The organism is Actinacidiphila acididurans, from assembly GCF_016918855.1.
In the GTDB taxonomy this organism is placed as follows: Bacteria; Actinomycetota; Actinomycetes; order Streptomycetales; family Streptomycetaceae; genus Actinacidiphila; species Actinacidiphila acididurans.
Genome location: NZ_JADKYB010000021.1, coordinates 57672 through 115128 on the forward strand (window position 1 = coordinate 57672; position 57457 = coordinate 115128).

Sequence of the window (57457 nt, forward strand, 5' to 3'; positions counted from 1 at the left end):
CCGTCGGCCTGTTCGGGAGTACGCGCCTGCTGGTTGTCCGCGATCAGGTTGCCGGCGACGACGGCACCCCGCTGCGGCAGCAGCTTCTCCAGGTGGTCGGAGTCGGTGGTCAGGCCGACCCGGTTGCCGACCAGCCGGTTGCCGACCACGTACATGTCGCCGCTGGCGTTGGTGCCCTCGTAGCCGACCGCGTTGAGTTCGGCGACGTTGTCCCGCACCACGACGCGGCACGGCTTGCACTGCCCGACGTAGATCCCGGAGTCGGCGCCGCCCGAGGTGTACGAGTGCTCGATGACGCCGTTCTGCGCGGAGAACGCGTAGATGCCGTACAGCCCGTTGCGGGTCGCGGTCACGTACGAGACCAGGAACGACTTCAGGAAGGTGACCGGCTCGTCGCCGGTGTCGTAGCCGCCGCTTCGCCCCGGCAGCCCGGCGACCGCCCGCGCCGAACCGGTGACCAGCACCCCGTTCTGCGTGTTGTTCTCCACGGTCAGGTTCTCCACGGCCACCCCGGGCGCGGCGACGACGACACCGTTGGGCTGCTGCAGCCGCCCGTCGATGACGACCCCGGCCCGGGACGCGCCGCGAAGGGTGATGCGGGGCGTGCCGATCCGCACCGACTCGTGGTAGACGCCCGGGGAGACCAGCACCAGGTCACCGGGCCGGGCCAGGGACACCGCGGCCGAGATCGTCGGGGCATCGGCGGGCACGCGGATCGTCACATGCGCACCGGCCGGTCGCTTGCCCTTGCCCGATCCGCCGTCGCCGCCGCTGCTGCAGCCGGTCACCAGAGTCAGCGTGCCCAGGACAGCGGCCATCACGCGAAGAGCTAATCGAGGCATGATCCCAGTCTGGCAGGACGGCGAACTCCGGTCCATTCGGCACAAGTTGGCGACCCGTGGGGGCCGAGTGGCGCTGATCCGGCGCAAGGGAGGCGGGATGCTCCCGGCGGATGCTCGGGGGCGCCGCTGATCGGACCCCCGGACTCGCCTGCCGGACGGCGGATATGACACCCTTCACGCCATGCATGGAGCCGATCACCATCCGTCACGCCGCAGATTCCTTGATGCCACCGGCGCCATGGTGGCCATCGGTCTCACCGCCGGGTGCGAGTCGCACGCGGATCGGCCGAGCCGGTCCGATGCCGCACCGGCCTCTTCGTCGGTCCCCGCGTCCGTCGCTTCGGTGTCGCCGACGGGCAGATACCAGGCGGGCGTCACCCTCCCGCAGCCGGCCCAGCGCAACCTGCTGGCCGTGGTGGCCGACGTCGCCGACACCGTGGCCGTCGGCCCGCTGCTGGCCGAACTCGGCCAGGCCGTCCGCGCGCTCGCCGCGGGAACCGACGCCCGGCTGCTGGGCCTGCCGCCGGGCGATCTCACCGTGACGATCGGGGTGGGCCCCCGGCTGGTACGGAGGGCCGGTCCGTCGCTGCCCGGCGCGACCGACCTGCCTCAGTTCTCCCGCGAGCGGATCGCCCCGCAGTCACGCGGCGGTGACCTGCTGATACAGATCTGCGCCGACGACGCCCTCTTACCGCCCGTCGCCGCCACCGCGCTCCTGGACCAGGCCGGCGACCGCCTCCACGTACGCTGGCGCCAGTCCGCGCACCGCGGCGCGAACATCCCCGTGGACCCCGAAAACGGCCTCACCGCGCCGCGCAACCTGCTCGGCTTCATCGACGGCATCGTGGGCCCGCACACGGCCGCCGCGCAGGAACGGCACCTGTGGCTGGCCGGGCCGGCCCCCGTCGCGGGCGGCACCATCGCCGTCCTGCGGCGGATGGAACTCGACCTGCCGCGGTTCGCCGCCCTGTCCGTCGCCGAGCAGGAGGCGGTCTTCGGGCGCAGGCGCGCCGGCGGCGTCCCGCTGTCCGGCGGCACCGTCGCCTCGGACCCGGACCTCGGCGCCAAGACCCCCGACGGGCGCTACCTCGTCCCGGCCGACGCCCACGTCCGCCGAGCCAACGCCAACGCGGTGGGCGCCGGCCTCATGCTCCGCCGCTCCTACAGCATCGACGACCCCGCCCCCGGCCTGCTCTTCATCAGCTTCCAGAACGAGTTGCGGACCTTCACCAACACCCTCACCCGCATGGACACTTCCGACGCGCTGCTGGGCTTCACCACCACCACTGCCAGCGCGACCTTCCTGATCCTCCCGGGTTTCGACGAGCGGCACCCGCTCGGCTCCTCGCTGTTCCGCTGACGCCGCCCGGGACAGCGGTGGCGGGCGCCGGCCCAAGCCGTCGCCCGCCACCGCCTCCGCGAGAGAGCCTCCGTACGAGACCGCCGCCGTACGCGCGTGCTAGCCGGCGTAGGCCTCGAGGGCCACCACTGCCGGGGTCGCCGAGCCCGCGGCGGTGTACCTGATCCAGCGCGCCGAAACCGGCGGGGCGGTCACGGTCGTGCTGGACGTCGCCGTGGCCGCGACCGGTGTTCCGAACGGTGTCCAGGTCGTGCCGTCGGTGGAGACGTCGATGCGGTAGGCGGTCGTCGCCCCGTAGGACTGGACCACCGTCCGTCCGACGGTCGTGGCCTTGCCCAGGTCGACGGTGAGGGCGGCTCCGGGGGCCGTGGCCTTCCAGCGGGTGCTCGAGCTGCCGTCGACGGCGGCGACCGCGGGGAAGCTCGGGTCGGCACTGGAGGCGCTGACGTCCTTGCAGCGTGCCATGTCCTGCGTCGGCGTCAGGTCGGGACGCCGAGTCGGCAGGGTGACGCTCTCGTGTCCGTGGAGGCTGGTCTGCCGGCCGGCGGCGGACACGACCAGGGTGTGGCCGCTGCGCAGCGTCACCTGCGTGCCGTCGGGGCGGATCGAGACGTCGAAGGTGTTGCCGTGCCACTGCAGGCCGGTGAGGTCGATGCCCGGGAGCTGCGGCGGCAGCATCGGGTCGAGGGCCACCGCGTCGCCGTCGTACCGGAGGCCGGTGAAGCCGTAGTCGAAGGCCTGGAGCACCCCGCCGATCCCGGTGGTGAAGGTGAACGCCCCGCCCGAGCGGGTCTCGGCGAACTGGTCGAAGGGCGCGTACGTGTACGGATCGAGGCTGCGCTCGAGGAAGGTCTCGGTGACGCAGCCGGGGGTCCCGAGGGCGGCGCTGTCGATCAGGTTGATCGAGTCCGTCATGGAGGGGCCGTTGATGTCGGTGCGGGGCGTGTAGTAGTCGAGGTCGGCCTGCGCCTGCTGCGGGGTCATCGGGTAGTTCAGCGGGTACTGCAGCATGACGGTGTCGGCCTGGTTGATGGTGTCGCCGCGGTAGCCGTCGAACTCCGGGTGCACGCCGGTGGCCGGGTCGACGGCCACGGTCAGCCCGCCGGCGACCTGCGCCCACAGCGGATCGGGCTGCTCGCCGACGAGCTGCGCGGCCTGGGTGGCGATGTTCAGGCTGTCGATCGCGCCCGCGTTGGTGTACGCGCTGTTGTTCTCGTTGTCGTGGTTCTCGTCCGGGGACTGCACGCCCTTGAGGTCGTAGCCGCCCTGGGCGTTGGGCGTGACCCTGCTGGCCCAGAAGTCGGCGATCGACTTGATCACCGGCCAGCCCTTGGTGCGCAGCCAGTCCACGTCACCGGTCGCCCGGTAGTACTGCCACTGCGCGAGGGCCACGTCGGAGTCGATGTGGATCTCGTGCGGGTGGATGCCCACGTCCTTGCCGGTGTCCGCGCTCTCCCAGGGGTACTGCGCGCCCTGGTAGCCGTGCGACTGGGCGTTCGCCTGGGCCGCGCCGAGCAGGGTGTAGCGGTAGTCCAGGAGGTTGCGGGCCAGGTCGGGGTGCCCGGCCAGGAGCGCGGGGTTCATCCAGGTGTCCGCGTCCCAGAAGACGTGGCCGTTGTAGTCGGCGGAGGACATCCCGCCCGGCGAGGGGCCCCAGGTGACGCCGTCACGGACCGAGGAGAGCAGGTAGAAGGTGCTGGCGCGCAGCTTCTGCGTCAGGTCCGGGTCGCCGGGGACGGTGATGTCGGACTGCCACAGGTGTGCCCACGCGTGCTCGTGCTCGACCTGGACCGACCGCCAGCCCTGTGCCGCGGCCTGCGTGGCGTAGTCCAGGGCCGCGGTCCGCGGGTCGGCCGGCCCGTTCTGGACGAGGGGCGCCGAGCCCTGCGCGGTGTCGTTCGAGGACGCGACGCCGACGAACTTCGTCGCCCGGTACGTCTTTCCGGCACGGACGTCGAAGCCGGCCTGCTGGGCGAGCGAGTCGGTGGGCACATCGGTGTACGGTGCGGTCGCCACGCCGGCGCTGTCGTCGTCGCCGTCGGCGCGCAGCACCGACGCGAGCCCGGCCCGCATGCCGATCTGCTGCGTGGTCAGGCTCTCGCTCATCGTCGCCGACGTCCCGTCGACCTGCCCGTCCGAGACCTGGGTGAGGTCGACGGCCTTGGACAGCCGGTGGTTGGCCGGCAGCGTGTCGCCGCGCCCGTCGAACTCGTCGATCACCGACAGCGGGCCGCTCCAGTTCACCGGGGTGATCTCGACCTGGGTGACGCCGAGATGGGCGTTGGCCTGGTCGACGAGCACGCGGTAGGTCAGCCGTGTCGTGTGGCCGGCGGGCGACGTCCAGGTCAAGGACGTGGTGATGGTGCCGTGAAGCAGGTCCAGCGACTGCCGGTAGTCCGAGGTCGTGCCGGTCGGCGCCTTGGCGGCCGGCGCCGTGCCCGCCGGGGACAGCGATATCTGGTCCACGTTGGCCAGGCAGGTGTCACCGGAGGCGCAGGTGACGGTCGCGGTGTTCGCGCCGGCGGTGACCGGGACGTCGAGGGTCGCCGTCGCCCAGGTGTCCCAGGAACTGGTCGCGGGCAGTTGGAGCCGCACCGGCGCGCCCCCGTTCACCTGCGCGCTCAGCGTCTGCGCCGTGGCGCCGCCCGCGGCGTACCGGACGGTGAGCCGCGCGGTGCCGGCCGGAACGCCGGGGACGGTCACGGTGGCGGCGGCGCCGGGCGCCGGCTTGCCGCCGGGGCCGTAGCCGGCGACGAATCCCGTGCCCCCGTAGTTGGTGTGGTTGGTGGCGATGAACGCGCCGCCGGTCAGCGTCCCGCTCTCCGCCTCGCACACGACGCCGAATTCGCACCCCGCCGATCCGACGTTCCCGTAGACCGCGCTGCCGTCGGAGACCCCGAGGGTCGACCAGGCAGGGATGTTCACCCGCTGCACCGAGATCCCCGGCCCCTGCCCGTAGAAGCCCGCGAGCTGGGACTCGGTCAGCAGTGGCGAGGTGGAGAAGCCCGCGCCCTCGGCGGGCACGCGGGTGGAGAGGTACCCGTTGCCCAGGAAGGCCGGGGAGTAGTTGCTGGACGGATCGGTCGTGCTCAGCACCCAGCCTGCGTCGGGCTGCTCGGCGGCCGCGGCCGACAGCGGCTGGAGGGCCCCGGCCGACACCGTCGAGAGCAGCAGGACGGCCGTCCCCGCGACAGCCCGCACTGCCGGGGCCGAGGACCGCGGTGACGGGCGGGGCCGCCGTCGCCATCGGGCCTGGCGCGGCAGGGAAGGCAGCACAGGTCTGATGCCCATGGAAAGCTCCTTTGCTGTGGGCCGGGACGGCCGGGTGCACCGTCGCGGGGACGTGCCGGGCATACGCGGGGGACGCACGTTCGGCACGACGTCGGGGGCTGGGGACGTCAAGGGGTGAAGGCGGAGGCGGCAGGGCTTCATCACGGGCGGGGACGGCATGTGCCGCACAGCGGCCCGGACCTGGGACGGCCGGCCGCTGCGGCTAGGGGGTCACGGAGCACACCGGTACGGCATCGGAAGCCGAGGAACCGAGGTCGTGTCGGGAACCCCGTAGGTGGCCGTCGGGGGCTGTGCGGCGGACCGGGATCCGGTCGGGGACCGCCGGGGCCGGCCGGCCACAGGGTGCGTACACGATTCCTCCTTCTGCAGACTCACTCGCCTGTGGGGGGATGGCGTCGCTACCGGGGACGGCCGGTGTGTGCAGGCCGGGGCAACGTGCCCCTGCGGACGCTCACGCTACGAGTCCCTAAAATGGCCGTCAAGAGTCTGAAACATGCCTTGATTTCTTCCTCCGAGCGGCGGAATGCCGTCCACGCCCATCGAGGGGCAGTACGCCCGGCCCGCCGGCGCCGAAGCCGTCGCCATCACCGCCAGTACGCTCCGGCAGCGCTCCAACTGCTCGGCGCCGCGGCGACCGCGATGCGGCAATCCGCCGCCGACTGAGACCGGCATCCCTGCGACGGACACGCAGGGATGCCGGTCTCATACGCCGGGAGCCGCGACTACGGAATCAGTCCGGCAGCGGCCGGCACCGCGGCGTCACGGCAGGATCAGCACCTTCCCGGTCACTCCGCCCTCCAGGGCCTCGTGCGCGTGTGCCGTGTCCTCGAGGGCGTAACGGATCAGCGGCAGGCCCGCCTCCTCGCCCACGGGCAGGGCGCCGGAGCCCAGCGCGTCGGTGACCGCCGCGAGCGCGTTCGCCTTGGCCGCGTCCCGCATCTCGAAGGTGATCAGGAACTGGTAGCGCAGATTGCCGAACATGTGCGGGCCGACGGGCAGGGTCAGTTCGCCGCCACCTGTGTCGGCGTACACGGCGACGCATCCGTGTCTGCGGGCGACCGCGGCGTTGAGCCGGGCATTCGGAGACGGCGCCACCTCGACGATCACGTCGACCCCGTCGGGGGCCAACTCCCGGATCCGCGCGGCCGGGTCGGAGCCCGGTGCCCGGTGGCGGACGACGTGATGCGCCCCGGAGGCGAGCGCCAAGTCGCCCTTCGCCGACGAACTCGCCGTGGCGATCACTTCCGCGCCGGCCCAGCGGGCCAGCTGGATGCTCGCGTGCCCGACCGCCCCGGCGCCCCCGGCGACCAGGACGACGGCCCCGGCCAGGCTTCCGCGGCGCAGCCGGGCCGGCGCGTCCTCATGAACGGTCAGCGCGCGGTGGGCGGTCATCGCCGGGATGCCGATCGAGGCGCCGGCCTCGAAGGAGACGCCGTCCGGCAGCGGCGTCGCCAGATGCGCGGGGACGACGGTGTACTCCTGGGCGGTGCCGGTGAGCCGCCGGAACGCCGCTTCCCGCAGCCAGACCCGCTGCCCCACCCGCAGCCCTTCCACTGCGCTGCCGAGCGCGTCCACCGTCCCCGCGCCGTCCTGGTGCGGCACGATCTCCGGGACCGGCGCCGACGGCCCGCTGCCCTGACGCAGCTTGAAATCGATCGGGTTCAGTCCCGAAACGGCGACCTCGACCCGCACCTCGCCGGGGCCCGGCGCCGGAACGTCACGCTCCACGACCCGCAGCACTTCGGAAGCCGCGCCGGTCCTCGCGTACACAACAGCCTTCATCATCGCTGTGACTCCGTGCCGCGCGATCAGGCGCGGGTGTCCAGGACGGCACGGAAGCGGGCCCGGCCGAAGAGCATGTGCTCGTACGCCTTCGGGGCCTCGGACAGCGGGAACACCTCGATGCGGGGCCTGATCCCGTGGGTGGCGCTGAAGGACAGGTTGTCCTCGTTGTCGATCGGGGTGCCGGTGAGGTGGCCCTGGACGGTGCGCGTGCCGAAGAGCAGGTCGGCGGTGTTCAGCTGGATCGGGTCGGCCGCGGCGCCGAGGACGACGAGCTTGCCGCGCGGGGCGAGGCCGGCCACCAGGGGGCTCATGGCGGATCCGCTGGCCGCGGTCGCGACGACGGCGGCCGCGCCGCCGAGGCTCCGGAGGGCGTCGGCGACGTCCTGCTCGCTGCTGTCGATGTAGTGCTGGGCGCCGAGCCGGCGGGCCAGCGGCTCCTTCTCCCGGCCCCGGGCGATGGCCACCACCCGGTAGCCGAGGCTGGCCGCGTACTGCAGGGCGAGGTGCCCGAGTCCGCCGATGCCCTGCACCGCGACCAGCGCGCCCGGCCGGGCGCCGGTCTGCTGGAGCCCGGTGAACGTGGTCAGGCCGGCGCACAGCAGCGGGGCCGCCTCGGCGGACGGCACGTCGTCGGGGATGCGCACCAGGCCGCTGGCCCGCGCGTAGGCGACCTCGGCGTAGCCGCCGTCGATCGTGGTGCCGGTCTGCTGCTGGTTGCGGCAGTTGACGAAGTCACCGCGCCGGCACTCGTCGCATTCCCAGCAGTGCCCGGCCAGGAAGCCGACGCCGACGCGCTCGCCGACCTGCCAGGACCCGACGCCCGGACCCACGGCGTCGATCACGCCCACGATCTCGTGCCCGGGCACGAGCGGCTGCTCGGGGTTGCTGCGCAGGCCGCCCTCGGCGGCGAGGATGTCGGTGTGACAGATGCCACAGTATTCGACGCGCAGCCTGACCTGGTTCGGGGCGGGATCGACCGGCTCGCGGTCGACGAGACGGAAGTCGCGGGCGCCGGTGACCTCTACGGCCCGGTACGTAGCCATGTCGTGCTCCTGGGGGTGACGATGCGGTTCCTTCTTCAATATGACCGACCATCTTAGAAGAGGCAACCGTCAAGACGACCGTTCATATTCTCGGGTAGACTCGGGCGGCGGAGAGAAGGAGTACGCCACATGCCCAGGCCCAGCGTTCGCGAGCAGTTGGTCGATGCCGCCATGGAATGCTTCCACCAGCGCGGGTTCAACGGCACGGGGATCCAGGACATCGCCCGTACCGCCGGCGTCCCCAAGGGGTCGGTCTACAACCACTTCGAGAACAAGGAAGCCCTGGCCGCCGAGGTCATGGACCGCTACGCGGTCTCCCGCAAGCTGGAGATGCTCCAGGACGAGGGCCTGGCTCCCGTCCCACGCCTGCGCGCCCACTTCCAGTACCTCGCCGCGGACCTGGAGCGCTTCTCCTACGAGCGCGGCTGCATGTTCGGGAACTTCGGGACCGAGTTGTCCAACCAGAGCGACATGATGCGCGGCGAGGTCGACTCCCGCCTGGATCTGTGGACCTCCGCCGTCACCGAAGTCCTCGACCAGGCCCGTGAGGCGGGCACGCTCACCACCCCCCTCACCCCCGGCCAACTGGGCCGCTTCCTGGTCAACGCCTGGGAAGGCGCGGTCCTGCGCGCGAAGGTGACCCGCAACCGCGCCCCGCTGGACGGCTTCTTCGACGTCTTCGACTCACTCCTCGCCTGACGCCGGTTCAAGGACCGTGAGCCGTGCGGTCAGGCCAGGAAGGCCATGGCCGCGCAGGCCGAGACGCCGGCCAGGACGCCGACCAGGGCGGTCAGCCGGCGTTCGCGTTCCTCCGGGTCGGTGGCGCCCGCGGTGAGGGGGAGGGAGCCGAGCAGCGCCGTGCCCAGGCCGAGGGCGACCGCCAGCAGACGCGGGAGGTCGTTGCTCGAGCCGGTGCCGTCCACCCAGCGCAGGACCACGGCGAGCGTGGCGAAGACCAGGCCGAGAATTCCGAAATAGGCGAGGGCCGGCGCGATCACCGGCGAGATCGTCGGTCGTTCGCCGCGCCACATCCAGGCCGCCACGGGGGCGAGGCCGCCAATGGCGGTGGCCAGCTCGCTCACGACGGTAGCCGAAAACATCATTTCTCCATCGTCGCCCGAATCGGGCCACCGCACCGGCTTGAACAGCCTTTGTACACCGTACGGCAACCTCTCCATCATCCGGCCGACTGGACGGCCCCGTTCCGACACCCAGTGTTCACCTTTCAATCGGTATACCCGGCGGCGCGGCCGGGTGCCCGCAGTCAGAATCGGTTCATGGTTGACGGGGTGGACACGGGGCCGGGTGTGGTCGATTCGGCACCACGCGCGGGATTATCGGGGGCCATGCGGTTGCTGATCCTGGTACTCGTGTGGGACGTGTTTCTGGCGATCGGCGTGTGGCACGACCGGCTTTCACCCGGGCCGCACCGCCCGCAAGTGGCGATCAAGATAGCCGTCGGTTCCGAGGACCGCGGTCTGTTCGAGGACCCGCAGGCCCAGAAGGACTTCAAGACGCACGGATACAAGGTGACGGTTTCGCCTTTCGGTTCCTTCGCGATCGCCGAGCAGACGGACCTGTCGACGTACGGCCTGGTCCTGCCGTCGAGTACGACGGCCACGGATGCCCTCAAGGCCCGGGTGCACAAGCAGCTTTCGGACGAGCAGCTCTTCACCTCGCCATTGGTGGCCCTGACCTGGAAGCCGCTCCTGCCGCAGCTGCAAACTCTGGGAATTGCCACCCAGTCGACCACCGACGGGCTCTGGCACTTCGATGTGGGCGCCTACTTGCGGGCCAGCGCGCAGGCGAAGAAGTGGGAGACTCCGGCGGGCTTGAGCGGGCATCAGGTCCTGCTGGAGACCACCGATCCCGAACTGTCGAATTCGGGCGCCATGTTCGTGGGCTCGGCGGCCTCGGACATCGACAAGGGAGCGGTGGCGAACACGCCGGGGCAGATCGCGTGCGCCGCCGGAGTCCTCGCCCCGGTGCTGAACGCCCAGGGGCAGCAGAAAAGCACCACGGACCAGCTGTTCGAGACGTACGAGACCGGGGGCCTCACCGGGAAACCGCTGGTCCTGTCCTACGAGTCGGAGTTCGTCGGGGCCGCACTCGCCGGCACGCTGCCCGAGGACGCCGTCATGATGTACCTCGACCCGGAGGTCGGCTCCGACCACAGTCTGGTCGCGCTGAGCGACAACGACGACGCGCGGGCCTTCACCAGCTTCCTCAAGAACGACGAGACCTTCCAGCGCATCATGGAACACACCTACGGATTCCGCCCGCTCGGTGCGCTGCACGACGACTTCGCCGACTACATGAACGCCCACGGCGTCCCGGTCGCCACCGACCTGGCCCCCGTACCCACACCGCGGCTGAAGGATCTGAAAGAGATCATCAAAGATGCGACAAGCCCCACGCCGCCGGCCCCGCCGTCCGGTTGCGGTGCCCCGTAGCGGATCCGCCGGGGTCCGGCCTTTACGCGGCCGCAGGTCCGCGGCGCTCCGGGCCGCGGCGACCGCGCTGTTACTCGTGCTCGCCGCCGGGTGCGGCGGCTCCGGCGGATCGGACCACCACCGCACGAGCGCCCCGCCGATGCCCGCGCCGAGCGGCGGACCGTACACGCTCCATGTGCTCGGCAGCAGCGAACTCGCCGACATGAAGCCGGTCTTCGACGACGCCGAGAAGGCCACGGGGGTGAAGGTCGACCTGACGCCCACCGGCAGCGTGACGGGTGCGCAGAGCCTGCTGGAGGGCAAGACCGCTGGGCATTACGACGCGGTGTGGTTCGCGTCCGACGACTACCTCGACCTCCACCCGGACGTGCAGCGCAGGCTCGACGGCACGCTGGACATCATGTCCTCGCCGGTGGTCCTGGGGCTGCGCAGTTCGGTGGTGCGCAGGCTGGGCTGGACCGGCAAGCAGGTGTCCTGGGCCCAGATCGCGACGGCGGCCGGGCAGGGGAAGTTCACCTTCGCCATGACGGACCCGGCCAAGTCCTTTTCCGGCCTGGCCACTCTGATCGCCGCGGCCACCGCGGTCGGCGGTCACGGCGCGGCGCTTCAGACGGAGCAGATCCCGTCCGCGCAAGGCGCCCTCAGCGGGCTCTTCCACGCCCAGGGCGTCAAGAGCGACTCCTCCGGCTGGCTGGCCGACCAGTATCTCGCCGACGCCCAGCACCCGGGTCCCGCGTCGGTGGACGGCCTGATCGACTACGAGTCCGTGCTGCTGTCCATCGACACCAGGCTCACCGCCGGGAGCGGGAGCGGGAGCGGGAACGCGGCCAAAGGCCCGGCCGCCGACCCGCTCACCCTGGTGTATCCCTCGGACGGCACGGTCCGCGCGGACTACCCCTTCTCCCTGCTGGCGGGCGCGCCGCCGGCCGCGGGGGACGCGTTCCACCGCCTGGTCCAGTATCTGCGCGGCCCCGGCGTGCAGCAGGAGATCATGCGGACCACCCACCGGCGGCCGATCGTCAGCAGTGTGCGGCTGGCCCCCGAACTGGCCGGGCACCAGCCCTACGACCTGCCGTTCCCGCGCCGCCTGAGCACCGTCGACACCCTGATCACCCGGTACGCGGACAGCATGCGCCGGCCCGGCCGGACCGTCTATCTGCTCGACACCTCCGGCTCGATGCAGGGCGCGCGCATGGCCGAGCTGCGGCAGGCGGTGAAGGCACTGACCGGCGCCGACCCGGACCCGGTCGACGGCTTCAGCCGGTTCGACGCCCAGGAGCGCGTCGTCTTCGTGCCGTTCAGCTCCGGCAGCGGCCCGCCGCGAACGTACGACATCCCGGACAAGGCACCGCAGCAGACCTTCGAGCGGATCAACGACTACGTCGGCCACCTGCCCGTGGGCGGCAGCACGGCGATGTACGACGCGCTCGCCTCCGCGTACCGCACCGTGGCCCGCGACCCGTCGGCCGGCACGGGCTGGCTCGACTCCGTCGTGCTGCTCACCGACGGCGAGAGCAACACCGGCTGGGGGCCGGCGCAGTTCACCTCGTTCTACCGCGGGCTGCCACCGGGTGCGCCGCCGGTGTTCACCGTCCTGTTCGGCGACGCCCGCAAGGCCCAGCTCGACCGGATCGCCGCGCTCACCGGTGGCCGCACTTTCGACGCCACCAAGCAGCCGCTGAACAAAGTCTTCGAAGATCTCACCGCTTACCAGTGAGGAATTACCGATCTTCACGGGGGGCGAAATTCCGCCGTGGCCGGAAAAGCGCGATCGCGGCGGCCCGGAGCGGGAATCGGCCACCCGGTGGAAGGCCGCCGGAGCGGTCGGCGCGGTGACGGGCGGATGGACGGGGGCCGGGCGCGGGCCGCATTGACGCAGGTGATGCGGGCCGGCCGGAATTTACGCGTAACCGGGGCGCGTACACCAATCAGACGATGCTCGCACAAGTCTATGTCCTGATTCAGCTCTGTAACCCGCGCTCAAGAGTGCGCAGAATAGAACCCGCAACCGCGCGGTTTCACTCGGCGCCGGTGACTCGTTTCCTCAGGGGGAGGACGGGTTCCCGCAGCGCGCGGTCTCCGCTTTCTCTGCTTTCCCGGTTCTTCCGCGCCTTCTGCACCCTCTCGGCCTTCTCCGCCATCTCCACCGTCTTCACCTCCTCCGCTTTCCCCGAAGCGTTCCGCCCTGCCCTTTCGCGCTTTCGCACGGAGTACCACCGTCGCCTGCCCAGTGAAAGGAGCACCGCCATGCCCGAGTACGCCGGGCCGGTGGAAGCCACCGCCGACCCGAGGCATTTACGTACCGCGCAATCCGTTTTCGAGCTGCTGATGAAGCACCGGCGCACCTCGCCGGCCCTGGTGAGCTGTGACGGGGTGACGTGCGCGGACTGCCGCGACGCCCACCTGCCCCGGCTGCTGGAGTACGTGGCGGCCGGCCGGCCGATCGAGCTGGTCCTGCCCGCCTTCCCCGGCAAGTCCCCGAACACCCGCAAGGTGCTGGGCGTCGTCCCCGACCTCGCCGAGGAACTCGCCCTCACTTTCCTGGTGTCGCTGTGCCGCCGCGTCAAGGAGGTGCACGAGCCCGGCGCGCGGGTGGTCATCTGCTCCGACGGCCGGGTGTTCAGCGACATGGTGCGGATCCCGGACGCCGCGATCACCGACTACCAGGCCGGGATGCGCACCCTGATCGGGCGGATCGGCGACGACGAACTCGCGCTGGTCAACCTCGACGACTTCTACGACGGCGCCGACCACGACGCGATGCGGCGGCTGCTGGAGGAGAAGTACGCCGAACCGCTCGACGTCCTGCGGGCCGAAGTGCGCGCCGGCGGCCCGGCCCTGGAGCTGTACCGGGGCATCACCCGGTTCCTCTACGAGGACGGCCAGGGCCCCGGGTACACCGGCAGCAAGGCCGCCCTCCAGCGCGACGCCCGCAGGCGCGCGTACGGCGTCATCCAGCGCAGCCAGGCCTGGGGCAACCTTCTGGCGGAACGTTTCCCCGCCGCCGTACGCCTGTCCATCCACCCGCAGCCCTGCGGCTCGCGCAAGCTCGGCATCAACCTCATGGAGACCACGGACAGCTGGCTGACCCCGTGGCACGGCGTGGCCGTGGAACGCGACGGCCGCCACCATCTGATGAAGCGGCACGAGGCCGAGCGGCAGCAGGCCCGGCTCGTCCTGCGCGACGGCCGGCCCTCCCACTACGTGCTGCCGGCCGCGCCCGTACCCACCGACCGCCCCGAAGGGAGCCCGAGCACCATGACGGACACCACGCATACGACGCACCCGGTCACGCCCGCCCCGGACGCCCCGTACGACGTCACCGCCCTGCACCCGTTCGGCGTCCTGGTCACCGCGCACTCCGCCTGCACCCGGGTGACCGACCTGCCCGTCGCCGACCTGCGCGACCTGGTGCGCGAGCACCGGATCATGACCCTGCGCGGCTTCACCACGTTCACCGGCACCGAGGACTACGAGGGGTTCGCCGGCCGCTGGGGCGACCTGATGGCGTGGCCGTTCGGCACCATCCTGAACCTGGTCGAGCACGACGACCCGCAGGACAGCGTGTTCGGCAACGGCTTCCTGCCCTTCCACTGGGACGGGATGTACGTGGGGCACATCCCGGAGTTCCAGATGTTCCACTGCCTGGAGGCACCCGACACGCAGGACGGGGGCCGCACGCTGTTCGCCGACACCACCGCCATGCTCGAGGCCGCCGACCCGGCCGTCCGGGAGCTGTGGGAGCGGGCGACCGTCACGTACCGGATCAACAAGACCGAGCACTACGGCGGCGTCGCCGTCTCCCCGGTCGTGGTGCCGCACCCGCGCACCGGCACCGCCACCGTACGGTTCAACGAGCCCATGCCCGAGGGCACGGTGAACCGTTCCGCCCTCGCGATCGACGGCGTGGACGCGGCGGACGAGCGGCGGCTGCTGGCCTCTTTGGAGGAGGCGCTGCGCGACCCGCGCAGCACCTACGCGCACGCCTGGCAGCCCGACGACATCGTCGTCACCGACAACTACACCCTGCTGCACACCCGTGAGCCGTTCCGCTCGAAGGCTCCCCGCCACCTGCGCCGGATCCACATCCTGGGCGATCCGCCGCTGGTCAACCCGGCGATCCCGGCCGAGACGGCCTGACCGCCGCTCGCACCGGGCCTGCTGCCCGTCCCGCCCGTGCCCGGCCGCCCCGGGCCGGGCGGGACACCGGGTCGTCGGACTGTACTGCGTGGGCGTGAGGGAGGATGGGCCCGCAGGCAGGCAGGCCGGCACGCCACGAAGAGAGAGTGGGAGAGCCCACGCATGAGCACAGTCGTCGTCACCGGAGCCACCGGGAAGACCGGGCGGGTCGTGGTCGCGGATCTGGTGGAGCACGGGTACGAGGTGGTGGCCGTGGACATCGCGGCCGGGCCGGCGGAACGGGCCTGGGCGCGGGAGGCCGGGGCCGCCGAACTGCTGGCGGCCGACCTCACCGATCACGGCCAGGCCGTGGACGTGCTCGCCGGTGCCGCGAGCGTGGTGCACCTGGCGAACATCCCCGCCCCCGGCCTGCGCCCGCCGGCCCACACGCTGGCCGTCAACTCCGCGATGAACCAGGCCGTTTTCCTGGCCGCGGCGCACAACGAGCTGGAGCGGGTGGTGTGGGCGTCCAGCGAGACCACGCTCGGCCTGCCCTTCGACGTACCGCCGAACTACGCACCGGTGGACGAGGACCACTACCCGTTCCCGACCTCCACCTACGCCCTGTCCAAGGTGCTGGGCGAGACCGCCGCCGAGCACATCTCGGCCTGGTCGGGCATCCCCTTCGTGGCGCTGCGGCTGTCCAACGTCCACCTGCCGGAGGACTACGTCCACGTGCCCGGCTACTGGCCGGACCCGACCTCGCGCCGGTGGAACCTGTGGGGGTACGTGGACGCGCGCGACGTCGCCCAGGCGTGCCGGCTCTCGCTGACCGCCGAGGTGACCGGCGCCTCCAGCTATGTGATCGCCGCCGCCGACACGATCATGAACCGCCCCTCGGCCGACCTGCTCGCCGAGGTCTTCCCCGGGGTGCGCCTGACCCGCGAGATCGAGACGTACGAGACCCTGCTGAGCATCGACCGGGCCCGCCGCGTCCTCGGCTACGAGCCGCGCCACTCCTGGCGGGACAGCATCAACAGCTGAGCTGCTGCTGACCAGGCCCGGAGCCTGACGACCGGTCACATCGCCCCGGGGGCACGGGTCCGCCGACCCGCGCCCCCGGGGCCTTTCACGCCCTGATCAGGGGACCAGATCCCCTTTTGCCAGAAATCCTCATCATCTCCCCCGAGATCTTGCGCAAGCTCATTCGTTTTCAACAGAGATGCGTCTGGATATTGCGCAGCCGTGTCGCAGAGGTTACGGTCCTTCCGCCAGTGACCTCCCCCACCACCACCGCTCCCGGCAAGCCCCCCACCACCGGTGTGCGCCGCCGGCCGTCCTGATCGCTCCTCCTTCCCCCCAAGACCGCGGGGTGCCGGCACCGCAGAGCCGACGCCCCGTGCCGAAAGGAGCACATGTGATTCCGTCTCTGGACAAGCTGAAACGAGCCGTGGCCATCGGCGGCACCAGCGCCCTGCTGGTGTCCGCCGGTGCCCTCGCGCTCGCGGCCCAACCGGCGGCCGCTGCCTCCACCGCGACCGGCGGCAGCGGCGCGAGCCTGCCGTACGTCGAGGTGCAGGCGGAGAACTCCGCCACCAACGGCAGCGTGATCGGCCCGAGTTACACCCAGGGCCAGCTCGCGGACGAGGCGTCGTACCGCAAGGCGGTGACCCTCCAGGGCACCGGCAAGTACGTCACCTTCACCACACCGGTCGCGACCAACTCGATCGACTTCCGCTACAGCATCCCGGACACCAGCAGCGGCTCGGTCTACACCGCGCCGCTGTCGCTGTACGTGAACGGGGCCAAGCAGAGCGACTTCACGCTCACCAACGCCTACAGCTGGTACTACGGCAGCTACCCGTTCACGAACTCCCCGGGCAGCAACCCGCACCACTTCTACGACGAGGTGCACCGGCTGTTCAGCACCACGTATCCGGCGGGCACCACCTTCACCCTCCAGGTGGACGCCGGGGACACCGCCTCCTCGTACACCATCGACTTCGCCGACTTCGAGCAGGTGGGCGCGGCCCTGACGCAGCCGTCCGGCTCGGTGTCGGTGACCAGCAAGGGCGCCGACGCCAGCGGCGCGGCCGACTCCACGTCCGCCTTCAACGCCGCGATCGCCGCGGCCGGCTCGGGCGGCACCGTGTGGATCCCGCCGGGCACGTACAACATCCCCGGCCACATCGCGGTCAACAACGTGACCGTGGCCGGCGCCGGCATGTGGTACTCCACGGTCACCGGCTCCGCCCCCGGCTTCTACGGCAACTCCGCGCCGTCCCCCAGCACCAACGTGCACCTGCAGAACTTCGCCATCTTCGGCAACGTGCAGGAGCGCAACGACAGCGCGCAGGTCAACGGCATCGGCGGCGCGATGAGCAGCTCGACGGTGTCCAACCTGTGGATCGACCACGAGAAGGTCGGCGCCTGGATGGACGGCCCCTTCGACGGGCTGACGTTCAGCGGGATGCGCATCCGCGACACCACGGCGGACGGCATCAACTTCCACGGCGGGGTGACCAACTCCAAGGTCAACAACAGCGAGATCCGCAACACCGGTGACGACGGCATCGCGACCTGGGCCGACTCCAGCGAGGGCGCCGACGCCAACGACACGATCTCGAACAACACCGTGGAACTGCAGATGCTGGCCAACGGCATCGCGATCTACGGCGGCCACGACAACACCGTCAGCGGCAACCTGGTGCAGGACAGCGGCATCACCCAGGGCGGCGGCATCCACGTCGGGCAGCGCTTCACCTCCACCCCGGTGGGCCTGACCACGATCTCCGACAACACCCTGATCCGTAACGGCAGCCTGGACCCGAACTGGCAGTTCGGCGTGGGCTCGCTGTGGTTCGACGGCAGCCAGGGCGCGATCACCGGCCCGATCAACGTCACCAACGCGCTGATCGAGCAGAGCCCGTACGAGGCCGTGCAGTGGGTCGAGGGCACCGTCAGCGGCGTGAATCTCAACAACGTCACCATCGCCGGTACCGGCACCTTCGCTCTCCAGGAGCAGACCGGCGGCGCCGCGAAGTTCACCAACGTCACCGCGACCGGCGTCAACGGCCCGTCCCCCGTCTACAGCTGCGAGGGCGGGAACTTCGCGGTCACCGACGGCGGCGGCAACTCCGGGATCTCCGGCACGGCCTACTGCGGCGGCTTCCCCGCCCCGGTCTACCCGCCGTACCCCAACACCGGTGTGAGCGCGAGCCCGACCGCGCTGGACTTCGGCTCGGCGGCCACCGGCACCACCAGCGCCGCGCGGACCGTGACGGTCACCAACCCGACCACCGCCGCGCAGTCCGTCTCCTCGATCGCGACCAGCGGTGACTACGCGCAGACGAACAACTGCGGCACCTCGATCGCGGCGAACAGCTCCTGCGCGGTCAACGTCACCTTCAAGCCGACCGCGACCGGCACCCGTACCGGCACGCTCACCATCAACGCCGGCGGCGTGACCAACACCGTGTCCCTGACCGGCACCGGCACCGCGCCCGGCCCGGTGCTGAACGCCAATCCCGGCGGCCTGTCCTTCGGCGGCACGATCGTCGGCTCCACGGCCGGCGCGCAGACCGTCACCGTCTCCAACTCCGGTACGACGGCGGCGACCGTCTCCGGCGTCACGGTCAGCGGTGACTTCGCGCAGACCAACAACTGCTCCACCCTCGCGGTCGGCGCGTCATGCGCGGTGACCGTCACCTTCAAGCCCACCGCCGGCGGCGCCCGTACCGGCACCCTGACGGTGACCAGCAACGCCAACAACAGCCCGCTGACCGTGGGCCTGTCCGGCACCGGCATCGACAGCTCCACCAACGTTGCGGCCGGCGCGTCGGCCTCGGCGAGCTCCACCAACGGCACCTTCGGCCCGGCCAACCTGACCGACACGGACGCCTCCACGTACTGGGAGAGCGCCAACGGCGCCTTCCCGCAGTGGGCGCAGGTCGACCTCGGCCAGAGCTACAGCGTGGGCAAGGTGGTCCTGAAGCTGCCGCCGTCCACCGCGTGGGGCGCCCGCACCCAGACCCTGTCGGTGCAGGGCTCCACGGACGGCTCGACCTTCAGCACCCTGGTGCCGTCGGCCACCTACACCTTCGACCCGAGCGCGAACAACAACACCGCGACGATCACCTTCGGTGCGGCGACCGCCCGCTACGTGCGGGTGAACATCACCGCGAACAGCGGGTGGCCGGCCGGTCAGCTCTCGGACTTCGAGGTCTTCCCCAGCGGCGGCAGCGGCAACTCCTCGGCGACCCTGTCGGTCTCCCCGGGCTCGCTGACCTTCGCCAGCCAGGCGCTGAACACCACCAGCCAGGCGCAGACCGTGACCGTCACCAACTCCGGTACGGCCACGGCCTCGGTCTCCTCGATCGCGGCGAGCGGTGACTTCGCGCAGACCAACACCTGCGGCACCTCGATCGCGGCCGGCGCGTCCTGCGCGGTGACCGTCACCTTCAAGCCGACCGCGTCCGGCACCCGTACCGGCGCGGTCACCATCACCAGCAACGCGTCCAACAGCCCGACCAGCATCGCGCTGTCCGGCACCGGCGCCGGCACCACCAGCACCAACCTGGCCGCCGGCAAGGCCACCAGCGAGTCCAGCCACACCGACGTCTACCCGTCGTCGAACGTGACGGACGGCAACCAGTCGTCCTACTGGGAGAGCGCCAACAACGCCTTCCCGCAGTGGGTGCAGGTGGACCTGGGCTCCGCCCAGAGCGTCTCCCGCGTCGTCCTCCAGCTCCCGGCCGGCTGGGGCGCCCGCAACGAGACGCTGTCCGTGTCGGGCAGCACCGACGGCTCCTCCTTCACCACGCTGAAGTCGTCGGCGAGCTACACCTTCGACCCGTCCGCCAACAACACGGTCACCATCACCTTCCCGGCGGCGAGCGAGCGCTACCTCCGGGTCACCGTGACCGCCAACAGCGGCTGGCCGGCCGGCCAGCTCTCCGAGTTCCAGGTCTGGAACTCCTGATCCCGCCCTGCGGGGCCGCTGACGGTCCCGCGCGCGAACGGCAAGTGCTGAATCGGCAAGTGCCGTATCTGTAAGTGCTGTATCGGTAAGTGCCTTTCCGATGAAGGTGCCGCCGGGGTGAGCTTCGTGCCCCCGGCGGCACCTTCGCCGTTTCCCGGCGGCCGCGTCGTACACGGAGCGTGAGTGTCAGTGCCGCGTGATTCTCTCGACTCCGCACTCACTCGAGTGCACACAAGTCTTTTTTTGTTGACGGGAGTTCCATGCGCACCAAGCCTTCGCCGACCGCCGTCGCCGCGGCGGTCGCGGCCGGGTTCGCGGCCTGCGTCGCCGGCCCCGCCGCCGGCGCCCAGGCGGCCACCGGGACGGTTCCGCTGCCGATCGCGCACTACTCGCACATGCTGGTCGACCCGGCTCACCACCACCTGTTCATCAGCAGTGGGACCGGCTACAGCAGCATCCTGGTCACCGACTTCTCCGGGCAGACGGTCGCGACCATCGCCAACGAGCCCGGCGCCACCGGCCTCGCGCTCTCCGCGGACGGCGGCACCGTCTACGCGGCGCTCGCGAACGGCGACGCGGTCTCCGCCATCAGCACCGGCACCCTCACCGAGACCACCCGCTACGCCACGGGCGCGGGCACCAAGCCGACGTATGTCGCCTGGACCAGCGGCAGGATCTGGTTCGGCTACGGCGGAGCCGCCCAGGGCGGGATCGGCTCGATCGACCCCGGCACCAGCCCGGCCGCCGTCACCCTGCGAGCCACTCCGGAAAGCTGGTACTCCGCTCCCATGGTGACCGCCACACCGAGCGGTGACCTGGTGGCCGGCGAGCCCGGGCAGAGCCCGGTGCAACTGGCGACCTACGACGTCTCGTCGGGCAGCGCCGACGTGCTCGCCCCGCAGACGTACCTGTTCGACGCCAGCACCCTGGACTCCTTCCAGGTGACCCCGGACGGCAAGGACGTGGTGATGGCCAGCGGCTCTCCGTACTACCACCAGGTGTACCGGATTGCCGACCTCTCGGCGGACGGGACGTATCCCACCACCGCCTACCCGAACTCCGTGTCCGTCTCCGGCGACGGCTCCGTCGCCGCCGGCGTGACCATGAGCGGCAACGAGGTCTTCGTGTTCGCCCCGGGCGGCAGTACGCCCCTGAACACCTACACCTTCTCGGGGTGGCTCGCCAACGACGGGGTCGCCTTCGCCCCGGACGGCAGCGAACTGTTCGCGGTCACAGCGAACGCCTTCGGTGACACACCCTCGCTGAACATCATCCAGAGCCCCGAGGCGGTCGCCTCGACCCTCGGCCTGACCGGCCCGGCCACGGCCAAGCCCGGCCAGACCGTCACCCTTTCCGGCACCCTCGGCGGGCCCTCCGCCTCTGTCGGCGGCCGGACCCTGCACGTCACCCGTACCGACACCGCCGACCCGAGCGGCGTCGCGCTGCCCGACGTCACCACGGCCGCGGACGGGTCCTTCTCGATCGGCGACACCCTGTCCAAGCAGACGCGCGGCACCGTGACGTACACGGTGACGTACGACGGCGACGTGCACCTGACGTCCGCCACCGCGAGCGCCTCGCTGACGGTCGGCCGCTGAGCCGGCGCAGCGCCCGACCACCTGAGCGTCGGAGTACGTGAGCGCGTGAGTACCTGAGCGAGTGAGTACCTGAGCGCGTGAGCGCCTTACGCACCGCCCGTGGCCGGCCCGGCATGCCGGCCACGGGCGGTGTCGCGTGCCAACCCTGGCACAGGAGGCCGGGCGGTGGAGGCCAGGAGGGCCAGTCTTTCGGCGCTGTCGCTGCCCGGGTCGGGGTGGTAGACGACGAGTTTCTGGCCCGGCGCGCCGCCGATGGCCAGCCGTTCGCGGTTCAGGCTGAGTGGGCCGACCTGGGGGTGGTCGATGTACTTGGCCGCGCCCTCGCAGACCGCCACGTCGTGCCGGGCCCACAGCCGGGCGAACCGGGGGCTGGCCAGGGACAGCTCGCCGACCAGCTCGATGAAGCGGGGGTCGTCCGTGTCGGTGCCGACGGACTCGCGGAAGCCGGCGACCATGCCCGCGCCGGCCTTCTCCCAGTCCGGGTGAAGGGCCTGCTCGGCGGGGTCGAGGAACAGGTCGCGCAGGCGGTTGCCCCCCACTGCCAGGCGCGGCGACAGCGCGGTCGCCAGGGCGTTGGCGGCCAGGACGTCGAAGTAGCGGCCCTCGACCACCGCGGGCAGCGAGAGCGTGTCGACGAGCTTGGCCACGCCCGGCGGGACGGTTTCCTTACGGCCGCGGCGCCGGCGCCGGCGGGGCCGGTCGGCGCCCAGGCGCAGCAGATACGCGGTCGCGTCCTCGTCGAGCAGCAGCACGCGCGCGAGGGCTTCGAGGACCTGCGGGGAGGGGTTGCGGTCCCGGCCCTGCTCCAGCCGCAGGTAGTAGTCGGCGCTGATGCCGGCGAGCATCGCCACCTCTTCCCGGCGCAGGCCCGCCACGCGCCGCACCCCCAGGACGGGGATGCCGGCCTGCTGCGGAGTGACCAGCTCACGGCGGGCGCGGACGAATTCGCCCAGCCGGTTCGGTTCGTCGGTCATCCAGCCACGGTAATCCGCACGCCGCGCACGTGCCTGGTCCTGTCACTCCCAGGGGCGCGAACCCCCGGGGACGCGGGGGCCCTGGCCGGTGCGCAGGCCCGGGAGCAGCGTGGTCGGCGCAACGCGGGGGAGCACGGACCTACAGCGAGGAGCGCAACCATGTCGACGTATCTGCTGGTGCACGGGGCCTGGCACAGCGGGCAGTGCTGGGATCGGGTGGTCCCGCTGCTGGCCTCCGCCGGGCACCGGGTGCTCGCGCCGTCGCTGACCGGCCACGGCGACAAGGCCCACCTGCTCGGCCCGGAGGTCGGCCTCGACACGCACACCGACGACATCGTCGACCTGATCACCGGGCAGGACCTCACGGACGTGATCCTCGTCGGCCACAGCTACGCGGGCCTGGTCGTATCCGCCGCCGCCAACCGGATTCCGGACCGGATCGCCGGGCTGGTCTACCTCGACGCGATGGTCCCGGTGGACGGCGAGAGCGCGGTCGACGTCATGCCCGTGACCCAGCTCCTGATCGACCAGGCCGCGGCCGCCGGCACCGGCTGGCGCATCCCGCCGCTGCCCGAGCTGCCGCCGCCCGGCGGCCTGTTCGGGATCACCGACCCGGCGGACATCGCCTGGGTGCGCTCGATGCTCTCCGACCAGTCGGTGCGCTGCCTCCAGCAGCCGGTCCGCCTGGACAACCCGGCCGCCGACACGATCCCGCGCACCCACATCCACTGCACGGTGGGCAGGCCGGACAACTTCCACCGCCGCCCCGTCCCCCCGGTCCAGCCCAACGGCACCCCGGCCCAGGTCCGGGAACTGGCCGCGGGCCACGACTGCATGGTCACGGCCCCGGCCGCGCTCGCGGAGCTGCTGCTCAAGGTGGGGTGAGGTATCGGGGCTGGGGGCGCGGGTGGGGGCTCGCCCCGGACCTCGGCGGCTACCAGGGCACTGGCGTCCCGTCCCAGTTGACGAAGGTCCCGGACGGCCCGTCGTCGGGCAGCAGGGCCAGCCGGACCGCCGCCTCCGCGGCCTCGCCGGGGTCCCCGCCGCCCGCCGCAGCGGCGGCGTTCAGGGCGGTCCGGCGCAGGCCGGGGGCCAGCGCGTTGACCTTGATCCCGTCCTCGGCCAGGCTCTGCGCGTACATCACGGTCAGCGCGTTCAGCGCGGCCTTGGAGGAGCGGTACGAGGCGAAGGCGCCGCGGTAGGCGGCCATCTGGTCGGCGGCCCAGGCCAGCGACGCCGTACCGCTGGAGATGTTGACGATCCGCGGGTTCGCGGAGCGCCGCAGCGCCGGCAGCAGCGCGTTGGTGACCGCGACCGGGCCGAAGACGTTCGTCCCGTAGATCCGGCGGAAGTCGGCGACGTCCTCGTCCTGCGCGAGCCTGGGCTCGTTCGACGAGATCCCGGCGTTGTTGACCAGGATGTCGAGGGCGTCCAGGGCGTCGATACGTTCCGCCGCCGCGGCGACACTCTCCGCGTCGGTGACGTCCAGGAGAAGCGGCCGGGCGCCGCCCCCGATCTCGGCGGCGGCCTCCTCGGCGCGCGCCCCGCTGCGTGAGCCCACGTACACGGTCAGTCCCCGCTGGACCAGCTGACGTGCGATTTCCTTGCCGATGCCCGAGCTGGCCCCGGTGACCAAGGCGATGGAGAAGTTCATACCTCCAGCGTCGCGCCCGCTCCCCCGCGCTTCCAGGGACAATCGATACCACGCACCTGTGGGGACCGGCGGCGGAGAAAGGCGGACCGAGAGGGATGGCACGAGAGGAACTCGCCCGCTTCCTGCGCGACCGGCGGGCCGGCCTGCGCCCCGACCACGTCGCCCTGCCCGCGGGCCCCGGGCGCCGCACTCCGGGCCTGCGCCGCGAGGAGGTCGCCGAGCTGGCCCACATGTCCACCGACTACTACGTCCGGCTGGAACAGGCCCGCGGCCCGCGGCCCTCCGCCCGGATCCTCGACGGCCTCGCCGAGGCCCTCCTCCTGGCCCCCGCCGAACGCACCCACCTCTTCCGGCTGGCCGGCGTCGTCCCGGAACCCCCGGCCGGCCCCCCGCGCCGGGTCCGCCCGCACGTCACCGCGCTCCTGCACCGGCTGCCCGCGACCGCCGCCGTCGTGACCTCGGCCGATTACGAGGTGCTCGCCTGGAATCCGCTGGCCGACGCCCTCCTCGGCGGCCTCGCGGCAAATCCGAACCTGGCCCGCCGCCGCTTCCTGCTCCGCGAGCCCGTCCTGACCTGCGGCCACGAGGACTTCGCCGCATTCGTCGTCTGGCGCCTGCGGGCCGCCGCCGACCGCTACCCCCACGACGCCGAGCTCACCTCGCTGCTGCGCGAACTCCACGACGGCAGCGCCGAGTTCCGCGCGACCTGGGCCGCCAACCCGGTCCGCGCCCCCGGCCACCGCACCAAGACCATGACCCACCCCGACCTCGGCCCCCTCCGTATCAACTGCGACATCCTCACCGTCCCCGAGGACGACCAGCAGGTCGTCCTGATGACCGCCGACCCCGGCACCTCCACGGCCGACGCCTTCCTGCACCTGGCCGCCGCCGGACAATCCGTTTGACCTCTGCCGAGGTCCGGCGGTCGGATGACCCGCCATGAGCACCGAGCCGATGCACCCCGGCACGCACCCGGTCGACGACCACCTCGTACGGCGGCTGGTCGCGGCGCAGTTCCCGCAGTGGGCGCAGCTGCCGGTGACGCGGTGGCCGTCCGGCGGCACGGTCAACGCCATGTACCGGCTCGGCGACGCCATGGTCGTCCGGCTGCCGCTGCTCGCGGGCGGGGCCGCGGACGTGGCGGCGGAACAGAAGTGGCTGCCCCGCCTGGCCCCCCTCCTACCCACGGCCGTCCCCCACGTACTCGGGGCCGGCCGGCCCGCCGAGGGCTGTCCCTGGCCGTGGTCGGTGTACCGCTGGCTGCCCGGCGAGCACCCCCGGGCCGGCGCACTGACCGAACCCGTACGGCTCGCCCAGGACCTCGCCGAATTCGTGACCGCGATGCGCGGCATCACCCTCCCCGGAGCCCCGCGCGCCTACCGCGGCGGCTCCCTCGCCCTGCTCGACGCGTCCACCCGGGCCGCCATCGAGCAACTGCGCGCCCTCCCGGAGGAGAACGTCGACGGCGATGCCGTCTCCGCCGTGTGGGACCAGGCACTGCGCACGGCCGGCCCGAACGAGCCGCCGCCCGTCTGGCTCCACGCCGACCTGATGCCGGGCAACCTCCTGATCACCGACGGCCGGCTCTCCTCGGTGATCGACTTCGGCTGCATGGGCACCGGCGACCCCGCCTGCGACCTCTTCCCGGCCTGGAACCTGCTCCCGCCCCACGCACGCGCCGTCTTCCGCGCCCTGCTCGACGTCGACGACCCGACCTGGCTCCGCGCCCGCGCCCGCACCCTCTCCCATGCCCTGATCGCCCTCCCCTACTACCGCACCACCAATCCCCCGATGGCGACCAACGCCCGCCACGTCATCCACGCGGTCCTGGAAGAGGTTTGAGGCCCGGCGTCAGAGCAGGTCATTCACCCCGGAACCCGGTCACCAGCAAGGTGTCGGCGTCCCTCACCCCTTCACCGGAGCCGGGCAGTACCTCGCAGCCGACCCCCGTCAGCCCGGCCTCCCCCAGCAACTCGGCCCACACCTCTTCCCGCAGCACCCACCGCGCCATCGTCGCCGCCTCCCCGTCCGGCCGCCTGGCCGAGACGTGCGCCGGCCCGACCTCGTCCCGCGCGGGGGCGCCTCCCAGGTAATGGGCAAGCGTGGCGAACACCAGCCGTCCCCCGGGCTTCAGCGCAGCACAGGCCGCCGGCAACAACTCGTACGGGTCGGTGAAGTCGACGGCCCCGAACACGCTGTACAGCACGTCGTATTCACCGACCGAGCCGTGCAAGTGGGCCACGGCATCCGCATGCACCAGCCGCAACCGGGGCGCGAGATCCCCGTAGAGGTCGCCGGCCATCGCATGCTGAGCGGCCGACCCGTCCACCGCGTCGACCCGGGCCACCGGATACCGGCTGGCCAGATACGCAGCGTCCCGCCCGGCCCCGGCCCCCAAATCCCCGACCCGCCGCCCCTCCAGGTCCCCCAGCACTTCCGCCCCGGGCCCGCCCCTCTGACTCCACGTCCAACGGAAAGCCTCGGGCACAGCCCGGTCAGTCACAGCGCGCCTGCGCCCGTAGTGGTACCAGAGATCCTCGGCAACGGTCACCGCCCCATCCTGCCGAGGACGAGCAGCCAGCGAGCCGGTTCAGCCCGATCTCACCCGACTGCACCGCGGGGGACGCCCGCGGTGCCATGTTCGGGAAAAGGTCAGTGGGCGTCGTTGCCGGGGTGGCACGGGCCGCAGTCGGCGGCATCCGTCCACAGCGACAGGTCGAGGTCCCAGCCGTCGGCGGCGATGCGGGTGGCGGTCTTCATCACCGACCCGTCGTTCTTGAACTCGACCTTCGGCACGTGGTGGAGGAAACGCCCACCGTTGTGCCGCTCGCACAGCTCCGCGTACGCCACGGTGTCGAGGATGATCGTGTGCACGCCGATGTCGACCAGCGTGCTCGGGGCGAGCCCCAGCTTCTCACCGCGGTGGTTCATCGCGGTCAGCAGATAGGCGTAGGCCTGGCCGAGGACGCGGGCGGCCATGACCGAGTCGTAAGGGTAGTCCCGCATCAGGAGCCCGACCTGCTTGTCCCACAAGTCGGCCGGTACGGCCTCACGCGGGGAGCGGGTCGGACCCGCCGCCGGTGCGGTGACCGGAAACGTGGCTGCGGTTGTCATGGTGCGTGCCTCCGATGGACGGTGCCCCGCGGATCGGGGCGGTGCATCCACAACACCGCACCTGTCAGGCGACGGGTGATCAACTCTCGTCCTCTGCAAGGCATTTGCACATCCTGCAATGGATCTGGACCGCTCCATCCATCCCTCATATCGTGGAAGGCCCCGGTTTGTGCAGCGCGGGAGGGTTCTGTGCCCGTGGATCCGCTGTGGAGCAGCACCGAAGTGCGCCAGTTGGCGGCCCAGCGCCGCCCGGGCGCGCTGATCCGCCTCGCCCGCGAGCACCGCGCCTGGACCCTGGCGGACCTCGGCAGTCATATCGGGTGCTCCCCTGCCACCGTCTCCCGGCTGGAGCGGAGCCCCCGCATCGTCGACCTTGCTCTGATGTACCGTGCCGCGGCAGCGGTAGGTGTGCCCGAACACATCCTGGTGACATCCCTCGCGCCAGCCCCCGCCACGGTCCGGCCGCCCACTACAGTGGCCGCCATTCCGCGTGACGCCGAGGAGGACCCCATGCGCCGCCGCACTCTGCTCACTGCCGCTGCGGCCACGGGGCCGACTGCCCTGCTGACCGGACTGGACCAGGCCCTCGCCGATACCCCCGCGCCGACAAACGTCGGACCACTGGAAGTCCGCCTGGCCACCGCTCGGATGCTCTACGACCACGGCGCCCACCGTCGGCTGCTCGCGGCACTGCCCGGCCTCATCGGTGACGGTCACGCCGCTGCTGCGTCCCGACGCGAACTCGACCAGGCCCGGCTCTCCACCATTTACAGTTTGGCCGCCGCCGTGCTCAGCAAGATCGGTTCGTACGAACAAGCACGGCTCACCGCCGACCGTGCCCGCACCTGGGCCGAAATCTCCAGCTCGCCACTCGCCGCGGCCGCCGCGGCTCGGGAACTGGCCATCGTCTTGCGCCACCAGGAGCAAGGGGCTGCCGCCCAGCACCTGATGACCACGGCCGCCGCCGACGTGGAAGCCACCGGCTTGCGCACCGGCGGCGCGGCAGCCGCTTACGCCCAGATGCTGTGCACCCTCGCCTACACCGCCGCCCGCGCCGGCCGGCGCAGCGAGGCCCTGGCGATGACCGAGGAGGCCCACCGCGCCGGTCACCGGCTGCCACAGGTCGCGCCGACCGGCCGCTTGTTCTCCATCACCCCGGCAGCAGTCGACCTCTACGCCGTGGGGGTGCACTGGGCGCTCGGCGACGCGGGCGCCGCCCTGGAGGCCGGGAAGAACCTGCGCGCAGAGCAGTTCGCCACGCCCGAACGACGTGCCCGAATGAACACCGATCTCGCCCGGGCCTGGTGGGCGTGGAATCGGCCCGAGCAGACCGCCCACGCCTTGCTCGCCGCTTACCGCGCCAGCCCCGCGGAGGTCCGTGACCGCCGAGCCATCCGAAGCCTCGTGGAAGAACTGGCCGTTCGATACCCACGCACCGTCGGTGTCCCCGCACTGCGCACCGCACTGGGCTGACGTAACGGCCGCAGGCCGCCCCTCCCCCGGGGCCCTCGGCCTGTCGCCGGAGCGCGTCGGAGGTGGGGCGGGGCGTTACGAGATGGCGGCAGCCCAGTTGGCGGTCATCGCGTACTTCTCCAGGGTGCTGACCGGGCGCCAGCGCGGGGAGGCGATGTTGGGCTGGGAGAGGGCGGCTCGCTCGCCGGCCTGGGCGCTGCTCGGGGTGGCCAGTCGCCAGTCCGGCTGGGTGGTGTTGGGCACCACCTCGTCGTACCAGACGAGGGCGTAGAGCCCGTCGCTCTTCGCCGCGGTCAGCGCCGCGCCCAGCCAGGCGCCGCGGCCGGAGGTCATCAGCCCCGACGCCGTCTCGGCGAGGACGGCGGGCCGCCCCTCGTCGAAGCCGCGCACGTAGGTCAGCATGTCCTTGTAGCGGTACCGGTCCCCCGGGCACCAACTCGCCTTCGTGCACCAGTCGTACGCGTCGATGCCCACGTAGTTGACGTACGCGGCGCCCGGCCAGGCCGTCTTCAGACTCGACGTCGTACCCGAGTACCCGACCGTCCACGTGAACATCGCGTTGGTGCCCGTGTACTGGCGCACGATCCGGAAGACGCGCCGCCAAGCGGCGTACATCGCCTGCGGAGTGTTGCCGGGCTTGCCCAGGCTGTACGACTCCCACTGCGTGTTGAACTCGGCGAACGGCCGGAAGTAGAAGGGGTGCCCGTAGCTGGCCAGCGACTTCGCGTAGCTGATGATCTGGGCGTCCGCGGCGCCGTTCTTGATGTCGGTCAGCGTCCCCGGCGGCGACCACGCGATCATCGGGATGGCCCCCGCGGCCCGCGAGGCCGTCATCTGGGACGTGTTGACCGACCAGGACGACTGCGCCCCGAACCAGGAATCTATGCCCGGGGCCAGCCCCGCGTACGTCCCGCTCGCCGTGTCAGCGGCGACACTGCCCGCTTCGATCCCCCAGATCACCGGCCTTGCCGTTGTTGTTGTCCTGCTGGAATACGCGCCCACCACCAACGCGGAGACGGGCCGTGTCGTCGTGCCGGTGGATGCGTCCGCAGTGGGCGCGACCGCCATGGCTGTCGCCAGTGCCACCCCCGCGGCTGCGCCGAGCAGCTTGAACACCCGCAATCGATCCCCCCCTTGCCCAGCCCGCCCCAAGGGCCGGCCCCCCGACAAACGAGCCGGTGCTTCATTGCCCCCGACCCAGAGGGGGAAGACTAGCGCCCGCCACCGGCCACCCAGCTCCCGGGTCCGTGCGACCAGCGATCCCGGCGCAAGTCCGTTCACCATGCAGCCAGATCGCCGCCGCGGCGACGCAAGTTTGCCCCTTTACGGTCGGGAGCCGACTCGGCGGACAGGATCCGTCCCCGGGCGGACCACATGGAGCCAGCATGGAAGGTTTCACCAGAAGGACATTCATCGGCGGACTCGCTCTGGCCGGCGCGGCCGCGGCGGTACCCGCGGTCGCGGCACCCGCGCAAGCGGCCACCGCGGCGGCATCCCCGCCGGAGATCGAGACGTGGCAGCTGATCGGCAAGGACGTGTTCACCGGCGACGCCCAGGGTTCCCGCACCCAGGGCGTCACCACCGACGGCACTCACTGGTACTTCTCCAGCAGCAACGGGCTGGAGATCACCGACATGCAGTACAACACCGTCCTCAAGACCGCACCGGCGATTCCGCCCGCGTTGGCCAACCCCTCGCCGCTCGCCTACAAGGGCCTGAACCACATCGGCGACATGGACTACGCCGACGGCAGCCTCTACATCGCCCTCGACAGCAGCGCGTCCGACCCGGGCAGTCCCCACGAGTACCAATACGAGTACAACACGCCGGTGTTCGCCCGCTACACCGCCGCCGATCTGGCCTTCTCCGGGCAGGCCGCCGCCCTGAACCCGGCGAACCGGGAGCACGACATCGCGAGCTGGGTGGCCGTCGACGCCCGGCAGGGCCTCGCGTACGGCATGACCTATGCGAACGCGACCCAAATCGCGGTCTACAACCTGCCCGACTTCACGTTCAGCAGATACATCCCGATATCGCAGCCCATCGACCAGGCCCAGGGCGGCAAGGTCCACGACGGCTGGATGTACTTCTCCTGCGACGACGCGGCGAAGAACATCTACCGCGCCAACCTGACGACCGGCGAAGTCCAGCTGCTCTTCAATCTCCTGCTGCCCTACCCCCAGGAGGTCGAAGGCCTGGCGTTCCTGGAGACACCGGACGGCCTGACGCTCAACATCCTCAACCGGGAGCTGCCCGATCCGAACGGCCCCAGCAACGTCACCTTCTACCACTATCTGCTGCAGGTGCCGGGCACGCCGGTCATCGACGGCCCGCCGCGGGTCGGCGGGTACGTGACGGCCGACCCGGGCAAGTGGACCCCGGACGCGACGTTCGAGTACCAGTGGCTCGCCAACGGCAAGCCGGTGGCCGGCGCCACCGGGACCCGGTTCCACCTCCTCGGCACGTACCTCGGCGACGCGGTGACCGTCCAGGTGACCGGCACGTGGTCCGACGGAACGTCCCGGACCGTCGAGTCCGCGCCGGCGCGGGTCCGGCCCGCCGCCTAACCCCTGCCCGCGCGCGGCTAGAGCAGATGGTCGGCCTTGCCCGCCTTGATGTCCCGGATCAGGGCGCGCAGGGCCGCCACGGAATCCGTGAGGTAGCGGTCCTCCTCGCCGTCCACGGCTATGTAGGCGTTGCCGTCCGAGTCGGTACCGAAGCGGAAGCAGTTGCTGGCGTCCTGGCAGAAGGGGGCTTCCCAGGTGATGTCGGGCATGGCGTCTCCGTACGCGTTTGACTCGCTTCACGGAATACGTACCCAGACTCGACACCACCTACAGCAGGTGGTCGGCCTTCCCAGCCTTGATGTCGCGGATGAGGGTGCGCAGGGCTTCCGCGGAATCGGTGAGGTAGTGGTCCTCCTGGCCGTCAACGGCTATGTAGGCCTTGCCGTCGGAGTCGGTGCCGAAGCGGAAGCAGTTGTTGCCTTCGGCACAGAAGGGGGCTTCCCAAATGATCTCGGGCATGAGGATTCCTAGAGTTGGCGGGCTACAGCGTGAATGAAGTCGCGGGATGCCTCCGGCGTCAAGGAGGCATCGGCCATCCAGTCCAGATGTGCTCGGTACTTGGCGAGTTGGGCCGCCGCGTGGGTGAACTCGGGACCGTGGGCTGAGTCGAGCTGAACCGTGTCGAGTTGGGCGACCTCGCCCTCGGCGTAAAGCATGGCGTGGCCCGCACCCGGAAAGCCGCCGCATTCCACGGGGACGACGCAGAGAGTCACGTTGTCCCGCTCCGACTCGGCGCACAGGTGATCGAGCTGCACCTGAGTGACCTTGCGCCCGCCGAACTGCATCCGGAGAGCGGCCTCGTGGATGTAGGCGACGTAGGGGAGCGTCTTGTCGTCGTAGAGGACGCGCTGCCGTTGCATGCGGTGGGCGACCCGCAGTTCGACTTCTAGGCGGGACATCGGGGGAAGCCCGGCCCCGAAGACCGCTCGTGCGTAGTCCTCGGTGTGAAGCAGCCCCGGCAGGTGAACGATCTGCGCCGTGCAAAGGCGCGTCGCGTGCCATTCCAGCTCGGCGATGTCGAGGAGGCCCGGGGGCAGGGTGCCGCGGTACTCGTCCCACCAGCCGCCGCCGCGTTCCTCTGCCATGGCCGCCAGTGCCCGGATGTACGCCTCGTCAGAGCAGTCGTAGTTGATGGCCAGCGTACGGACGCGGTCGGCGCTCGCGATGCGCGTGCCCGCCTCCATGTTGGAGATCTTCGACCGGTCGAGCCCCAGCAGGCCAGCCGCGTATTCGGTAGTGGCCCCCGCGGCGACGCGGAGCTTGCGCAACTCGGCTCCGAGGCGCCGCTGCCGCTCCGTGGGTGCGCTTCGCGTCGACATCCCGTTTCCCCTCCGGCTGGTCGGAATCAGTGTGCCCGGCCTCGTGGTCCGGGCCCAACCCGTACGTGGCAATTTGCCGTGGAACTTGTGGCGGTCAGCCCGGGCAGCACGCTACCGTAGTAGCGCGCAGTTACGCACCGGACACCAGCCGGAAGCGCACCGCGCGGGCGTGCCCGTTTGCCCTGGGACGGGGGCGCCCGCGATCAGGGCGGCGAGCCACCGGCGGGCGGACGTACATCGGCGTGCCCTCGGAGAGAATCCGCACCTTGGCCAAGGAGTTGAGCCATGCCCGAACAAGAGATCAACGTGCCGCTCGTACCGGCGCACTGGACGTTTCCGGCGCACCCTTCGTCCGTAGGGCGGGCCCGCAAAGCGCTCGGCGAGGTGCTGCCCGAGCCGTGTTCGGCGAGGTTCGCCGAGGAGCTGACCCTCATTGCGTCGGAGTTGGTCACGAACGCGCTGCGGCACGGTGCCCGGGGGAAGGTGGAGGAGGTCGTGGAGCTGATCGCCTGGCCGGCGGACGGGCACTACTGGCTGGCCGTCAGCGACCCCGGCGACACCCGCCCCACCCTCCTCCCGGCGAACCCGGGGGCGCTGGGCGGCCGCGGCCTGTTCCTGGTCGACGCCCTCGCCGCCGCCTGGACCGTCCGCCCCCGCGCGACGCGCGGCAAATCGGTGGTGGCGGGGCTGCGGCTGGACCAAGGGGGCCGAGGATGACCAGGACGGAGTTCGGCGCCGGACTGCTGACCTGCGTGGAGATGGCCCCGCACCAAAACACTGCGTACTGCGCGCCGCACGAGAAAGTGCAGGTCGTGTTCGACCCCCGCTTCGGCCGCGGCCTGCCCGTCATCGCGGCCAACCGCGTCCCCGTACGGACACTGCTCGATCTGTCGGCAGCCGGGGAGTCCGCCGAAGCCATCGCCTACGAGTACGACATGGAGCCCGGGCAGGTCGCAGCCCTCTGCCAGGGCGTGATGTCCGCGGCCAAGCGCCTGCCGACGCGATACGACAATATGAGCCCGACAGCACGGCCCCGCTGCTGGACGTCCTGCTCGCCACCTTTCCGTGGACCCACACCCTCCCCCACTCCGACCTGAGCATGTTCGCCGGAGAGCTGATGGACACCGTGCGCGCAGCCGGTTCCGCGGACGACGGCGCCCCCGTCGCGCAGATGCTCACCGCGTGGCAGCACACCGCCGAGGTGTACGCCGACCCGGAACTGCTGGCCGCTCTGCGCCGGGCCCACAACCATCGGCACTCCCACCCGGCGAACCCCCGACCGCCCGGAAAGGCCAAATCGCCCACCCCCAACTAAAATGGGAGCGTGGCCCGGCGGAATGAAGAGGTCGAGGCCGTACTGCAGGAGTACGCGGACCTCATCGCGATCACCCGCGGCGATGCGTTCAAGGCGCGGGCGTACGAGAAGGCTGCGCGGGCAGTGGGCGGGTACGCCCAGGACGTGTCGCGGTTGACACCGGAGGAGCTGCGCGGGATTCCGGGGGTCGGAAAATCGATCGCGGAGAAGGTCGCGGAGTATTTGCGCACCGGCAGCGTGGAGGTCGTGGAGGAGCGGCGGGCGATGATCCCGGCCGGGGTCAGGGAACTGATCACGATCCCCACGCTCGGGCCGAAGAAGGCGATGACCCTCTACGAGGACCTGCACATCTCGTCGGTGGAGGAGCTGGCGAACGCGATCGAGTCGGAGCGGCTGCGCGGCCTGAAGGGGTTCGGGCCGAAGACCGAGGAGAACATCCTGCACGGCATCGCGCTGCTCCAGCAGGCCGGCGACCGGATCGACGTGCACACCGCGATGACGGTCGCCGAGGAAGTGGTGGCGGGCCTGTCGAGCATCCGCGGCTGCGAGAGCTGTACGTTCGCGGGATCGCTGCGCCGTATGCGGGAGACGATCGGCGACATCGACGTGCTGGTCGCCGCCCGGGACTCCGCGAAGTTCATGACCGCGCTCACCGAACTCCCGGCCACCGCCGAGGTGATCGCGCACGGCGAGAAGAAGACCTCGATCCGTACGACCAAGGGCCTCCAGGTCGACCTGCGGGTGCTGCCGCCCGACTCCTGGGGTGCGGGCCTGCAGTACTTCACCGGCTCCAAGGCACACAACATCCGCACCCGCACGATGGCGGTCCGGGCCGGCCTGAAGCTCTCGGAGTACGGGCTCTTCGAGGTGCCTGAGAAGCCGAAGAAGGGCGCGAAGGCCCCCAAGGAAGAGGGCAGACTCGTCGCATCCCGCACCGAGGACGAGGTGTACGACCGGCTCGGCCTGCCCTGGATCCCGCCGGCCCTGCGCGAGGACCGCGGCGAGATCGAGGCCGCACTCGGCGACGGGCTGCCGGACGTGATCACCGAGCACGACATCCGCGGCGACCTGCACACCCACACGAGCCTGACGGACGGCCTGGCGCCGCTCGCCGAGATGGCCGAGGCCGCCGCCGCCCGCGGGTACGCGTACTACGCGGTCACCGATCACGCGCCCGACCTCTACATGGAGCAGATGACCGACGCGAAGGCGCTGGCCCAGCGCGAGGAAGTACGCAGGCTCGACGGCACCTTCCACCGCATGCGCCTGCTGCACGGCACCGAGCTGAACATCGGACCGGACGGCGAGGTCGACTGGCCCGCCGACTTCCTGGCCGGCTTCGACCTGTGCGTCGCATCCGTCCACTCGCACTTCGGGCTGAGCCGCTCCGCGATGACCAAGCGCTTCATACGCGCCTGCGAGAACCCGTACGTCAACGTCATCGGCCACCCCACCACCCGCATGATCGGCCGCCGGCCCGGCGTCGACGCCGACTGGGACGAGGTCTTCGCCGCCTGCGCCCGCACCGGCACCGCCCTCGAGGTCAACGCCCAGCCCGACCGCCTCGACCTGCGCGACGAGGACATCCTCCGCGCCAAGCAACTCGGCGCGAAGTTCGTCATCGACACCGACGCCCACTCCGTCCCCCACCTCGCCTTCCTCCGCTACGGCGTCGGCACCGCCCAACGCGGCTGGCTCACCAAGGACGACGTCGTCAACACCTGGCCCCTGACTAAGCTCCGCCGTTTCCTGCGCGCCAAGCGCCCGTAGGGCTCCGCCCTCCGCTGAGCCGAAGGACAGCTACTCCGCCCGCAAGGCCAAAGAACCGTCCTCCCCGACCTCCACCTTCACCCCGAGGTCGTGCCCCTGCGCGTCGAGGACATCGCGCAGCCACTCCACGTCCGCGCCGGAGGCGTACCGCAACCGCATGCGGTGGGCCTGGAAGAGGACGAGCCGGGCGCCGGGGCCGGTGAGGCGGCCGGTGGACGGGTCGAGGGTGACGAGATAGGCCGCACGCAGGTCGTCGCGGTAGCGCTCGTAGCCGGTGATCCCCTCGTAGTCGTCGATGAAGTCGCCGCAGCCGTAGAGGACGAGCTTGCCGCGGTGGATGCCGGCCGGGCGCGGGTGGTGGGAGGAGTGGCCGTGGACGAGGTCGGCGCCGCCGTCGATCAGCGCCCGGGCGAACCGCACTTCGTCGCCTTCCACGTCGTAGCCCCAGTTGGCGCCCCAATGCACGGAGACCACCACGATGTCGCCGGGGTGCTTGACCTGGCGGATGCGGTCGGTGAGGCAGGAGGCTGCGGCAGCAGAGGGGCCGGGCACGAAGGCGATGCCGGGATGGTCGTCGGTGGCCGTCCACTCGTACGGGATGCCGCTGGACCGCATGCCGATCGCGAAGACCAGCAGGCGGCCGCCGCCGGGGAGGGGGACGACCGCGGGGCGGCGGGCGGCCTCGGCGTCGGGGCCGGCGCCCGCGGACCGCAGCCGTACGTCGGAGAGCACGGCCAGGGTCTCGCGCAGCCCGGCGGGGCCGAAGTCCAGGACGTGATTGTTGGACAGTACGCACACGTCGGGGTGCGCGACGGTCAGGGACGGCAGGTTGCCCGGGTTCATCCGGTAGTGCACGGCCTTGCCCGGGGCGAAGTCGGGGCTGCGGGTGACGCCGGTCTCCAGGTTGAGGATCCGCGCGTCGGGCCGGGCCCGCTCCAGCATCCGCAGCGCGTCGCCCCACGGCCACGCGAACCCGGCCCGCCGCGGAATGCGCCCGTGCGCCTCCTCGGCCAGTTCCACATACCCGCGGGCGTCCCGTACGTACGCCTCGTGCAGCTCCGGATCCCCGGGCGACGGCAGGATCTGGTCGACCCCGCGGCCGAGCATCACGTCACCGCAGAGGAACAGGGTCACCGGCGTCGCGCCCATATGTTCAGCGTAGGCGCGCTCCCCCCGCGGGGCCCCTCAAGGGATCCCGGCCCGGACGCTGTGCCCGCACGGTGGTGCCCAAAATGCGCCCCCGGCGCACTGAACGGCGCCCGGGCCGGCCCGAGCCGTACGGCCCCGGGCCCCACGAAGGCCGCCGTACCGGACCGCGGCGACCGGTGGCGACCGCACCCGTACCGACGCCCCACGGAACCGTGACCGGACCGGCGTCCCCGCCGCCGTACGCGGCCCCCCGCTGCTCGGTACGGCCCGCGCTCCACGAAGCCCGCGCCTCCCGGCCCGCACCCACTTCCCGCCCCGCGACGGCCCGTTACCCTCGGCCCATGATTACCGAGATCGCCGATCTGCCCGTCACCCCCGGCCGCGAGGACGCCTTCGCCGCCGCCTACGCCGAGGGCCTGCCCTTCCTGAGCGCGGCCCCCGGCTTCCGGGCCGCCCGCCTGGTGCGCGGCGTCGAGTCGCCGTCCCGATTCGTGGCCATCGTCGAGTGGGAGTCAGCCGACGCCCACCGCGCCTACACCCAGTCCGAGGGGTTCGCCCGCTTCGGCGCCCTGATCGGCGACTTCTTCGCGGACACACCGATGGTGGAGCACTTCACCGAGTCCTGAGCGGGGCATGACCCCGAGGGGGTACGACATCGGCGCGGGTGAAGGGGACGGACGTGCTGCTGCGGAACGTGCGGATCGGTGCCGGGGAGCCGGTGCAGGTGGCCGTCGAGGGCGGGCTGATCACCGCGATCGAGCCGCTGACGACAGGGGCGACGGGAAGAAGCCACCGTCCCGGCCCCGGCCTCGATCCCAGCGTCGGCGAGGTCGTGGAATGCGGCGGCCGCACCCTGCTGCCGGGCCTGTGGGACGCCCACGTACACCTCGGGCAGTGGGCGGCGGCCCGGCGCCGGGTGGACCTGACGGGCACGGGGTCGGCCCGGGAGGCGGCGGCCGCGATGGCGCGGGCCGCGGACCGCACCCCGCAGGGCGAACCGCTGATCGGATTCGGGTTCCGGGACGCCCTGTGGCCCGACGCGATGGCACCGGATCTGCTGGAGTGGCCGGACCGGGCGCCCCGAGTCGTCGCGCTGATCAGCAACGACCTGCACACCGCCTGGCTGAACCGGGAGGCGCTGGCCGCGCTGGGGCTGGCCGGCCACCCGGACGGGGTGCTGCGGGAGGAGCCGGTGCTGGACGCGGCGGCCCGGCTCGGGCGGGCCACGCCCGAGGTCCGCGACCGGTGGGTGCGGGAGGCGGTACGCGAGGCCGCCCGCCGGGGCGTGACCGGCGTCATGGAGTTCGAGTACGCCGACAACCTGGCGGACTGGACCCGCCGGGCGGCCGCCTGGCCCGGCGGGCTGCCGCTGCGGGTGGCCGCCACGGTCTACCCGGACGCGCTGGAGCGGGCGATCGCGGCCGGCCGGCGCACCGGCGAGCCGGTACCGGGCACGGGCGGCCTGCTCACCACCGGCCCGCTCAAGCTCTTCGTGGACGGCTCGCTGAACACCCGCACCGCCCTGTGCCACGAGCCGTACCCGGCGACCGGCGGCCACGGGACGCTCCAGACGGAGCCGGAGGAGCTGGTGGCGCTGATGGTCCGGGCCGCCGCCCACGGCATCCGCAGCGCCGTGCACGCCATCGGCGACCGCGCGGGCACCATCGCGCTGGACGCCTTCGACCGGGTGCCGGGCCCGGGCCGGATCGAGCACGCGCAACTGGTGGACCGCCGTGACCTGGCCCGCTACGCCCGGCCCGGCCTGGTGCTGGGCGTCCAGCCGGCGCACGCGGTGGACGACCGCGACGTCGCCGACCGGCACTGGAAGGGGCGTACCGATCGCGCCTTCGCCTACGCGGAGCTGCTGCGGGCCGGTGCGCGGCTGGAGTTCGGCTCCGACGCACCGGTCTCGCCGCTCGACCCGTGGGTGGGCATATCGGCGGCGGTGCACCGTACGGGCGCGGACGGCCGGCCCTCCTGGCACCCGGAACAGGCCGTCCCGCTCGGCCAGGCGCTGGCGGCCTCGGTACGGACCGAGGTGGCCGTCGGGGCGCCCGCCGACCTGGTGATCGCCGACGCCGACCCGGCCGCGGCCGACGGCCCCGCGGCGCTGGCCGCGACCCCGGTGGCGGGCACCCTGGTGGCCGGGCGGTGGACCCACCGGGACGGGCTCTGACCCGGCCGAACGGGTACGCGGACCGGCCGCGCCCCGCCTCGCCGTGGCGGGAGCGACCCCTCAGTTCTGATACGCTGATCCAGCGACAACGGCCCGCCGAAATGTCCGAAGGCTCACCGGAGAAACCCGGGATGGGCCGGACGGACGGAAGCGGCGGGAGGGGCGCAAATCCGTGCGAGACCACAGCGCGACATGTGCAAGACTGGTCCCGCACCACGCAAGGTCCTGTGGAGCAGTTTGGAGTGCTCGCCACCCTGTCAAGGTGGAGGCCGCGGGTTCAAATCCCGTCAGGACCGCTGCGGCTGGGTAGCTCAGTTGGTACGAGCGACCGCCTGAAAAGCGGTAGGTCGCCGGTTCGACCCCGGCCCCAGCCACCGCACGATGTAGGGCCCGCCACGCGCGGGCCCTATGTCGTTCCGGAACACTGGCGGCACCAGGGGCACCTCCGGGCACCTCGCCGCATTTCGGGACGCCTGCGGCCACATTCCCGGCGTCCCGCCCGCGGGCGATCCGGCCCGGGGTGTGATCTGCCGCGCCCCGCCCGAAATAGGTTCGCCGCCCGCCGGTCCGGATGCGATGCTGGACCGCGTATGTCTACCCAACCCTCCTCCTCCGCTGAGCTGGCCCGACGCCTGCCCTCGCTGACCCTGCGGGACGAGCAGCGCCTCGGTCGCCGGCTGGACGGTGTCCGGCGGATACGGAAACCCGAGGCGCGCGCCGCCGTCCTGGCCGAGATCGAGGCCGGGATCACCACTGCCGAGGAGCGGGTCGCCCGGCGCCGGTCGGCCGTGCCCGCGATCACGTATCCCCAGGCCCTGCCGGTCAGCCAGAAGAAGGACGAGATCCTGGCGGCCATCCGTGACCACCAGGTGGTGATCGTGGCCGGCGAGACCGGATCGGGCAAGACCACCCAGATCCCGAAGATCTGCCTGGAGCTCGGCCGGGGCGTGCGCGGCCTGATCGGGCACACCCAGCCGCGCCGGATCGCCGCCCGGACCGTGGCCGAGCGCATCGCCGAGGAGCTGACCACCCCGCTCGGCCAGGCGGTCGGCTGGAAGGTCCGCTTCACCGACCAGGTCAGCGACAGCACCCTGGTGAAGCTGATGACCGACGGCATCATGCTCGCCGAGATCCAGACCGACCGCGAGCTGCGCGCGTACGACACGATCATCATCGACGAGGCCCACGAGCGCAGCCTCAACATCGACTTCATCCTGGGCTACCTGGCCCAGCTGCTGCCCCGCCGCCCGGACCTGAAGGTCGTCATCACCTCGGCGACCATCGACCCCGAGCGCTTCTCCCGGCACTTCGGCGACGCCCCGATCGTGGAGGTCAGCGGGCGTACGTACCCGGTGGAGGTGCGCTACCGGCCGCTGCTGGACGAGGAGTCCGAGGATCCCGACCGCGACCAGATCACCGCGATCTGCGACGCGGTCGACGAGCTCCAGGCCGAGGGGCCCGGCGACATCCTGGTCTTCCTGTCCGGCGAGCGGGAGATCCGCGACACCGCCGACGCGCTGGGCAAGCGGAATCTGCGCCACACCGAGGTGCTGCCGCTGTACGCACGGCTGTCCTCGGCCGAGCAGCACCGGGTCTTCCAGCAGCACACCGGCCGCCGGGTCGTGCTGGCCACCAACGTCGCCGAGACGTCGCTGACGGTGCCCGGCATCCGGTACGTGATCGACCCGGGCACCGCCCGTATCTCCCGCTACAGCCACCGCACCAAGGTGCAGCGGCTGCCGATCGAGCGGATCAGCCAGGCCAGCGCCAACCAGCGCAAGGGCCGCTGCGGCCGTACCGCCGACGGCATCTGCATCCGGCTGTACGACGAGGCCGACTTCGTGTCCCGGCCGGAGTTCACCGACGCCGAGATCCTGCGCACCAACCTGGCCTCGGTCATCCTGCAGATGACCGCCGCGGGCCTGGGCGACATAGAGAAGTTCCCCTTCATCGACCCGCCGGACCGCCGCAACGTCAAGGACGGCGTGCAACTGCTGGAGGAGCTCGGCGCGCTGGACCCGCAGGCCAAGGACCCGCGGGCGCGGCTGACGCAGACCGGGCGGCGCCTCGCCCAGCTCCCGGTGGACCCGCGGCTGGCCCGGATGGTGCTGGAGGCGGACCGCAACGGCTGCGTGCGCGAGGTGATGGTGATCGCCGCCGCGCTGTCCATCCAGGACCCGCGGGAGCGGCCGGCGGACAAGCAGACCCAGGCCGACCAGCAGCACGCCAGGTTCCGCGACGAGAACAGCGACTTCCTGGCCTTCCTCAACCTGTGGCGCTACATCCGCGAGCGGCAGAAGGAGCTGTCCTCCTCCGCCTTCCGCCGGATGTGCCGCAACGAGTACCTGAACTACCTGCGGATCCGCGAGTGGCAGGACATCTACAGCCAACTGCGCACCATCGCCCAGCAGATGGACATCAAGACCGCCGAGCAGGACGCCGATCCGCAGCGCGTCCACCTGTCGCTGCTGGCCGGCCTGCTGTCGCACATCGGGCTGAAGAACACCGTCGCCGAGGGCGGCAAGGAGACCGCGCGGAACGAGTACCTGGGCGCCCGCAGCGCCAAGTTCGCGGTGTTCCCCGGCTCGGCGCTGTTCAAGAAGCCGCCGCGGTGGGTGATGTCGGCCGAGCTGGTGGAGACCTCGCGGCTGTGGGCGCGGGTCAACGCCCGCATCGAGCCGGAGTGGGTCGAGCCGCTGGCCGAGCACCTGGTCAAGCGCAGTTACAGCGAGCCGCACTGGGAGAAGGACCAGGCGGCGGTGATGGCGTACGAGCGGGTGACGCTGTACGGGATCCCGCTGGTGGCGCAGCGCAAGGTGAACTACGGGCGGATCGACCCGGAGGTCTCCCGCGAGCTGTTCATCCGCGGCGCCCTGGTCGAGGGCGACTGGCGCACCCACCACCAGTTCTTCCACGACAACCGCAAACTGCTGGGCGAGGTCGAGGAGTTGGAGCACCGCGCCCGGCGCCGCGACATCCTGGTCGACGACGAGACGCTGTTCGACTTCTACGACGCGCGGCTGCCCGAGCACGTGGTCTCCGGCGCCCACTTCGACTCCTGGTGGAAGCACAAGCGCCGCGAGGAGCCGGAGCTGCTCAACTTCGAGCAGTCGATGCTGATCAACGAGAACGCGGAGGCGGTCACCAAGGCCGACTACCCGGACTCCTGGCGGCAGGGCGCGCTGAAGTTCCGGGTCACCTACCAGTTCGAGCCGGGCACGGACGCGGACGGCGTGACCGTGCACATCCCCTTGCAGGTGCTCAACCAGGCGACGCCGGCCGGCTTCGACTGGCAGATCCCGGGCCTGCGCGAGGCCGTGGTCACCGAGCTGATCCGCTCGCTGCCCAAGGCGATCCGGCGCAATTACGTACCGGCGCCGAACTACGCCAAGCGGTTCCTGGACCTCGCGGTGGCCGGACCCGACCCCTTGCCGGCCGTGCTGGCGCGGGAGTTGCAGCGGATGGTCGGGGTGCCGGTCGCCGCGGAGGACTTCGACCTGGCGAAGGTGCCGGACCACCTGAAGGTCACCTTCCGGGTGGTGGACGAGCGGCGCCGTGCGATCGCCGAGGACAAGGACCTGGACGCGCTGAAGCTGCGGCTGAAGCCGAAGACCCGGGAGGCCATCACACGGGCCTTCGAGCGGTCCCCTGACGCCTCGCAGGCCGGCCTTGCGTCGGTGGAGCAGCGCACCGGGCTGACCGACTGGAGCGTGGGCACGCTGCCGCGCACCTTCGAGACGCGGCGGGCCGGGCAGCCGGTCAAGGCGTATCCGGCGCTGGTGGACGAGGGTTCCTCGGTGGCGGTGCGGCTGTTCGACACCGAGCTGGAGCAGGCCGAGGCGATGTGGCGCGGCACGCGCCGGCTGATCGTGCTCAACGTGCCCGTGAACCCGGCCAAGTTCGCTGCCGACCGGCTCACCAACCAGCAGAAGCTGGCCCTGTCCCGCAACCCGCACGGCAGCGTCCAGGCGCTGTTCGAGGACTGCGCGACCGCCGCCGCGGACCGGCTGATCGCCGAGCACGGCGGGCCGGCCTGGGACGAGGAGGCGTACCGCAAGCTGTACGACGCGGTGCGCGCGGACCTGGTGGAGCTGACCGGGCGGGCCGTCGAGCGGGTGCAGCAGGTGCTGGCCGCCTGGCAGTCCTGCGAGCGGCGGCTGGCGGCGACCAGGAGCCCGGCGCTGGTGGCCGGCCTGGCGGACGTGCGCGAGCAGCTGACCGCGCTGATCCACCCCGGCTTCGTCACCGAGACCGGGCTGCGGCGGCTGCCGGACCTGATGCGCTACCTGGTGGCCGTGGACCGGCGGCTCCAGCAGATGCCGCAGGGCGTCGAGCGGGACGCCACCCGCATGGCCAAGGTCCGGGAACTCCAGGCGGAGTACGCCGAGCTGCTGGCCGCCCAGCCGGCCGGGCGGCCGGTGCCGCCCGCGGTGCGGGACATCCGCTGGATGCTGGAGGAGCTGCGGGTCAGCTACTTCGCGCACGCGCTGGGCACGGCCTTCCCGGTCTCCGACAAGCGGGTGATGAAGGCGCTGGACGAGGGCTGGGCGGCCGTTCCGGCCTGACCTCGCAACGAGTTCGACCGCACCCCCTGACCTGCTGTACAGTCTTCCTCGCGAGGTCCTGTGGAGCAGTTTGGAGTGCTCGCCACCCTGTCAAGGTGGAGGCCGCGGGTTCAAATCCCGTCAGGACCGCAGTAATCGAAGGGCCCGACTCCCAACCGGAGTCGGGCCCTTCGGCGTTGGCGGACCGCGCACCGGCACCGGCCGGTTCCCGTGCCGCGACTGGGTCTGCTGAGGCGGGAGTTCCCTACCCCACCGGAGAGATCACCAGCAAGTCACCAGGCATGTGACGGGAGTCACCTAAATTCGCCCGGAACTCAGGGAACTTGAGGCTCTCCGGAAGGCCCTCGATTTAATATGTGCAATGGCACCCTCCTGTCCCAACCGTCCCAGTCACGTCCAGCGCGGCACATTCACGGCACCCCGGAGAGCACCCGGAGCGCGGAAACGATCGCCTCGGGCATCGAGATGACACAGAGACGGCACAGAAAAGACCGCATCGGACCCGGCGGAGTCCGATGCGGTCAAGGTCACTTCTGGCCGGTTTCCCGGCGGAACCGGAGGCGTCCTGGAGGGGGCGAGGAGGCCGCCGGAGGGCGTTGTCGAGGGGTGGGGGCCCCGCGAAACCGCCCGGACGTGCTGTGAAGAGCTGTGAAGAGCTTGTCAGGCCTCGCTGCGCTGCTGCGGAATGCCCGCCAGCAGCGCGCGGACCTCCGCCTCGCGGTACCGGCGGTGCCCGCCGAGCGTGCGGATGGACGTGAGCTTGCCGGCCTTGGCCCAGCGCGTGACCGTCTTCGGGTCGACGCGGAACATGGTCGCGACCTCGGCAGGGGTAAGCAACGGCTCGGCATCAGGGGTGCGAGCGGTCATGAGCGGCCTCCTTGAGAGAACCGAACCAACGCGGTTCTTTCCTCTGAATTCTGCACCTTGGCCCCCGTTGCCCGAAATGGCGGACGAGGGCCGAGTCGGTAATAGGACGAACGGCTTGTCCTCGGCACTACAACTACACCATCCGTCCAGCCGCGTCGGCCAAACCGATGGATTTGCCCTCTCAGGTGTTCAACCTCGACGGAAGCCGATGGACCATGCCATAGCGGACAGTCACCCCAACGTGACGATCAGTCACAGCACGATCATCTGCCACATCCCCACCTTCGATACGAGCCCGAGGCGGACCCGATGTCCCATTTTGGCATGACACATGGTGATGCAAGCAAGAGATCGGTCACGTGCTCTGCGTCACCCTTGGGCCACAGCCCCCACCTGTCAACGACACGCCACATCTCTCAACAACAGAAGCGTCCGTCACTTCGGAAGTGTCACAGTGCGGGGCGAACCGCCCGGATCAGCTCGAGAACTGCAGTTCGCGGACCGCGCGCCAGCGCTCGGTGAGCCGGTCGTAGGCCGTGCCGGCCCGCTCGCTGTCGCCCGAACGCAGCGCCGCCAGCGCCTCGGTCATGTCCGCGGCCGAGCAGTCCGCGGCCAGCCGGTCCGGGCCGAGGGTGTGCACCAGCCCGCCGTAGTCGAGTTCGACCAGCGAGCGCGGGTGGAACTCCTCCAGCCAGCGCCCCACGTCGATCAGCCCGTCGATCAGCGGGCCCTCCTCCAGGGTGTCCTTGAGCACCCGAAGCCCGCGCGCCACCCGCCGCCTGGCCTGCACCATCGGGGTGCGGTAGCGCAGCAGCGGCTCCTTGGACTCCCCCGCGCCCGCCGGCTCGTACTCCCGCTCCTCGGCGGACACCAGGACGAACCACCCCGACGGCACATGCCAGGTGGCCGATCTGATCCATGGCCGGGCGTCCGGATTGCGTTCCCGCCACGCCTCGTGGTCCGCCGCGGCCTGGCGGCGCACCACCGGCGGCAGCATCGCGTCGAGCACCGACTCGGGCAGCAGCCCGGCGACCTGTTCCAGCGCCAGCCAGCCGCGCAGCCGGGTGCGCCACGGGCAGATGTGGGTCACCCCGCCGACCACCGCCACGAAGGCGTCGCGGCTCTCGTGCACCGGCACGGCCACCGGCGGCACCGGCACCAGATCGGCCAGGGACTGCCGCAGTTCGTCCTGTGCGGTCCTGACACGGCCCGCCGCGGCATATCGGTTCCAGTGGCTGCGTTCGGGCTCGGGAAAGGCCGCCAGCGGCTCGTACACCCGCAGATACGCCGTGTACGGGACCAGTACCGGTGAACCGCCCACACCCGCTCCCTCGCCCGCTGTGCCGCCCCTCCCGATCGTCCCACGCGTCGATACGGTGCGGAGGTGATCCCGGCCACCCGCCGCAGGGCCTAGTGTGATGACCGTCGAGCCCTCCGCCACCCTTACGGGGGGCGAGACGACACACGGACCACTGGACCATGGGAGTCACCACCGTGACCGCTGTATCCGATGTACCGGGAAGTTCTGTCGCCAAGCTGTTCCGATCGGAGCAGGGCGGACATGAACAGGTCGTCCTCTGCCAGGACCGCGCCACCGGCCTGAAGGCCGTCATCGCGATCCACTCCACCGCCCTGGGCCCCGCCCTGGGCGGCACCCGCTTCCACGCCTACGCCTCCGACGACGAGGCCGTCGAGGACGCCATCAACCTCTCGCGCGGCATGTCGTACAAGAACGCACTGGCCGGCCTTGACCTCGGTGGCGGCAAGGCCGTCATCATCGGGGACCCCGACACCCTCAAGACCGAGGAACTGCTGCTGGCCTACGGCCGCTGCGTGGCCGCGCTCGGCGGCCGGTACGTCACCGCCTGCGATGTCGGCACCTATGTCGCGGACATGGACGTCGTCGCCCGCGAGAACCCCTGGACCACCGGTCGCTCCCCCGAGCAGGGCGGCGCCGGCGACTCCTCCGTGCTGACCGCCTTCGGCGTCTTCCAGGGCATGCGCGCCGCGGCCGCCACCCAGTGGGGCGACCCGTCGCTGCGCGGCCGCCGGGTCGGCGTGGCCGGCGTCGGCAAGGTCGGCCACCTGCTGGTCGAGCACCTGCTGGCGGACGGCGCCGAGGTCGTCGTCACCGACGTGCGGGCCGGCGCGGTACAGCGCGTGCTGGACCGCCACCCCGGGGTGACCGCGGTCGCCGACACCGCGGCACTGGTCCGTACTCCCCTGGACGTGTACGCGCCCTGCGCGCTCGGCGGCGCGCTGGACGACGTGACGGTGCCCGCCCTGACCGCCACCGTGGTGTGCGGCGCGGCCAACAACCAGCTCGCCCACCCGGGCGTGGAGAAGGACCTCGCCGACCGCGGGATCCTCTACGCGCCGGACTACGTGGTGAACTCCGGCGGCGTCATCCAGGTCGCCGACGAGCTGCACGGCTTCGACTTCGAGCGGGCCAAGGCCAAGGCGACCCGGATCCACGACACCACTCTGGCCATTTTCGAGCGGGCCAAGGTGGACGGAGTGCCGCCGGCGGTGGCCGCGGACCGGCTGGCCGAGCAGCGCATCGCCGACCGCACCCCGGCCGACCGGTGGCTGCGGCCCGAGGTCTCCTGAAGCCGCTGCGAGGTCTCCCGAAGCCGCCTCCTGAACCCCACGGAACCCGACGGAACCGGACCGGGCGCAGCCGCGTCGAACCGGCGTCGGAGCCGCCCGGACCCCCGGTACCCGTGGGGCCCGGGACGGCTTGCGGGAAGCGTGCGACCGCCCTTGCGGAACAGGTTCGCAACGATTCACGTGACCGATAGCACGACCCGATAGCAACTTCGCGCTAGAAGAAGGTAAAATCGGGTCTGACCAGGAACGACGGGGCCGCCAAAAAGCCCTGCTCCGACGCGCGTCGTGCGGGCGACGTACCGTGCGGCGTCGGAAGCAGGTACCGTTGAGGCCCTACGGACCGGTCTTCCGCCCGGGAGGCCGCTCCGGTTCATGAACGCGTGTCAAGACTCGGGGCCGTCGAGCCCCGCCGTTGAGGGGGTCGAGCCATGGGGCGCGGCCGGGCCAAGGCCAAGCAGACGAAGGTCGCCCGCCAGCTGAAGTACAACAGCGGCGGCACGGATCTCCACCGTCTGGCCGAAGAGCTGGGCGCATCGTCTGCAAGGCCGGTTAACCAGCCTGTCGACGACGATGACGACGAAGTCGACGAGGACCCGTACGCTCAGTACGCGGACCTGTACAACGACGATGAGGACGACGAGGACGAGGACCAGGACCGGTCCCCCTCCTCGCAGCGCCGCCGCGCTTGACGCCGTAGACCGTCGACCCGGTCCGGGGGCCACCCCGGACCGGGTTTCGTCGCTGTGGTCGTCACCGTGGTGGTCATTGCCATGGCAGCGGCGCCCGGGTGCACGGACCGCCGGTCAGCTCGCGTAGTCGCCGGTCAGCTCCACCGCCGGGGTGTCGCTTCCGCCTGCCGTGACGTCGCCGGCCACCCAGGCCTCGACGCCGCGGTCGGCCAGCACGGACAGCGCGACGTCCACCGACTCCGGCGGCACCACCGCGACCATGCCGACGCCCATGTTGAGCGTCTTCTCCAGCTCCGGCCGGGCGACCGCGCCGAGTTCGCCGACGGTGGTGAAGACCGGCGCGGGCTGCCAGGTGCCGCGGTCGATGCCGACGTGCAGGCCGTCCGGGATCACCCGGGCGAGATTGGCGGCCAGCCCGCCGCCGGTGACGTGCGCGAAGGCGTGCACCTCGGTGGTGCGGGTGAGCGCCAGGCAGTCCAGCGAGTAGATCCGGGTGGGCTCCAGCAGTTCCTCGCCGAGGGTGCGGCCGAACTCCGGGACGTGCCGGTCCAGGGCCCAGCCGGCCCGCTCGAAGAGGACGTGCCGCACCAGGCTGTACCCGTTCGAGTGAAGTCCGGACGCCTCCATGGCGATCACCACGTCACCATTTCGGATGAGGTCGGCGCCCAGCAGTGCGCCAGCCTCGACCACCCCGGTGCCGGCCCCGGCGACGTCGAACTCGTCGGCGCCCAGCAGCCCCGGGTGCTCCGCGGTCTCGCCGCCGATCAGCGCGCAGCCGGCCAGTACGCAGCCCTCGGCGATGCCCTTGACGATCGCCGCCACCCGCTCCGGGTGGACCTTGCCGACGCAGATGTAGTCGGTCATGAACAGCGGCTCGGCCCCGCACACCACCAGGTCGTCCACGACCATGCCCACCAGGTCGTGCCCGATGGTGTCGTAGACGCCCATGCGGCGGGCGATGTCGACCTTGGTGCCGACGCCGTCGGTCGCGGAGGCCAGCAGCGGGCGCTCGTACCGCTTCAGCGCGGAGGCGTCGAACAGCCCGGCGAAGCCGCCGAGGCCGCCGATCACCTCGGGGCGCCCGGCCTTGCGCACCCACTCCTTCATGAGGGTGACGGCGCGGTCGCCGGCCTCGATGTCGACGCCGGCGGCGGCGTAGCTGGCACCGGGGGTTTCGGACATGGCAGGCACTTCCGGTCGGTTCGGTTCGGGGTCTGATCGAGGTGCGGCTGGGGCCGGGCAGGGCGTCGGGTTCCGGGGGCGGCGGCCGGCCGGGCGGTTCACCCGGGCCGGTCGTACGCGTCACGTGCCGGCGCGCGTCCCGCTACGGGCGGCGCAGCGCGTCGGCGGCGTCCGCGCCCCCGGCCAGCTCGGTCTCCAGCAGCTGCTTGCCCAGCAGCTCGGGGTCGGGCAGCTCCATCGGGTACTCCCCGTCGAAGCAGGCCCGGCACAGGTTGTCCTTGGGGATCGTGGTGGCCTCGACCATGGCGTCGATCGAGATGTACGCCAGCGAGTCCGCGCCCAGCGACTGGCCGATCTCCTCGACACCCATGCCGTTGGCGATCAGCTCGGCGCGGGTGGCGAAGTCGATGCCGAAGAAGCAGGGCCACTTCACCGGCGGCGAGGAGATCCGTACGTGCACCTCGGCCGCGCCGGCCTCGCGCAGCATCCGCACCAGGGCGCGCTGGGTGTTGCCGCGGACGATGGAGTCGTCCACCACGACCAGCCGCTTGCCGCGGATGACCTCTTTGAGCGGGTTGAGCTTGAGCCGGATGCCGAGCTGCCGGATGGTCTGCGAGGGCTGGATGAAGGTGCGGCCCACGTAGGAGTTCTTCACCAGGCCCGAGCCGTACGGGATGCCGCTGGCCTCGGCGTAGCCGACCGCCGCCGGGGTGCCCGACTCCGGCGTCGGTATCACCAGGTCGGCGTCGGCCGGGGCCTCCTTGGCGAGGCGGCGGCCCATCTCGACCCGGGAGAGGTAGACGTTGCGGCCCGCGATGTCGGTGTCGGGGCGGGCGAGGTAGACGTACTCGAAGACGCAGCCCTTGGGCCGGGCGGCGGCGAACCGGGAGCTGCGCACTCCCTGCTCGTCGATCGCGATCAGCTCGCCGGCCTCGATCTCGCGGACGAAGGAGGCGCCGACGATGTCCAGGGCGGCGGTCTCGGAGGCGATCACCCAGCCGCGCTCCAGGCGGCCGAGCACCAGCGGGCGGATGCCCTGCGGGTCGCGGGCGGCGTAGAGGGTGTGCTCGTCCATGAAGACCAGGCTGAAGGCGCCGCGGACCTTGGGCAGCACCAGGGGCGCGGCTTCCTCGACCGACAGCGGGGTGCCGTCCTCGGCGACCTGCCCGGCCAGCAGGGCGGTCACCAGGTCGGTGTCGTTGGTCGCGGCGACCTTGGTGGCGCGGCCGGGGCCCTGCGGGAGTTCGGCGACCATCTCGGCGAGCTGGACGGTGTTCACCAGGTTGCCGTTGTGGCCGAGCGCGATCGAGCCGTTGGCGGTGGCCCGGAAAGTGGGCTGGGCGTTCTCCCACACCGAGGCGCCGGTCGTCGAGTAGCGGGCGTGCCCGACCGCGATGTGGCCGGTCAGCGAGACCAGCGAGGTCTCGTCGAAGACCTGGGAAACCAGGCCCATGTCCTTGAAGACCAGGATTTGCGAGCCGTTGCTCACCGCGATGCCCGCGGACTCCTGGCCGCGGTGCTGCAGCGCGTACAGCCCGAAGTAGGTGAGTTTGGCGACCTCTTCACCGGGGGCCCAGACACCGAACACGCCGCAGGCGTCCTGGGGGCCCTTCTCGCCGGGGAGCAGGTCGTGGCTGAGTCGTCCGTCACCACGCACGTCCTTGAGTCTAGGGCAGGAATGCCCGTCGACCGAACGAGGGACCCTTCGATTCTGCGGTTCTATGCGCGTAGTGCCTTGCGGGGCAAGGGACTGTGACATACGCCCCGCTGACAGCGGAGCAATTTTGCCCCGATTCGGCGGGGTGTTTTCGCCGAACGGGAGGCGTCCGGCGGGTTCCCGCCGGGTGTCGCGCGAAGTGCGGTCCGGGCGGCGGCCGACGGGATCCGGTCAGCTCATCACCGGCAGATACGGCGACAGGTCCGCGCGTTCCCCGCTCGCCGAGACCGCCGCGTCCTGCCGGGCCGACGCCCAGCCGGTGCGGCCGGTGGCGAGCCGGATCCAGGTCAGCGGGTCGGTCTCCACCACGTTCGGCGGGGTGCCGCGGGTGTGCCGGGGGCCCTGGACGCACTGGACGGCCGCGTACGGCGGAACGCGCACCTCCACCGAGTTGCCGGGGGCCTTGACCGCGAGGGCGTCCGCCAGCAGCCGTACGACCGCGGCCAGCGCCTGCTTGTCCAGGGGCACGTCCCGCCCGGTGGCCCGGGCCAGGTCGTCGCTGTGCACGACCAGCTCCACCAGCCGGGTCACCGTGAAGTCCAGCGCCCGCATCGCGCCGAAGACGTGCGGCACGATCCGGTCCGCCCGCAGCGCCTCCTGCTCCTGCGCCGCGAGCCCCTCGGCGGCCGCCGCGAGCGCGGCCACCACGTCCGGCGTGCGCGCGGCCGTCTCCCGGGTGCCGGCGTCCAGCTCGTCCGCGATCCCGGCGGTCGACAGCGCCCACGTGCTCAGTCCGGTCACCGCCGTCCCGGCCGGCGGCGCCGGTTCGGCGAGCACCACGCGCACGACGTCGACCTGCCGCACCAGATGCGCGACCAGCATCCGCACGTCCCAGCCCGGCAGCCCGCTGGGCCGCGTCCATTCCTCGTCGGTCAGCTCCGCGACGGCCGCGCGCACCTGCCCCACCTGCGCGACGAGCGCCGCCCACACCCGCCCGCCGTCGTACGCCCGCTCCCGCCGCTTCGCACCCGCCATGGCCGCAGCCTAACCGGCACCTGTGACAGTGCCGTTGTTACCGGATCCCGGGGCCGGTCAGGGGTGGTGCGCGGTGCCGGGGGGCGGCGGCGCGGCGAGGGCGGCCAGCAGCAGCCGCACGGAGTCGTCGGAGCCGTCCGGGACGGTCACCGAGCGGCCGTCGGACATGCGCGTGAAGGTGAAGCCGGCCGCGCGGCGCGGGCGGGCCCGGTGCCAGGAGGCGTACGCCATGGTGAGGTTCGCGACGGCCACGGAGTGGGTGAGGACCAGGTCGATGACCTCGGACCCGACCGCCGGACCGAGGGGCGGGTCGCCGCGGACGAGCCGGATCTCCTCGGGCGCGTCCTCTTCCGCGCGCAGCCAGTGGTAGAGCTCGCGCAGTTCGCGGGCCCCGTCCTGGTCCACCGCCCGGATCTGCAGCCGCACCCGCGCACTCCCCCGTGTCCACACCGTACGAACAATGCGCCGAGGCGGCGCGGTCGCACGGATGCTGCCACAGCGCGGAGCCGATGCGGGAGACCGTTCGGCAATGCTGCCGGTGGGCCGGAAGATCCGCGGCCGGGGCGGCACCCGGAATGCGGACAACGGCGGCAGCCGCCCCCGTACCCCCGTACCGGGGGCGGCGGCCACGTTCGCACCGCAGTCTGGTTCCGGCCGGTCACCGGCACAACACGCTTCGAACACGGTCGCATTGTGGGCAGGAGTGCCGGACCGTCCGGGCCGCCGCCGCGCCCGGGTCCGGGTCCGCCCGCGCCCGGCCGCCGGATCGGGGCAGCAGGGCCGACCTGCCGGAAAGCGGATTCTGCCGCGTCCTGCCGCCTGCCGCCGTGCCCGGCACGACGTCAGGGCCGCCCCGGGAGCTTCCGGGGCGGCCCTGACGTGTACGGCCCTTTGCCGGGGCTGATTCAGGCCGGCGGTTCAGGCCGGCGGTTCAGGCGGCCCGTATTCAGGCCGGCGGTTCAGGCCGGCGGTTCAGCCGGCCCGTATTCAGGCCGGCGGTTCAGGCCAGCAGTGCCGGGATCGTCGCCTCGTGCGCCGCCCGCAGTTCGGCCAGCGGCAGCGAGAACTCGCCCTGCACCTCGATCGCGTCGCCGTCGATCACCCCGATCCGGGTGGCCGGCAGGCCGCGCGCGCCGCACATGTCGGTGAAGCGCATCTCCTCCGAGCGCGGCACCGCGACGACGGCCCGGCCCGCGGACTCCGAGAAGAGGAAGGTGAAGGCGTCCAGCCCGTCCGGCACCACCAGGCGCGCGCCGAGCCCGCCGCGCAGGCAGGACTCGGTGACCGCCTGGACCAGGCCGCCGTCGGACAGGTCGTGCGCGGCGTCGATCATGCCGTCCCGGGAGGCCGAGATCAGGATCTCCGCCAGCAGCTTCTCCCGCTCCAGGTCCACCGCCGGCGGCAGCCCGCCGAGGTGGTCGTGCACGACCTGCGACCAGGCCGAGCCGCCGAACTCCTCGCGGGTGTCGCCCAGCAGGTAGACGAGCTGGCCGGGGTCCTTGAAGGCCATCGGGGTGCGGCGGGCCACGTCGTCGATGACGCCGAGCACGGCGACGACCGGCGTCGGGTGGATCGCGGTCTCACCGGTCTGGTTGTACAGCGAGACGTTGCCGCCGGTCACCGGGGTGCCCAGGGCCAGGCAGCCGTCGGCGAGCCCGCGGGTGGCCTCGGCGAACTGCCACATCACCGCCGGGTCCTCCGGCGAGCCGAAGTTGAGGCAGTCGGAGACGGCCAGCGGCCGGGCCCCGGTGGCGGCCACGTTGCGGTACGCCTCGGCGAGCGCGAGCTGCGCGCCCGCGTACGGGTCGAGCTTGGCGTACCGGCCGTTGCCGTCGGTGGCGACCGCGACCCCGAGCCCGGTCTCCTCGTCGATCCGGATCAGCCCGGAGTCCTCCGGCTGCGCCAGCACGGTGTTGCCCTGCACGAACCGGTCGTACTGGTCGGTGATCCACTCCTTGGACGCCTGGTTGGGCGAGCCCACCAGCGCCAGCACCTGCTCGCGCAGCTCGTCGGCGCTCACCGGGCGGGGCAGCGCGCCGGCGTCGTCGGCCTGGAGGGTGTCCTGCCAGTCGGGACGGGCGAAGGGGCGGTGGTACGTCGGCCCCTCGTGCGCCACCGACCGCGGCGGCACGTCCACGATCTGCTCGCCGTGCCAGGTGATCTCCAGCCGGACGCCGTCGGTGACCTCACCGATGTCGGTGGCGATCACGTCCCACTTCTCGCAGATCTCCAGGAAGCGGTCGACCTTGTCCGGCTCGACGATCGCGCACATGCGCTCCTGCGACTCGCTCATGAGGATCTCCTCCGGCGAGAGCGTCGCGTCGCGCAGCGGCACCCGGTCCAGCTCGATCCGCATCCCGCCGGAGCCGGCCGAGGCCAGTTCGGAGGTCGCGCAGGACAGCCCGGCGCCGCCGAGGTCCTGGATGCCGGTGACCAGCTTCTCCCGGAACAGCTCCAGGGTGCACTCGATGAGCAGCTTCTCCTGGAACGGGTCGCCGACCTGCACGGCGGGGCGCCGGGACGGGCCGGTCGCGTCGAAGGTCTCCGAGGCCAGCACCGACACGCCGCCGATGCCGTCGCCGCCGGTCCGGGCGCCGTACAGGATCACCCTGTTGCCGGACCCGGAGGCCTTGGCCAGGTGGATGTCCTCGTGCTTCATCACGCCCACGCACAGGGCGTTGACCAGCGGGTTGCCCTGGTAGCAGGGGTCGAAGACGACCTCGCCGCCGATGTTGGGCAGGCCCAGGCAGTTGCCGTAGCCGCCGATGCCGGCCACGACGCCGGGCAGTACCCGCTTGGTGTCGGGGTGACCGGCCGCGCCGAACCGCAGCGGGTCCATGACGGCGACCGGGCGGGCGCCCATCGCCAGGATGTCGCGCACGATGCCGCCGACGCCGGTGGCCGCGCCCTGGTAGGGCTCGATGTACGAGGGGTGGTTGTGCGACTCGATCTTGAAGGTGACCGCGTAGCCCTGGCCGACGTCGACCACGCCCGCGTTCTCGCCGATCCCGACCAGCAGCGCGTCGGTGCGCGGGGCCTTCTCGCCGAACTGCTTCAGGTGCACCTTGCTCGACTTGTACGAGCAGTGCTCCGACCACATGACCGAGTACATGGCCAGTTCCGCCCCGGTCGGGCGGCGGCCCAGGATCTCCCGGATGCGCTGGTACTCGTCCTCCTTGAGCCCCAGCTCCTTCCAGGGCTGCCCCGTCTCGGGCGTCTGTTCCGCCTGCTTGACGGTATCCAGGCTCATACCGAAACCAGTCCCTTGAGTACCGAGGTGAAGAAGGCCAGGCCGTCCCGGCGGCCGGTGCCGATCAGCGACTCGACCGCGTGCTCCGGGTGCGGCATGAGGCCGACCACGTTGCCGGCCGCGTTGCTGATGCCCGCGATGTCGCGCAGCGAGCCGTTGGGGTTGCCGTAGCCGTCGGCGACCGGGCCGGCCGCGTACCGGAAGACCACCCGGCCCTCGGCCTCCAGCTCGTCCAGGGTGCGCGGGTCGGCGGTGTAGCGGCCGTCGATGTTCTTCAGCGGGATGGAGATCTCCTGGCCCGCGGTGAAGTCGCCGGTCCAGGCGGTGCCGCTGGTCTCGACCCGCAGCCGCTGGTCCCGGCACACGAAGTGCAGCCCGGTGTTGCGCAGCATGGCGCCGGGCAGCAGGTGCGCCTCGGTGAGCACCTGGAAACCGTTGCAGATGCCGAGAACCGGCATTCCGCCCTTCGCCTGCTCGATGATCGTTTCCATCATGGGCGAGAAACGCGAGATCGCGCCGGCCCGCAGATAGTCGCCGTAACTGAAGCCACCGGGCAGAACCACCGCGTCGACCTGCCGCAGGTCCTTGTCGCGGTGCCACAGGGCTACGGGCTCGGCGCCCGCCAGCCGCACCGCGCGCTGGGTGTCGCGGTCGTCGAGCGTGCCGGGGAATGTGACGACGCCAATGCGCGCTGTCACGACTCCACCTTTACATTGAAGTCCTCGATCACGGTGTTGGCGAGAAAGGTTTCCGCCATCTCCCGAATGCGGGCGAGGGCGGCGTCGTCGACCGGACCGTCGACCTCCAGCTCGAACCGCTTTCCCTGACGTACGTCGGAGATCCCGGTGTAGCCCAGCCGCGGCAGTGCGCGCTGGACCGCCTGGCCCTGGGGGTCGAGGATCTCCGGCTTCAGCATGACGTCGACTACGACGCGTGCCACTGGCGCTCCCGGTGGTGTGGTGCGTGAGGTTCTGCCAGCGTACCCGGTGACGAAATCTACGCGGGTAGATATAGGTGGCGTCGCCACGCATCGTTCGTAGTGGGCGGATCACGTTTATGTATCGGCTGACGAAATGCTTGGGAGAACGCAGCGGAAAATCATAGGGTCCCCGTGCGGTGACGCTTGCCCGGCGCCCCCCGCGGGAATTAACAGCGACAACGGGCGCCCCACGTCCCCATTTCGTGACATCCGACAAATGAAAACTTGTCGACAGCGACTGCACCAGTCGGCTCGGCCGTCCCCACCGGGGTCGCTGGCGGCAGCCGGTGCTGTGAGAAAGGACCGATCCTATGGCGCAACGCGTACTGGTCACCCTCGCCGACGATCTGGACGGCGGCGTAGCCGCGGAAACCATCGCTTTCGGCGTCGACGGGCAGTGGTACGAGATCGACCTCTCGGCCGAGAACGCGGACAAGTTGCGCAACGACCTGGCCCCCTACGTGGAGGCCGGGCGCCGCCGCACCCTCTCCGGGCGCGCCTACAAGCGCACCCCCATTGCCCCGACCCCCGCCACGGTGCGGGCCTGGGCGCAGTCGAACGGTTTCGAAGTGCCGGCCCGCGGCCGGATCCCCAAGAAGGTGTACGAGGCGTTCAACAAGGCGAGCTGAACGGTACGTGAGTGTCCGGCGCGGTTCCCGGGAGGTGCCCGGGGGCCGCGCCGGACGGCTGTCGGGCAGGTGTGCGGGCGGCGGCCGGGAGGTGCCGGGAGGCCGACCACGAGCTTGGCCACCGGCCGACCACCAGCCGATTGGACAGCCACCCCCACTCTTCCGCTAATGTGTGGATCACGCCGCCGACGGGGGGCCGGGAAACCGGAAAGCCCAGGTCAGCGAACGTGCGGGTGTAGCTCAGTAGTAGAGCGCCCCCCTTCCAGGGGGGAGGGGCAGTGTGCAATTCCTGTCACCCGCTCTGGTCACTGATACAGTGATCGCAGTGCATGCGGACGTGGCTCAGTTGGTAGAGCATCACCTTGCCAAGGTGAGGGTCGCGAGTTCGAATCTCGTCGTCCGCTCCATAGAGGGGAAGCCCCCGGCCGGAAGGCCGGGGGCTTCTTCGTGTTGCCACCACTTCTGGACCTACTGCCGCTGCCGGGTCCGGCGTCCGGGGGGCGCGCCGCGACAAACGGTTTCGGGGTTCGCGCGGCCATCGGGTACAGTGTCTGCACGGCCTGCGGACGTGGCTCAGTTGGTAGAGCATCACCTTGCCAAGGTGAGGGTCGCGAGTTCGAATCTCGTCGTCCGCTCCAGAAGATGGAGGCCCCGGTCATTCCGACCGGGGCCTTTGTCGTTGGCGCGGGGCCGTACGGGCCCCGCGGCCGCGGGTCAGTGCCAGGGGGAGCCGGTGAGCCGCTCGTAGGCCTCGGTGTACCGGGCCCGGGTGCGCTCCACGACCTCGAGCGGCAGCGGCGGGGGCGGCTGTTCGGCCGCGCGGTCCCAGCCGGAGGCCGGCGAGGTGAGCCAGTCGCGGACGATCTGCTTGTCGAAGGACGGCTGCGGAATGCCGGGCGACCACTGGTCGGCCGGCCAGTAGCGCGAGGAGTCCGAGGTGAGCACCTCGTCGGCCAGCACCAGGCGCTCGCCCGCGCCCTCCCCGGCGGCCGGGTCGGTGCCGAACTCGAA

General features: G+C 71.5%; 47 protein-coding genes and 6 tRNA genes (2 of these 53 only partly in view). 29 read left to right on the top strand and 24 right to left on the bottom strand.

The annotated features are described in order from the left end of the window. A protein-coding gene (locus ITX44_RS31045; protein ID WP_205361383.1) for a right-handed parallel beta-helix repeat-containing protein crosses the window boundary here: on the bottom strand, nt 1-842 show its 5' portion. It extends 502 nt beyond the left edge of the window; only the first 842 of its 1344 coding nucleotides appear in the window; its start codon is at nt 840-842; its stop codon lies beyond the left edge, outside the window. Nucleotides 843-1023: 181 nt separating this feature from the next. Between ITX44_RS31045 and ITX44_RS31050 the strand changes: the two genes are divergently transcribed. Next, nucleotides 1024-2202 carry a Dyp-type peroxidase gene (locus ITX44_RS31050; protein WP_205361385.1) on the top strand — a complete coding sequence of 393 codons (1179 nt, stop codon included), beginning with the start codon at nt 1024-1026 and terminating at the stop codon, nt 2200-2202. A gap of 99 nt (nt 2203-2301) precedes the next feature. On the opposite strand, the gene ITX44_RS31055 is transcribed toward ITX44_RS31050, so the two are convergent. The 3 genes from ITX44_RS31055 to ITX44_RS31065 form a co-directional block, all read right to left on the bottom strand. Continuing rightward, nucleotides 2302-5493: a discoidin domain-containing protein gene (locus ITX44_RS31055; protein WP_205361387.1), complete on the bottom strand. Its 3192-nt coding sequence runs from the start codon at nt 5491-5493 to the stop codon at nt 2302-2304. A 759-nt stretch (nt 5494-6252) separates the two neighbouring features. Further along, a complete protein-coding gene (locus ITX44_RS31060; RefSeq protein ID WP_236062035.1) occupies nt 6253-7278 on the bottom strand; it encodes an NADPH:quinone reductase in 1026 nt (341 codons plus the stop codon). Nucleotides 7279-7301: 23 nt separating this feature from the next. Next, nucleotides 7302-8321 carry an alcohol dehydrogenase gene (locus ITX44_RS31065; protein WP_205361395.1) on the bottom strand — a complete coding sequence of 340 codons (1020 nt, stop codon included), beginning with the start codon at nt 8319-8321 and terminating at the stop codon, nt 7302-7304. Nucleotides 8322-8450: 129 nt separating this feature from the next. Here ITX44_RS31065 and ITX44_RS31070 point away from each other — a divergent pair, with 129 nt between their 5' ends. Continuing rightward, the gene (locus ITX44_RS31070) at nt 8451-9020 is read left to right on the top strand and encodes a TetR/AcrR family transcriptional regulator (protein WP_205361404.1); all 570 of its coding nucleotides are present in this window, start codon (nt 8451-8453) and stop codon (nt 9018-9020) included. Nucleotides 9021-9049: 29 nt separating this feature from the next. Here ITX44_RS31070 and ITX44_RS31075 read toward each other — a convergent pair whose 3' ends face one another. Continuing rightward, the gene (locus ITX44_RS31075; protein WP_205361407.1) at nt 9050-9424 is read right to left on the bottom strand and encodes a hypothetical protein; all 375 of its coding nucleotides are present in this window, start codon (nt 9422-9424) and stop codon (nt 9050-9052) included. Between the two features lie 243 nt (nt 9425-9667). Between ITX44_RS31075 and ITX44_RS31080 the strand changes: the two genes are divergently transcribed. From ITX44_RS31080 to ITX44_RS31105, 6 genes are all read left to right on the top strand, one after another. Then, nucleotides 9668-10774 (top strand): hypothetical protein, encoded by a 1107-nt coding sequence (locus ITX44_RS31080; protein ID WP_205361409.1) that lies wholly within the window; start codon nt 9668-9670, stop codon nt 10772-10774. Between the two features lie 139 nt (nt 10775-10913). Beyond that, nucleotides 10914-12491 (top strand): vWA domain-containing protein, encoded by a 1578-nt coding sequence (locus tag ITX44_RS31085; RefSeq protein WP_205361411.1) that lies wholly within the window; start codon nt 10914-10916, stop codon nt 12489-12491. A 530-nt stretch (nt 12492-13021) separates the two neighbouring features. Beyond that, nucleotides 13022-14914 (top strand): L-tyrosine/L-tryptophan isonitrile synthase family protein, encoded by a 1893-nt coding sequence (locus ITX44_RS31090; RefSeq protein WP_205361420.1) that lies wholly within the window; start codon nt 13022-13024, stop codon nt 14912-14914. A gap of 162 nt (nt 14915-15076) precedes the next feature. Then, complete coding sequence (locus ITX44_RS31095; RefSeq protein WP_205361422.1) at nt 15077-15937, top strand: NAD-dependent epimerase/dehydratase family protein; 861 nt, start codon at nt 15077-15079, stop codon at nt 15935-15937. Nucleotides 15938-16310: 373 nt separating this feature from the next. Continuing rightward, nucleotides 16311-19874, top strand: coding sequence for a choice-of-anchor D domain-containing protein (locus tag ITX44_RS31100; protein WP_205361424.1), 3564 nt, complete (start codon nt 16311-16313; stop codon nt 19872-19874). A 260-nt stretch (nt 19875-20134) separates the two neighbouring features. After that, on the top strand, nt 20135-21472 hold the full coding sequence (locus tag ITX44_RS31105; protein WP_205361425.1) for a YncE family protein: 1338 nt from the start codon (nt 20135-20137) through the stop codon (nt 21470-21472). A gap of 86 nt (nt 21473-21558) precedes the next feature. Here the strand turns inward: ITX44_RS31105 and ITX44_RS31110 are convergent, their stop codons facing one another. Beyond that, nucleotides 21559-22446 carry a helix-turn-helix domain-containing protein gene (locus ITX44_RS31110; RefSeq protein ID WP_205361426.1) on the bottom strand — a complete coding sequence of 296 codons (888 nt, stop codon included), beginning with the start codon at nt 22444-22446 and terminating at the stop codon, nt 21559-21561. A 159-nt stretch (nt 22447-22605) separates the two neighbouring features. Between ITX44_RS31110 and ITX44_RS31115 the strand changes: the two genes are divergently transcribed. Continuing rightward, nucleotides 22606-23331, top strand: coding sequence for an alpha/beta fold hydrolase (locus tag ITX44_RS31115; protein ID WP_205361427.1), 726 nt, complete (start codon nt 22606-22608; stop codon nt 23329-23331). Nucleotides 23332-23380: 49 nt separating this feature from the next. Here ITX44_RS31115 and ITX44_RS31120 read toward each other — a convergent pair whose 3' ends face one another. Next, nucleotides 23381-24100 (bottom strand): SDR family NAD(P)-dependent oxidoreductase, encoded by a 720-nt coding sequence (locus tag ITX44_RS31120; protein ID WP_205361429.1) that lies wholly within the window; start codon nt 24098-24100, stop codon nt 23381-23383. Between the two features lie 95 nt (nt 24101-24195). On the opposite strand from ITX44_RS31120, the gene ITX44_RS31125 reads away from it, so the two are divergent. Then, nucleotides 24196-25005, top strand: coding sequence for a helix-turn-helix transcriptional regulator (locus ITX44_RS31125; RefSeq protein WP_205361431.1), 810 nt, complete (start codon nt 24196-24198; stop codon nt 25003-25005). Between the two features lie 34 nt (nt 25006-25039). Then, entirely contained in the window at nt 25040-25942 is a 903-nt protein-coding gene (locus ITX44_RS31130) for an aminoglycoside phosphotransferase family protein (protein WP_236062036.1), read from the top strand. Nucleotides 25943-25961: 19 nt separating this feature from the next. Here the strand turns inward: ITX44_RS31130 and ITX44_RS31135 are convergent, their stop codons facing one another. Continuing rightward, nucleotides 25962-26651: a class I SAM-dependent methyltransferase gene (locus tag ITX44_RS31135; protein WP_205361433.1), complete on the bottom strand. Its 690-nt coding sequence runs from the start codon at nt 26649-26651 to the stop codon at nt 25962-25964. A gap of 101 nt (nt 26652-26752) precedes the next feature. Continuing rightward, the gene (locus tag ITX44_RS31140) at nt 26753-27214 is read right to left on the bottom strand and encodes a glycine-rich domain-containing protein (protein ID WP_205361435.1); all 462 of its coding nucleotides are present in this window, start codon (nt 27212-27214) and stop codon (nt 26753-26755) included. 189 nt (nt 27215-27403) lie between these two features. Here ITX44_RS31140 and ITX44_RS31145 point away from each other — a divergent pair, with 189 nt between their 5' ends. After that, a complete protein-coding gene (locus ITX44_RS31145; RefSeq protein WP_205361437.1) occupies nt 27404-28687 on the top strand; it encodes a helix-turn-helix domain-containing protein in 1284 nt (427 codons plus the stop codon). Between the two features lie 75 nt (nt 28688-28762). Here ITX44_RS31145 and ITX44_RS31150 read toward each other — a convergent pair whose 3' ends face one another. Further along, nucleotides 28763-29803, bottom strand: coding sequence for a glycosyl hydrolase (locus tag ITX44_RS31150; protein ID WP_307795583.1), 1041 nt, complete (start codon nt 29801-29803; stop codon nt 28763-28765). A gap of 269 nt (nt 29804-30072) precedes the next feature. Between ITX44_RS31150 and ITX44_RS31155 the strand changes: the two genes are divergently transcribed. Continuing rightward, nucleotides 30073-31254: a hypothetical protein gene (locus ITX44_RS31155; RefSeq protein ID WP_205361441.1), complete on the top strand. Its 1182-nt coding sequence runs from the start codon at nt 30073-30075 to the stop codon at nt 31252-31254. Nucleotides 31255-31271: 17 nt separating this feature from the next. Here the strand turns inward: ITX44_RS31155 and ITX44_RS31160 are convergent, their stop codons facing one another. From ITX44_RS31160 to ITX44_RS31170, 3 genes are read right to left on the bottom strand one after another with little or no spacing between them, the layout of a single operon-like run. Continuing rightward, nucleotides 31272-31463: a hypothetical protein gene (locus tag ITX44_RS31160; protein ID WP_205361443.1), complete on the bottom strand. Its 192-nt coding sequence runs from the start codon at nt 31461-31463 to the stop codon at nt 31272-31274. Between the two features lie 58 nt (nt 31464-31521). Next, complete coding sequence (locus ITX44_RS31165; RefSeq protein WP_205361445.1) at nt 31522-31713, bottom strand: hypothetical protein; 192 nt, start codon at nt 31711-31713, stop codon at nt 31522-31524. A gap of 8 nt (nt 31714-31721) precedes the next feature. Further along, a complete protein-coding gene (locus ITX44_RS31170; RefSeq protein WP_205361447.1) occupies nt 31722-32573 on the bottom strand; it encodes a helix-turn-helix domain-containing protein in 852 nt (283 codons plus the stop codon). A 285-nt stretch (nt 32574-32858) separates the two neighbouring features. Here ITX44_RS31170 and ITX44_RS31175 point away from each other — a divergent pair, with 285 nt between their 5' ends. Genes ITX44_RS31175 through polX form a run of 4 tightly spaced genes read left to right on the top strand, consistent with a single transcriptional unit; the run spans nt 32859 to nt 35658 of the window. Then, nucleotides 32859-33290: an ATP-binding protein gene (locus tag ITX44_RS31175; protein ID WP_205361449.1), complete on the top strand. Its 432-nt coding sequence runs from the start codon at nt 32859-32861 to the stop codon at nt 33288-33290. Next, on the top strand, nt 33287-33670 hold the full coding sequence (locus ITX44_RS31180) for a DUF433 domain-containing protein (RefSeq protein WP_205361451.1): 384 nt from the start codon (nt 33287-33289) through the stop codon (nt 33668-33670). Before ITX44_RS31175 ends, ITX44_RS31180 begins: the two co-directional genes overlap by 4 nt. 20 nt (nt 33671-33690) lie before the next feature. Continuing rightward, a complete protein-coding gene (locus ITX44_RS31185; RefSeq protein ID WP_205361453.1) occupies nt 33691-33888 on the top strand; it encodes a hypothetical protein in 198 nt (65 codons plus the stop codon). Nucleotides 33889-33897: 9 nt separating this feature from the next. Then, nucleotides 33898-35658: a DNA polymerase/3'-5' exonuclease PolX gene (gene polX, locus ITX44_RS31190; protein WP_205361455.1), complete on the top strand. Its 1761-nt coding sequence runs from the start codon at nt 33898-33900 to the stop codon at nt 35656-35658. Nucleotides 35659-35688: 30 nt separating this feature from the next. Here polX and ITX44_RS31195 read toward each other — a convergent pair whose 3' ends face one another. Continuing rightward, a complete protein-coding gene (locus tag ITX44_RS31195; protein WP_205361457.1) occupies nt 35689-36807 on the bottom strand; it encodes a CapA family protein in 1119 nt (372 codons plus the stop codon). A 341-nt stretch (nt 36808-37148) separates the two neighbouring features. On the opposite strand from ITX44_RS31195, the gene ITX44_RS31200 reads away from it, so the two are divergent. The 6 genes from ITX44_RS31200 to ITX44_RS31225 all read left to right on the top strand — a co-directional run bounded on the left by ITX44_RS31200 (nt 37149) and on the right by ITX44_RS31225 (nt 43677). Next, nucleotides 37149-37433, top strand: a complete 285-nt coding sequence (locus ITX44_RS31200; RefSeq protein WP_205361459.1) for an antibiotic biosynthesis monooxygenase family protein — start codon at nt 37149-37151, stop codon at nt 37431-37433. A gap of 53 nt (nt 37434-37486) precedes the next feature. Then, nucleotides 37487-38983 carry an amidohydrolase gene (locus tag ITX44_RS31205; RefSeq protein WP_307795579.1) on the top strand — a complete coding sequence of 499 codons (1497 nt, stop codon included), beginning with the start codon at nt 37487-37489 and terminating at the stop codon, nt 38981-38983. Nucleotides 38984-39204: 221 nt separating this feature from the next. Continuing rightward, nucleotides 39205-39279: transfer RNA gene (locus ITX44_RS31210), tRNA-Asp, on the top strand. Nucleotides 39280-39283: 4 nt separating this feature from the next. Continuing rightward, nucleotides 39284-39357: transfer RNA gene (locus ITX44_RS31215), tRNA-Phe, on the top strand. A gap of 216 nt (nt 39358-39573) precedes the next feature. Then, nucleotides 39574-43548 carry an ATP-dependent RNA helicase HrpA gene (gene hrpA, locus ITX44_RS31220; protein WP_205361463.1) on the top strand — a complete coding sequence of 1325 codons (3975 nt, stop codon included), beginning with the start codon at nt 39574-39576 and terminating at the stop codon, nt 43546-43548. 54 nt (nt 43549-43602) lie between these two features. Continuing rightward, nucleotides 43603-43677: transfer RNA gene (locus ITX44_RS31225), tRNA-Asp, on the top strand. A gap of 531 nt (nt 43678-44208) precedes the next feature. Here ITX44_RS31225 and bldC read toward each other — a convergent pair. Both bldC and ITX44_RS31235 read right to left on the bottom strand, forming a co-directional pair. Next, on the bottom strand, nt 44209-44415 hold the full coding sequence (gene bldC / locus ITX44_RS31230) for a developmental transcriptional regulator BldC (protein ID WP_003949541.1): 207 nt from the start codon (nt 44413-44415) through the stop codon (nt 44209-44211). 475 nt (nt 44416-44890) lie between these two features. Then, entirely contained in the window at nt 44891-45736 is an 846-nt protein-coding gene (locus ITX44_RS31235; RefSeq protein WP_205361465.1) for a DUF8083 family protein, read from the bottom strand. Nucleotides 45737-45894: 158 nt separating this feature from the next. Between ITX44_RS31235 and ITX44_RS31240 the strand changes: the two genes are divergently transcribed. After that, nucleotides 45895-47025 (top strand): Leu/Phe/Val dehydrogenase, encoded by a 1131-nt coding sequence (locus ITX44_RS31240; RefSeq protein WP_205361467.1) that lies wholly within the window; start codon nt 45895-45897, stop codon nt 47023-47025. Nucleotides 47026-47453: 428 nt separating this feature from the next. Next, entirely contained in the window at nt 47454-47714 is a 261-nt protein-coding gene (locus ITX44_RS31245) for a DUF3073 domain-containing protein (protein ID WP_205361469.1), read from the top strand. A 114-nt stretch (nt 47715-47828) separates the two neighbouring features. Here the strand turns inward: ITX44_RS31245 and purM are convergent, their stop codons facing one another. From purM to purS, 7 genes are all read right to left on the bottom strand, one after another. Further along, nucleotides 47829-48896, bottom strand: a complete 1068-nt coding sequence (gene purM, locus ITX44_RS31250) for a phosphoribosylformylglycinamidine cyclo-ligase (RefSeq protein ID WP_205361471.1) — start codon at nt 48894-48896, stop codon at nt 47829-47831. A 142-nt stretch (nt 48897-49038) separates the two neighbouring features. Further along, nucleotides 49039-50655 carry an amidophosphoribosyltransferase gene (gene purF, locus ITX44_RS31255; protein WP_372441047.1) on the bottom strand — a complete coding sequence of 539 codons (1617 nt, stop codon included), beginning with the start codon at nt 50653-50655 and terminating at the stop codon, nt 49039-49041. Between the two features lie 129 nt (nt 50656-50784). Then, nucleotides 50785-51588, bottom strand: a complete 804-nt coding sequence (locus ITX44_RS31260) for a maleylpyruvate isomerase family mycothiol-dependent enzyme (RefSeq protein ID WP_205361474.1) — start codon at nt 51586-51588, stop codon at nt 50785-50787. A 57-nt stretch (nt 51589-51645) separates the two neighbouring features. Further along, nucleotides 51646-52014, bottom strand: coding sequence for an effector-associated constant component EACC1 (locus ITX44_RS31265; protein ID WP_205361476.1), 369 nt, complete (start codon nt 52012-52014; stop codon nt 51646-51648). A gap of 574 nt (nt 52015-52588) precedes the next feature. Beyond that, nucleotides 52589-54838, bottom strand: coding sequence for a phosphoribosylformylglycinamidine synthase subunit PurL (purL, locus tag ITX44_RS31270; RefSeq protein WP_205361478.1), 2250 nt, complete (start codon nt 54836-54838; stop codon nt 52589-52591). Continuing rightward, nucleotides 54835-55536 carry a phosphoribosylformylglycinamidine synthase subunit PurQ gene (purQ, locus tag ITX44_RS31275; protein WP_205361480.1) on the bottom strand — a complete coding sequence of 234 codons (702 nt, stop codon included), beginning with the start codon at nt 55534-55536 and terminating at the stop codon, nt 54835-54837. The genes purL and purQ overlap by 4 nt, the downstream gene beginning before the upstream one ends. Continuing rightward, on the bottom strand, nt 55533-55778 hold the full coding sequence (gene purS / locus ITX44_RS31280; RefSeq protein ID WP_205361485.1) for a phosphoribosylformylglycinamidine synthase subunit PurS: 246 nt from the start codon (nt 55776-55778) through the stop codon (nt 55533-55535). The genes purQ and purS overlap by 4 nt, the downstream gene beginning before the upstream one ends. 350 nt (nt 55779-56128) lie before the next feature. Here purS and ITX44_RS31285 point away from each other — a divergent pair, with 350 nt between their 5' ends. The 4 genes from ITX44_RS31285 to ITX44_RS31300 all read left to right on the top strand — a co-directional run bounded on the left by ITX44_RS31285 (nt 56129) and on the right by ITX44_RS31300 (nt 57084). Further along, nucleotides 56129-56446: a histone-like nucleoid-structuring protein Lsr2 gene (locus ITX44_RS31285; RefSeq protein ID WP_205361486.1), complete on the top strand. Its 318-nt coding sequence runs from the start codon at nt 56129-56131 to the stop codon at nt 56444-56446. Nucleotides 56447-56675: 229 nt separating this feature from the next. Then, nucleotides 56676-56747, top strand: a tRNA-Gly gene (locus ITX44_RS31290). 30 nt (nt 56748-56777) lie between these two features. Next, nucleotides 56778-56853, top strand: a tRNA-Gly gene (locus ITX44_RS31295). 155 nt (nt 56854-57008) lie between these two features. Next, nucleotides 57009-57084 (top strand) — tRNA-Gly (locus tag ITX44_RS31300). 76 nt (nt 57085-57160) lie between these two features. Here ITX44_RS31300 and ITX44_RS31305 read toward each other — a convergent pair. Continuing rightward, nucleotides 57161-57457, bottom strand: the end of a protein-coding gene (locus ITX44_RS31305) for a phosphoribosylaminoimidazolesuccinocarboxamide synthase (protein WP_205361487.1). It continues 624 nt past the right edge of the window; the window shows 297 of its 921 coding nt (coding positions 625-921); its start codon lies off the right edge, out of view; it ends in the stop codon at nt 57161-57163.

Excerpts from the sequence above, each read along its gene's own strand:
- ITX44_RS31055 (WP_205361387.1), bottom strand. The coding sequence starts at position 5,493 with ATGGGCATCAGACCTGTGCTGCCTTCCCTGCCGCGCCAGGCCCGATGG.
- ITX44_RS31070 (WP_205361404.1), top strand. The coding sequence starts at position 8,451 with ATGCCCAGGCCCAGCGTTCGCGAGCAGTTGGTCGATGCCGCCATGGAA.
- ITX44_RS31120 (WP_205361429.1), bottom strand. The coding sequence starts at position 24,100 with ATGAACTTCTCCATCGCCTTGGTCACCGGGGCCAGCTCGGGCATCGGC.
- ITX44_RS31185 (WP_205361453.1), top strand. The coding sequence starts at position 33,691 with ATGGACACCGTGCGCGCAGCCGGTTCCGCGGACGACGGCGCCCCCGTC.
- ITX44_RS31245 (WP_205361469.1), top strand. The coding sequence starts at position 47,454 with ATGGGGCGCGGCCGGGCCAAGGCCAAGCAGACGAAGGTCGCCCGCCAG.
- purM (WP_205361471.1), bottom strand. The coding sequence starts at position 48,896 with ATGTCCGAAACCCCCGGTGCCAGCTACGCCGCCGCCGGCGTCGACATC.
- ITX44_RS31090 (WP_205361420.1), top strand. The coding sequence starts at position 13,022 with ATGCCCGAGTACGCCGGGCCGGTGGAAGCCACCGCCGACCCGAGGCAT.
- ITX44_RS31165 (WP_205361445.1), bottom strand. The coding sequence starts at position 31,713 with ATGCCCGAGATCATTTGGGAAGCCCCCTTCTGTGCCGAAGGCAACAAC.
- ITX44_RS31200 (WP_205361459.1), top strand. The coding sequence starts at position 37,149 with ATGATTACCGAGATCGCCGATCTGCCCGTCACCCCCGGCCGCGAGGAC.
- ITX44_RS31050 (WP_205361385.1), top strand. The coding sequence starts at position 1,024 with ATGCATGGAGCCGATCACCATCCGTCACGCCGCAGATTCCTTGATGCC.
- ITX44_RS31160 (WP_205361443.1), bottom strand. The coding sequence starts at position 31,463 with ATGCCCGACATCACCTGGGAAGCCCCCTTCTGCCAGGACGCCAGCAAC.
- ITX44_RS31155 (WP_205361441.1), top strand. The coding sequence starts at position 30,073 with ATGGAAGGTTTCACCAGAAGGACATTCATCGGCGGACTCGCTCTGGCC.
- ITX44_RS31105 (WP_205361425.1), top strand. The coding sequence starts at position 20,135 with ATGCGCACCAAGCCTTCGCCGACCGCCGTCGCCGCGGCGGTCGCGGCC.
- ITX44_RS31085 (WP_205361411.1), top strand. The coding sequence starts at position 10,914 with ATGCCCGCGCCGAGCGGCGGACCGTACACGCTCCATGTGCTCGGCAGC.
- bldC (WP_003949541.1), bottom strand. The coding sequence starts at position 44,415 with ATGACCGCTCGCACCCCTGATGCCGAGCCGTTGCTTACCCCTGCCGAG.
- ITX44_RS31110 (WP_205361426.1), bottom strand. The coding sequence starts at position 22,446 with ATGACCGACGAACCGAACCGGCTGGGCGAATTCGTCCGCGCCCGCCGT.
- ITX44_RS31065 (WP_205361395.1), bottom strand. The coding sequence starts at position 8,321 with ATGGCTACGTACCGGGCCGTAGAGGTCACCGGCGCCCGCGACTTCCGT.
- ITX44_RS31260 (WP_205361474.1), bottom strand. The coding sequence starts at position 51,588 with ATGGCGGGTGCGAAGCGGCGGGAGCGGGCGTACGACGGCGGGCGGGTG.
- ITX44_RS31095 (WP_205361422.1), top strand. The coding sequence starts at position 15,077 with ATGAGCACAGTCGTCGTCACCGGAGCCACCGGGAAGACCGGGCGGGTC.
- ITX44_RS31175 (WP_205361449.1), top strand. The coding sequence starts at position 32,859 with ATGCCCGAACAAGAGATCAACGTGCCGCTCGTACCGGCGCACTGGACG.
- ITX44_RS31285 (WP_205361486.1), top strand. The coding sequence starts at position 56,129 with ATGGCGCAACGCGTACTGGTCACCCTCGCCGACGATCTGGACGGCGGC.
- ITX44_RS31180 (WP_205361451.1), top strand. The coding sequence starts at position 33,287 with ATGACCAGGACGGAGTTCGGCGCCGGACTGCTGACCTGCGTGGAGATG.
- ITX44_RS31080 (WP_205361409.1), top strand. The coding sequence starts at position 9,668 with ATGCGGTTGCTGATCCTGGTACTCGTGTGGGACGTGTTTCTGGCGATC.
- hrpA (WP_205361463.1), top strand. The coding sequence starts at position 39,574 with ATGTCTACCCAACCCTCCTCCTCCGCTGAGCTGGCCCGACGCCTGCCC.
- ITX44_RS31075 (WP_205361407.1), bottom strand. The coding sequence starts at position 9,424 with ATGATGTTTTCGGCTACCGTCGTGAGCGAGCTGGCCACCGCCATTGGC.
- ITX44_RS31140 (WP_205361435.1), bottom strand. The coding sequence starts at position 27,214 with ATGACAACCGCAGCCACGTTTCCGGTCACCGCACCGGCGGCGGGTCCG.
- ITX44_RS31125 (WP_205361431.1), top strand. The coding sequence starts at position 24,196 with ATGGCACGAGAGGAACTCGCCCGCTTCCTGCGCGACCGGCGGGCCGGC.
- ITX44_RS31195 (WP_205361457.1), bottom strand. The coding sequence starts at position 36,807 with ATGGGCGCGACGCCGGTGACCCTGTTCCTCTGCGGTGACGTGATGCTC.
- ITX44_RS31060 (WP_236062035.1), bottom strand. The coding sequence starts at position 7,278 with ATGATGAAGGCTGTTGTGTACGCGAGGACCGGCGCGGCTTCCGAAGTG.
- ITX44_RS31115 (WP_205361427.1), top strand. The coding sequence starts at position 22,606 with ATGTCGACGTATCTGCTGGTGCACGGGGCCTGGCACAGCGGGCAGTGC.
- ITX44_RS31240 (WP_205361467.1), top strand. The coding sequence starts at position 45,895 with ATGGGAGTCACCACCGTGACCGCTGTATCCGATGTACCGGGAAGTTCT.
- ITX44_RS31170 (WP_205361447.1), bottom strand. The coding sequence starts at position 32,573 with ATGTCGACGCGAAGCGCACCCACGGAGCGGCAGCGGCGCCTCGGAGCC.
- purF (WP_372441047.1), bottom strand. The coding sequence starts at position 50,655 with ATGTCACAGTCCCTTGCCCCGCAAGGCACTACGCGCATAGAACCGCAG.
- purL (WP_205361478.1), bottom strand. The coding sequence starts at position 54,838 with ATGAGCCTGGATACCGTCAAGCAGGCGGAACAGACGCCCGAGACGGGG.
- ITX44_RS31130 (WP_236062036.1), top strand. The coding sequence starts at position 25,040 with ATGAGCACCGAGCCGATGCACCCCGGCACGCACCCGGTCGACGACCAC.